This window comes from Paenibacillus sp. JJ1683, assembly GCF_053006485.1.
Window position 1 is genome coordinate 2710001 of record NZ_CM129820.1, and the last position, 57671, is coordinate 2767671.

Annotated in this window: 45 protein-coding genes, 2 rRNA genes and 1 pseudogene (1 of these 48 cut by a window edge); 33 read left to right on the forward strand and 15 right to left on the reverse strand. The window is 44.7% G+C overall.

Features of this window, described 5'->3' with window-relative positions:
- The 5 genes from ACUC6J_RS11770 to ACUC6J_RS11790 all read left to right on the forward strand — a co-directional run.
- Window positions 1-1873: ribosomal RNA gene (locus ACUC6J_RS11770) — 23S ribosomal RNA — on the forward strand (it extends 1052 nt beyond the left edge of the window).
- Window positions 1874-2024: 151 nt separating this feature from the next.
- Window positions 2025-2141: ribosomal RNA gene (gene rrf / locus ACUC6J_RS11775) — 5S ribosomal RNA — on the forward strand.
- Between the two features lie 382 nt (window positions 2142-2523).
- Window positions 2524-3375, forward strand: a complete 852-nt coding sequence (locus ACUC6J_RS11780) for an alpha/beta fold hydrolase (protein ID WP_102998132.1) — start codon at window positions 2524-2526, stop codon at window positions 3373-3375.
- Between the two features lie 418 nt (window positions 3376-3793).
- Complete coding sequence (locus ACUC6J_RS11785) at window positions 3794-4516, forward strand: YjjG family noncanonical pyrimidine nucleotidase (RefSeq protein WP_447250238.1); 723 nt, start codon at window positions 3794-3796, stop codon at window positions 4514-4516.
- The gene (locus ACUC6J_RS11790) at window positions 4517-5077 is read left to right on the forward strand and encodes a GNAT family N-acetyltransferase (RefSeq protein WP_019687226.1); all 561 of its coding nucleotides are present in this window, start codon (window positions 4517-4519) and stop codon (window positions 5075-5077) included. It abuts the gene before it with no gap.
- A gap of 65 nt (window positions 5078-5142) precedes the next feature.
- Here the strand turns inward: ACUC6J_RS11790 and ACUC6J_RS11795 are convergent, their stop codons facing one another.
- A complete protein-coding gene (locus ACUC6J_RS11795) occupies window positions 5143-7419 on the reverse strand; it encodes an alpha-galactosidase (protein WP_330721704.1) in 2277 nt (758 codons plus the stop codon).
- Window positions 7420-7458: 39 nt separating this feature from the next.
- Window positions 7459-8457 carry a LacI family DNA-binding transcriptional regulator gene (locus ACUC6J_RS11800; protein ID WP_447250239.1) on the reverse strand — a complete coding sequence of 333 codons (999 nt, stop codon included), beginning with the start codon at window positions 8455-8457 and terminating at the stop codon, window positions 7459-7461.
- 175 nt (window positions 8458-8632) lie between these two features.
- Here ACUC6J_RS11800 and ACUC6J_RS11805 point away from each other — a divergent pair, with 175 nt between their 5' ends.
- The 8 genes from ACUC6J_RS11805 to ACUC6J_RS11840 all read left to right on the forward strand — a co-directional run bounded on the left by ACUC6J_RS11805 (window position 8633) and on the right by ACUC6J_RS11840 (window position 18774).
- On the forward strand, window positions 8633-10441 hold the full coding sequence (locus ACUC6J_RS11805) for a sensor histidine kinase (protein ID WP_123797198.1): 1809 nt from the start codon (window positions 8633-8635) through the stop codon (window positions 10439-10441).
- Window positions 10434-11540: a response regulator transcription factor gene (locus tag ACUC6J_RS11810; protein WP_016818756.1), complete on the forward strand. Its 1107-nt coding sequence runs from the start codon at window positions 10434-10436 to the stop codon at window positions 11538-11540. Before ACUC6J_RS11805 ends, ACUC6J_RS11810 begins: the two co-directional genes overlap by 8 nt.
- Before the next feature lie 196 nt (window positions 11541-11736).
- Window positions 11737-13038 carry an ABC transporter substrate-binding protein gene (locus ACUC6J_RS11815; RefSeq protein WP_039277281.1) on the forward strand — a complete coding sequence of 434 codons (1302 nt, stop codon included), beginning with the start codon at window positions 11737-11739 and terminating at the stop codon, window positions 13036-13038.
- 79 nt (window positions 13039-13117) lie between these two features.
- Window positions 13118-13996 carry a carbohydrate ABC transporter permease gene (locus ACUC6J_RS11820; protein ID WP_016818758.1) on the forward strand — a complete coding sequence of 293 codons (879 nt, stop codon included), beginning with the start codon at window positions 13118-13120 and terminating at the stop codon, window positions 13994-13996.
- A 28-nt stretch (window positions 13997-14024) separates the two neighbouring features.
- Window positions 14025-14867, forward strand: a complete 843-nt coding sequence (locus ACUC6J_RS11825) for a carbohydrate ABC transporter permease (protein WP_013371135.1) — start codon at window positions 14025-14027, stop codon at window positions 14865-14867.
- A gap of 194 nt (window positions 14868-15061) precedes the next feature.
- Window positions 15062-16663 carry an alpha-amylase family glycosyl hydrolase gene (locus ACUC6J_RS11830; protein ID WP_447250240.1) on the forward strand — a complete coding sequence of 534 codons (1602 nt, stop codon included), beginning with the start codon at window positions 15062-15064 and terminating at the stop codon, window positions 16661-16663.
- Between the two features lie 167 nt (window positions 16664-16830).
- A complete protein-coding gene (locus tag ACUC6J_RS11835) occupies window positions 16831-17553 on the forward strand; it encodes a hypothetical protein (RefSeq protein ID WP_447250293.1) in 723 nt (240 codons plus the stop codon).
- A gap of 156 nt (window positions 17554-17709) precedes the next feature.
- Entirely contained in the window at window positions 17710-18774 is a 1065-nt protein-coding gene (locus tag ACUC6J_RS11840) for a Gfo/Idh/MocA family oxidoreductase (RefSeq protein WP_044787916.1), read from the forward strand.
- A 110-nt stretch (window positions 18775-18884) separates the two neighbouring features.
- On the opposite strand, the gene ACUC6J_RS11845 is transcribed toward ACUC6J_RS11840, so the two are convergent.
- Window positions 18885-19403, reverse strand: a complete 519-nt coding sequence (locus tag ACUC6J_RS11845) for a DUF3231 family protein (protein WP_019687234.1) — start codon at window positions 19401-19403, stop codon at window positions 18885-18887.
- 151 nt (window positions 19404-19554) lie between these two features.
- Between ACUC6J_RS11845 and ACUC6J_RS11850 the strand changes: the two genes are divergently transcribed.
- The 5 genes from ACUC6J_RS11850 (at window position 19555) to ACUC6J_RS11870 (ending at window position 24058) form a co-directional block, all read left to right on the forward strand.
- The gene (locus tag ACUC6J_RS11850) at window positions 19555-19818 is read left to right on the forward strand and encodes a WGxxGxxG family protein (protein WP_016818763.1); all 264 of its coding nucleotides are present in this window, start codon (window positions 19555-19557) and stop codon (window positions 19816-19818) included.
- 254 nt (window positions 19819-20072) lie between these two features.
- A complete protein-coding gene (locus ACUC6J_RS11855) occupies window positions 20073-20501 on the forward strand; it encodes a MarR family winged helix-turn-helix transcriptional regulator (protein WP_045245258.1) in 429 nt (142 codons plus the stop codon).
- A gap of 211 nt (window positions 20502-20712) precedes the next feature.
- Window positions 20713-21735 (forward strand): NADH:flavin oxidoreductase/NADH oxidase, encoded by a 1023-nt coding sequence (locus tag ACUC6J_RS11860; RefSeq protein ID WP_044787913.1) that lies wholly within the window; start codon window positions 20713-20715, stop codon window positions 21733-21735.
- Between the two features lie 265 nt (window positions 21736-22000).
- Complete coding sequence (locus tag ACUC6J_RS11865; RefSeq protein ID WP_447250241.1) at window positions 22001-23050, forward strand: helix-turn-helix domain-containing protein; 1050 nt, start codon at window positions 22001-22003, stop codon at window positions 23048-23050.
- Between the two features lie 213 nt (window positions 23051-23263).
- Window positions 23264-24058 (forward strand): SDR family NAD(P)-dependent oxidoreductase, encoded by a 795-nt coding sequence (locus ACUC6J_RS11870; RefSeq protein ID WP_103042409.1) that lies wholly within the window; start codon window positions 23264-23266, stop codon window positions 24056-24058.
- A 76-nt stretch (window positions 24059-24134) separates the two neighbouring features.
- Here the strand turns inward: ACUC6J_RS11870 and ACUC6J_RS11875 are convergent, their stop codons facing one another.
- The gene (locus ACUC6J_RS11875; RefSeq protein WP_447250242.1) at window positions 24135-25520 is read right to left on the reverse strand and encodes an MFS transporter; all 1386 of its coding nucleotides are present in this window, start codon (window positions 25518-25520) and stop codon (window positions 24135-24137) included.
- A gap of 112 nt (window positions 25521-25632) precedes the next feature.
- Here ACUC6J_RS11875 and ACUC6J_RS11880 point away from each other — a divergent pair, with 112 nt between their 5' ends.
- The 5 genes from ACUC6J_RS11880 (at window position 25633) to ACUC6J_RS11900 (ending at window position 32845) form a co-directional block, all read left to right on the forward strand.
- Window positions 25633-26520: a LysR family transcriptional regulator gene (locus tag ACUC6J_RS11880; RefSeq protein WP_090891434.1), complete on the forward strand. Its 888-nt coding sequence runs from the start codon at window positions 25633-25635 to the stop codon at window positions 26518-26520.
- A gap of 340 nt (window positions 26521-26860) precedes the next feature.
- A complete protein-coding gene (locus ACUC6J_RS11885) occupies window positions 26861-28234 on the forward strand; it encodes an MFS transporter (RefSeq protein ID WP_045245263.1) in 1374 nt (457 codons plus the stop codon).
- Between the two features lie 274 nt (window positions 28235-28508).
- Window positions 28509-29573 carry a polysaccharide deacetylase family protein gene (locus ACUC6J_RS11890; RefSeq protein ID WP_447250243.1) on the forward strand — a complete coding sequence of 355 codons (1065 nt, stop codon included), beginning with the start codon at window positions 28509-28511 and terminating at the stop codon, window positions 29571-29573.
- A gap of 223 nt (window positions 29574-29796) precedes the next feature.
- Entirely contained in the window at window positions 29797-30801 is a 1005-nt protein-coding gene (locus ACUC6J_RS11895) for a LacI family DNA-binding transcriptional regulator (RefSeq protein ID WP_016818772.1), read from the forward strand.
- A gap of 562 nt (window positions 30802-31363) precedes the next feature.
- Window positions 31364-32845, forward strand: a complete 1482-nt coding sequence (locus ACUC6J_RS11900) for a glycoside hydrolase family 5 protein (protein WP_447250244.1) — start codon at window positions 31364-31366, stop codon at window positions 32843-32845.
- Between the two features lie 56 nt (window positions 32846-32901).
- Here ACUC6J_RS11900 and ACUC6J_RS11905 read toward each other — a convergent pair whose 3' ends face one another.
- Entirely contained in the window at window positions 32902-33096 is a 195-nt protein-coding gene (locus tag ACUC6J_RS11905; protein ID WP_228552616.1) for a helix-turn-helix domain-containing protein, read from the reverse strand.
- A gap of 258 nt (window positions 33097-33354) precedes the next feature.
- Between ACUC6J_RS11905 and ACUC6J_RS11910 the strand changes: the two genes are divergently transcribed.
- Entirely contained in the window at window positions 33355-34038 is a 684-nt protein-coding gene (locus ACUC6J_RS11910; RefSeq protein ID WP_025364861.1) for a response regulator transcription factor, read from the forward strand.
- 433 nt (window positions 34039-34471) lie between these two features.
- The gene (locus ACUC6J_RS11915) at window positions 34472-35476 is read left to right on the forward strand and encodes an aldo/keto reductase (RefSeq protein ID WP_447250245.1); all 1005 of its coding nucleotides are present in this window, start codon (window positions 34472-34474) and stop codon (window positions 35474-35476) included.
- Window positions 35477-35512: 36 nt separating this feature from the next.
- On the opposite strand, the gene ACUC6J_RS11920 is transcribed toward ACUC6J_RS11915, so the two are convergent.
- Both ACUC6J_RS11920 and ACUC6J_RS11925 read right to left on the reverse strand, forming a co-directional pair.
- Window positions 35513-36334, reverse strand: coding sequence for a helix-turn-helix domain-containing protein (locus ACUC6J_RS11920; protein WP_044787906.1), 822 nt, complete (start codon window positions 36332-36334; stop codon window positions 35513-35515).
- Window positions 36335-36463: 129 nt separating this feature from the next.
- A pseudogene (locus ACUC6J_RS11925) lies at window positions 36464-37122 on the reverse strand (LysR family transcriptional regulator).
- A gap of 278 nt (window positions 37123-37400) precedes the next feature.
- Here ACUC6J_RS11925 and ACUC6J_RS11930 point away from each other — a divergent pair.
- From ACUC6J_RS11930 to ACUC6J_RS11950, 5 genes are all read left to right on the forward strand, one after another.
- Window positions 37401-37781, forward strand: a complete 381-nt coding sequence (locus ACUC6J_RS11930) for an oxidoreductase (protein WP_447250246.1) — start codon at window positions 37401-37403, stop codon at window positions 37779-37781.
- Between the two features lie 466 nt (window positions 37782-38247).
- On the forward strand, window positions 38248-39759 hold the full coding sequence (locus ACUC6J_RS11935; protein WP_447250247.1) for an aminotransferase-like domain-containing protein: 1512 nt from the start codon (window positions 38248-38250) through the stop codon (window positions 39757-39759).
- Between the two features lie 36 nt (window positions 39760-39795).
- Window positions 39796-40725, forward strand: a complete 930-nt coding sequence (locus ACUC6J_RS11940; protein WP_016818779.1) for a D-alanine--D-alanine ligase — start codon at window positions 39796-39798, stop codon at window positions 40723-40725.
- Between the two features lie 137 nt (window positions 40726-40862).
- Window positions 40863-41417 carry a GNAT family N-acetyltransferase gene (locus tag ACUC6J_RS11945; RefSeq protein ID WP_025364866.1) on the forward strand — a complete coding sequence of 185 codons (555 nt, stop codon included), beginning with the start codon at window positions 40863-40865 and terminating at the stop codon, window positions 41415-41417.
- A 37-nt stretch (window positions 41418-41454) separates the two neighbouring features.
- Window positions 41455-42066, forward strand: a complete 612-nt coding sequence (locus ACUC6J_RS11950) for a DUF1349 domain-containing protein (RefSeq protein WP_016818781.1) — start codon at window positions 41455-41457, stop codon at window positions 42064-42066.
- Between the two features lie 446 nt (window positions 42067-42512).
- On the opposite strand, the gene ACUC6J_RS11955 is transcribed toward ACUC6J_RS11950, so the two are convergent.
- The 4 genes from ACUC6J_RS11955 to ACUC6J_RS11970 form a co-directional block, all read right to left on the reverse strand.
- Entirely contained in the window at window positions 42513-43241 is a 729-nt protein-coding gene (locus ACUC6J_RS11955) for an HAD family hydrolase (protein ID WP_447250248.1), read from the reverse strand.
- Window positions 43242-43271: 30 nt separating this feature from the next.
- A complete protein-coding gene (gene gutB1 / locus ACUC6J_RS11960) occupies window positions 43272-44321 on the reverse strand; it encodes a 2-amino-2-deoxy-D-mannitol dehydrogenase GutB1 (protein WP_016818783.1) in 1050 nt (349 codons plus the stop codon).
- Between the two features lie 34 nt (window positions 44322-44355).
- Complete coding sequence (locus tag ACUC6J_RS11965; protein ID WP_261991182.1) at window positions 44356-45624, reverse strand: aspartate aminotransferase family protein; 1269 nt, start codon at window positions 45622-45624, stop codon at window positions 44356-44358.
- Window positions 45625-45846: 222 nt separating this feature from the next.
- Window positions 45847-47055 (reverse strand): MFS transporter, encoded by a 1209-nt coding sequence (locus ACUC6J_RS11970; RefSeq protein WP_290410522.1) that lies wholly within the window; start codon window positions 47053-47055, stop codon window positions 45847-45849.
- Between the two features lie 307 nt (window positions 47056-47362).
- On the opposite strand from ACUC6J_RS11970, the gene ACUC6J_RS11975 reads away from it, so the two are divergent.
- Window positions 47363-48124: an SDR family oxidoreductase gene (locus ACUC6J_RS11975; protein ID WP_016818786.1), complete on the forward strand. Its 762-nt coding sequence runs from the start codon at window positions 47363-47365 to the stop codon at window positions 48122-48124.
- Between the two features lie 106 nt (window positions 48125-48230).
- Here the strand turns inward: ACUC6J_RS11975 and ACUC6J_RS11980 are convergent, their stop codons facing one another.
- Both ACUC6J_RS11980 and uxuA read right to left on the reverse strand, forming a co-directional pair.
- The gene (locus ACUC6J_RS11980; RefSeq protein ID WP_447250249.1) at window positions 48231-49838 is read right to left on the reverse strand and encodes a mannitol dehydrogenase family protein; all 1608 of its coding nucleotides are present in this window, start codon (window positions 49836-49838) and stop codon (window positions 48231-48233) included.
- Window positions 49839-50915, reverse strand: coding sequence for a mannonate dehydratase (gene uxuA / locus ACUC6J_RS11985; protein WP_447250250.1), 1077 nt, complete (start codon window positions 50913-50915; stop codon window positions 49839-49841).
- 159 nt (window positions 50916-51074) lie between these two features.
- Between uxuA and ACUC6J_RS11990 the strand changes: the two genes are divergently transcribed.
- Complete coding sequence (locus ACUC6J_RS11990; RefSeq protein ID WP_447250251.1) at window positions 51075-51728, forward strand: GntR family transcriptional regulator; 654 nt, start codon at window positions 51075-51077, stop codon at window positions 51726-51728.
- A gap of 304 nt (window positions 51729-52032) precedes the next feature.
- Here the strand turns inward: ACUC6J_RS11990 and ACUC6J_RS11995 are convergent, their stop codons facing one another.
- Both ACUC6J_RS11995 and ACUC6J_RS12000 read right to left on the reverse strand, forming a co-directional pair.
- The gene (locus ACUC6J_RS11995; protein WP_025364871.1) at window positions 52033-52887 is read right to left on the reverse strand and encodes an SDR family oxidoreductase; all 855 of its coding nucleotides are present in this window, start codon (window positions 52885-52887) and stop codon (window positions 52033-52035) included.
- 98 nt (window positions 52888-52985) lie between these two features.
- A complete protein-coding gene (locus ACUC6J_RS12000) occupies window positions 52986-53798 on the reverse strand; it encodes an AraC family transcriptional regulator (protein WP_447250252.1) in 813 nt (270 codons plus the stop codon).
- Between the two features lie 139 nt (window positions 53799-53937).
- On the opposite strand from ACUC6J_RS12000, the gene ACUC6J_RS12005 reads away from it, so the two are divergent.
- Window positions 53938-57582 carry a glycosyl hydrolase 115 family protein gene (locus ACUC6J_RS12005; RefSeq protein ID WP_447250253.1) on the forward strand — a complete coding sequence of 1215 codons (3645 nt, stop codon included), beginning with the start codon at window positions 53938-53940 and terminating at the stop codon, window positions 57580-57582.
- Window positions 57583-57671: the final 89 nt, after the last annotated feature.

Genomic DNA, 57671 nt, shown 5'->3' on the forward strand with positions numbered 1-57671 from the left:
CCCCAAGTGTGTGTTAAGTGGGAAAGGATGTGGAGTTGCACAGACAACCAGGATGTTGGCTTAGAAGCAGCCACCATTGAAAGAGTGCGTAATAGCTCACTGGTCGAGTGACTCTGCGCCGAAAATGTAACGGGGCTAAACACACCACCGAAGCTATGGCTTGATGCTTGCATCAGGGGTAGGGGAGCGTTGAATGCGGGTTGAAGGTGTACCGGAAGGAGCGCTGGACTGCATTCAAGTGAGAATGCCGGTATGAGTAACGAAAAGATCTGTGAGAATCAGATCCGCCGAAAGCCTAAGGGTTCCTGAGGAAGGTTCGTCCGCTCAGGGTAAGTCGGGACCTAAGGCGAGGCCGATAGGCGTAGTCGAAGGACAACAGGTCGAAATTCCTGTACCACCGTAATCCGCTATGAGCGATGGGGTGACGCAGTAGGGTAGTGACGCGGACTGATGGATGTCCGTCTAAGCAGTGAGGCTGATGTGTAGGCAAATCCGCACATCATAAGGCTGGGCTGTGATGGGGAGCGAAAATTATAGTAGCGAAGGTCATGATCTCAGACTGCCAAGAAAAGCCTCTAGCCAGGAGAAGGTGCCCGTACCGCAAACCGACACAGGTAGGCGAGAAGAGAATTCTAAGGCGCGCGGAAGAACTCTCGTTAAGGAACTCGGCAAAATGACCCCGTAACTTCGGGAGAAGGGGTGCCTCGGTAGGGTGAATAGCCCGAGGGGGCCGCAGTGAAAAGGCCCAAGCGACTGTTTAGCAAAAACACAGGTCTGTGCGAAGCCGCAAGGCGAAGTATACGGGCTGACGCCTGCCCGGTGCTGGAAGGTTAAGGGGAGTGGTAAGCCTTCGGGCGAAGCTATGAACCGAAGCCCCAGTAAACGGCGGCCGTAACTATAACGGTCCTAAGGTAGCGAAATTCCTTGTCAGGTAAATTCTGACCCGCACGAATGGCGTAACGACTTGGGCGCTGTCTCAACGAGAGATCCGGTGAAATTTTAATACCTGTGAAGATGCAGGTTACCCGCGACAAGACGGAAAGACCCCATGGAGCTTTACTGCAGCTTGATATTGAATTTGGGTACGATCTGTACAGGATAGGTGGGAGCCGTAGAACTTTGAGCGCCAGCTTGAAGGGAGGCATCCTTGGGATACCACCCTGATCGTATCTAGGTTCTAACTTGGTACCGTGATCCGGTACGAGGACAGTGTCAGGTGGGCAGTTTGACTGGGGCGGTCGCCTCCTAAAGAGTAACGGAGGCGCCCCAAGGTTCCCTCAGAATGGTTGGAAATCATTCGAAGAGTGCAAAGGCAGAAGGGAGCTTGACTGCGAGACCTACAAGTCGAGCAGGGACGAAAGTCGGGCTTAGTGATCCGGTGGTACCGCATGGAAGGGCCATCGCTCAACGGATAAAAGCTACCCTGGGGATAACAGGCTTATCTCCCCCAAGAGTCCACATCGACGGGGAGGTTTGGCACCTCGATGTCGGCTCATCGCATCCTGGGGCTGAAGTAGGTCCCAAGGGTTGGGCTGTTCGCCCATTAAAGCGGTACGCGAGCTGGGTTCAGAACGTCGTGAGACAGTTCGGTCCCTATCTGTCGTGGGCGTAGGAAATTTGAGAGGAGCTGTCCTTAGTACGAGAGGACCGGGATGGACGTACCGCTGGTGTACCAGTTGTTCCGCCAGGAGCACCGCTGGGTAGCTATGTACGGAAGGGATAAGCGCTGAAAGCATCTAAGCGTGAAGCCCCCCTCAAGATGAGATTTCCCAGTATGTAAGACCCCTTGAAGACGACGAGGTAGATAGGTTGGGGGTGGAAGTGCAGTAATGCATGGAGCTGACCAATACTAATCGGTCGAGGGCTTATCCTAAAGATAAGACGCAATGAAGTTTCGGATCCAGTTTTCAGGGTGTAACCTTGAAGGTATGTAGAAGTACATACGACAAGCGTATGGCAATTCATTCACACGATCCGTGATGAACCGAATAACCTTACGGAAGAATTTGCGAGGCAAATTCATGTTTGGTGGCGATAGCGGAGGGGTTCCACACGTACCCATCCCGAACACGACCGTTAAGCCCTCCAGCGCCGATGGTACTTGGACCGCAGGGTCCTGGGAGAGTAGGACGTTGCCAAGCACAGAAAAAAGAGCACAGCCATTAGGGTTGTGCTCTTTTTGTATAACCGATTTATTTATCGGTCACCTGAACGGCTCATGCCATGCCTTCGGTTAAAAGTACTACAATACTCTGGTTGTTCCTTATACAGTACTGCCTGGAGGGCACTTAAGGATTGAAGTTTATGGGTAATTTCCTTTTGCCACTTTGTATCTCCGACTTGTACGGCAAGATTGAGAAGATCCAAATTCGGTTTTATTTTTGAAAATATCATGTTAAACTTTTCTCATAAAATAAACGGACTTTCAGAGGTGAGTTGTAGTGCTGGAACGCTCTATGGAGAATACAAGGGATTTAAACAACGGAAAGGGAGTGATTTAAAGAAGAAAAGGAGACGATGAGGATGAGCACTTATCAAACGGTTATTAGTGATGGATTTGAGCTGAAATATACTACAAGAGGTAACGGAAAGCCGATATTGGTGATCGGCAGTAGTGTATATTATCCTCGCATATTTTCAGACCATTTATATAAAAAGTTTCAGTTTATTTTCTTAGATCATAGAGGGTTTGCAAAACCGACTCGTGCTTTAAAACCAGAAGACTATACTTTGGATAAAGTCATCAAAGACATAGAAACAGCAAGACAATGCCTTCATTTAGATCCATTTATCATATTAGGACATTCCGGGCATGCTTTTATGGCTTTGGAATATGCTAAACAATACCCAGACTATGTTGAAAAAGTGGTGCTATTAAATTCAGCGCCTACGAACAGCCAAGAAAGACAACGGCAAAGCTTGTCATACTTTTATGAAACGGCCAGTCCAGCCAGAAAAGAACGTTTTGAAAAAGATATTGTTTTATTAGAGGATGATATCAAAAGAGATCCCGACAGAAGATTTGTTCACATGTGTATACGTATGGGAGCCCAAAGTTTTTATGATTATACCTATGATGCAGCTCATATGTGGAATGATGTGCACACGAACATGCCTATCATTGATTATTTATGGGGAGAAGCCTTCGGAAAGATAGATTTGATACAGTCCTTGGCAGATGTCGATAAGCCCATGTTTATTGGTCTTGGAAGAACTGATTACTTAGTCGCGCCTGTTTCATTGTGGGATCGGGTCGATGATAGCTATACGAACGTAAAAAAGGTGGTTTTTGAGCATAGTGGCCATAATCCGATGTTTGAAGAACCTCATTATTTTGATCAAACATTAACCGAATGGATTAATGAAAATCACTAGGTTTTTAAAACAGTCGATTCCGGTACTGGAAACAGACCTGAAGATGATGGCAGGTTGACCCTAAAGATCTACGAATGGAGAACAAATAATTTGAATTTTAAAAGGAGAATGTTTACCTTTAGGCTTGTCACTGAAGCATCGGGAACAGCTTGGGTTAGCATTCTCCTCTTTTTATAAATCTGTATGGTAGTGGCTTGGCACGATGCATGTTACTTCGCACTGGCTCAAACTCATAGAAAATATTACTCCATTCTTTTTGTCATGACTTGACGGATCAATGAGGTTCTGTATAATAACCGAGAGATCATACTGTAATGATTGTCTATTTTCCGTTTTTTTATATACCATCTGGAACAATTCCAAGGCTCACGGAACTTAACCACAATGTAAAGTTATGATATGGAGGTTGGAGGTCGTTTTGAAATACGAAATTATTTTGTTTGATGTTGATGATACGCTGTTTGATTTTAAAATGGCAGAGAGTCATGCGCTACATAATACGTTCACCCAATTTGGATTGCCGCAAGGGGCCACAGAGTACAAATCCAGCTATGATGAGATTAATAGTGTGTTGTGGCGAGAAGCAGAGGAAGGACTTATTACCTCGGCACAGTTGCGGGTGGAAAGATTTAAACGATTGTTTACTGTCCATAAGCTAGACTTCAATCCAGACGCCTTTAGTGCTGCTTATTTACGTTATTTGGGTGAAGGTGCTTTTTTGATGGACGGAGCGATTGAACTATGTGACGTACTATCTGAGTATCGTTTGGCGATTATTACGAATGGAATCAAAGAGGTACAAACCTCCAGAATTCAGCTCTCTCCGCTGCGTGATGTGTTTGAGCAGGTGATCATTTCAGAAGAAGTGGGTTGCCAAAAGCCACAAGCTGGTATTTTCGATTACGCATTTGCCAAGCTAGCCATCTCAGATAAAAGTAAGGTCCTTATGGTCGGCGATTCTTTAACCTCTGATATTCAAGGAGGGAATAAGTACGGAATTGATACCTGCTGGTTCAACCCTGCCAGAAAAACAAATACGTCTGGTATTCAACCCACTTATGAAATAACAAGTTTAATGGAACTACTGAGTAGTGTACTTTCAATAGGTTCTGTACTGAATCGTACGTCGGCGGAAATCTAGATGAATGATGTAGAAATCAGAAGGCCGAAAGTTAAAGATGCCGAAAAGTTAAATGAATTGTTTAGAATAGTGATTACAGACACATTTGCTAAAGAAGGTATTGGAAGCAAGCTGGAGGATATAGAGGATGAAATTGAGACTAAAAGAGCGTATTTGGAAAGTGACTTAGAAAGCCACGGTGAGCAACGATATTTTTTAATCGCTGTAGACGGGGATCGAATAATGGGTTCAATTGAATATGGCCCGGCAAGTGAACTTATAAGTAAATCTACCAATGATGCATTAAAAAATTTGTGCGAGGTAGGAACTGTATTTGTTCACCCTGACTACCAGAAGATTGGAGTAGGAAATTTATTATTGAAATCAATGTATCTGGCGTTGAAAGATAGAGGAGTAGAAGAATTTTGTTTAGATAGTGGGTACCGTATTGCACAAAAAATATGGGAAAAGAAGTTTGGAACTCCTGATTATTTATTAAAAGATTATTGGGGAAAAGGCTTTGATCATATGATATGGAGAATCAAAATCAAGGATGCTATTAAATGGTCACAAAGTTATTAAGCAAGGCAGGTCGGAAAATCGACCTGCCTTGTTTTAATTTTTTATCGTCACCGGCTGAACTATGATTAACAGGAGATAGCTTTAAGGCGGAAGGTAGAGCTGGCAAAATCCCCAGTGAGATCCGAGACAACAAGTCCAATCTTCATTAGACGGTCACCTCCAAAAATTTCACCGTCGAACGCCACACGGAAGGGGGAGACGCCATCTTCAGCCAAGGTACCACCGACAGGTTCTGAAGTATTGCTGGTTGCCCCGGTTTCGATTATATACTTTTTAGCTGGGTCAAGTCCTTTTAGAGTTAGTCGCCGGATAGGACCATTTGGCTCAGCCAACACACGGAAGTAAGCGACAAAAGCTTCGGACTGGTCCTCGCTAACAAACATCCAGGCAGTATTGCCTCGGCCCTCAAACGGACTAAGAAGTCGATACATATCTCCCTGCTGTACAAGGGAACGGATTTCTTTATACTGGGCAATTTGTCTGGCAGCAAGCTCTTTTTCTTCATTTGTAAATGCAGTAAGGTCAAGCTCGTAGCCAAAATTCCCGCTCATTGCCACGTCGCCACGTATGGCGAGGGAGGTGTTTCGTCCCACCTGGTGGTTCGGCACGTTCGATACGTGGGCCCCCATGGTACTGGCCGGATACACGATGCTGGTGCCGTACTGGATAGCCAATCTTTCAATAGCATCAGTGTCATCACTGGTCCATGTCTGCGGCATATAGTAGAGCATCCCGGGATCGAATCGTCCACCTCCACCAGAACAGCTTTCAAACAAGATGTCCGGGAAGCGTGAGGTCAGGCGTTCCAGCAGATCATAAAGTCCGAGCATATAACGGTGCGCAGTTTCTTTTTGACGTTCGCTAGTAGCGGTAGCCGAAGCAATCTCCGTCATATTACGATTCATGTCCCACTTGACATAAGTAATTGGGGCGATCGAGAATACGGAGCTCAGCGTCTCGTACAAGTAATCGCATACTTCCTTGCGGGAGAGATCAAGCACCAATTGGGATCGGCCTTCCGTCCGCCGCCGACCTTCCGCATGTAGGCACCAGTCGGGATGGGTGCGGTACAGTTCACTATCAGGTGATACCATTTCCGGCTCAACCCACAAGCCAAATTGTAATCCTTGTTCATTAACCCGTTTGGCTAGGTCGGTGAGACCTCCAGGTAGCTTGCGGCGGTCTTCGAACCAGTCCCCAAGCGAACTGTTGTCGTTGTCGCGCTTGCCAAACCAACCGTCATCAAGAACAAATAGCTCAATTCCAAGAGGTCCCGCTTCTTTGGCAATCGCCTCGATTTTATCGGCGTCGAAGTCAAAATATGTGGCTTCCCAATTGTTCACGAGAATCGGGCGTTCCTTGTCGCGATAAGTTCCTCGGCACAGACGTGTGCGGTAGAGTCGGTGATAGGTGCGCGACATGCCCCCAAGACCTTCTTCGGAAAAGACCAGCACGGCTTCAGGGGTCTGGAATGACTGACCCGGTTCAAGCCGCCAGGAGAAGTCAAAAGGATTGATTCCGATACTTACACGGGTCTGATTAAACTGTTCTACTTCCGCCTGCGCAACGAAATTGCTGCTGTAGATTAGACTGAAGCCGTACACATCCCCACGATCTTCTGTTGCATCTGGACGAAGCAGGGCCAAAAAAGGATTCATTTGGTGACTGCTCGAGCCTCGCCGGCTTTCCAACCGAATGGCGCCGGGTCCAAGATCGCGGCGTTGGATATGTCTTTCCCGAACCCAGGCTCCAGATAGATAGAGAGCTTGATAATTGGAATCGGCGAAGTCGACAGAGGCGCTCATCGCCTGCTCAATATTCATGACAGCGCTTCCCTTATGTTCAAAAAGAGTAGACCTAGCAATAGCGCTGTGGTTCGCAAATACAGTATAGAGCAGTGTAGCCTTAAGACCTGAGTGCTGGTCCTCAAGGAACAACAGGAGAGTTGTTGCTTCATCATCCGATTCGGTATAGACGGAAGGGAGGCCTTCAAGCTTTGGTTTGCCCGGTTCAACACGGTGGCCACTATATTTTAGCTCCGTAGTTCGAGTTCCATCCGCAAGCGCAACCTGATAAGCCGGTTGACGGAAGTCACTTGTCCCATACTGTGGATATTCCTGTGGAAGCGCATCCAAAGAAAGCGCGCGATTAGAAGAAACGGGAGTGGGGGAGAAGGAGCAGCGCTCTCTAAGCTCCAATATACTTGCGAGACTTTGGTCATGATGAAGTTGAGCTCCCCAATAGACATGTGCAGGATATCCTTCTACCAGCTGGATAATATAGCTGCAATCCTTGGACTGCAGGTGAAACAAACCAAGCGCCTCGTTAACATGAATGTTCATGATATTCACTCCTTAGGGGGTTATCATCTCGATTGACTCTCAAATATTGACTTTACTGTTGATGCATGAGCTTTCCCGTATGACAAGCTTAGTCCCGATCACGCTGTACGCAGGTGGTTCACGTCCCTCAAACCGTTCAGAGAGCAACTGCACGGCAGCTTTTCCCATTTGTTCTGGATAGGCACGTATAGTAGTTAGCGGAGGCTGCACGAAGGCCGCCATCTCAATGTCGTCGAAGCCGACAACAGCCATATCTTCGGGTACCTTGACTCCATGTCCATGAAGGGCGCGGAGGGCTCCAATGGCGAGCGGATCGCTGGCAGCGAAGCAGGCTGTCGGTCGTTCCTGCTCGGCTAGAAGCTCGTTCATCATTAGATATCCATCCGCAGTACTCCAGGCGCCTATGCGGACGAACTTCGGATTATACAAACCTCGTTCCCGCATGAATCGTTCAAAATAATGCGCCCTTCGCTCTCCATCGCTCTTCCCGCCAATAAATCCGATTTGTCGGTGGCCAAGCTCGAGCAGATGTCCAAGTGCCTGGTCAACCGCCTGCCGAAAATGGAGTCGTACGGAATCGTATTCCAGCTGCTCATGGTACTGGTCGACAAGGACAATGGTGTTCTTGTCTGGATACAGCTTGGACACCTCTTTAGGATCAACGCCGCCCACGACAATCAGACCATCCGCCTTCTGCAAGGTGTCGAGAGATGAACGGCCTCGCAGCGTCTGTCCCAATGTCAGGCCAAGCTCTTCACAGCGCAGTTCGATTCCACGGCGGATCGAGGCGTAATACGGATCGTCTCTTTCCTCCTCAATGGAACACCACAGCAGGAGGGAGACCGTTTTCCCGGCACGTTCCGTGTTCCTCTTTAACTGCCTCAGGCGGGAAGGCTTATACCCGAGCTGCTCAGCAATTAAAAAAATTCTGTTTTTGGTGTCTGGACTCACGGATAGTGACAGATCGTTATTTAAAACCCTTGAAACGGTTGCGGCAGACACTCCCGCTTCGCGGGCAATGTCTTTAATGGTTGCCAAAGAGCTCACACCTTTTTAGTTAATAATTTTACTAAAAATCGACTTTATCCTAACACATACTTTTGGTACTTTCAAGATGGATTGTTGAATTTTTTTAACATTATTTTAGTTCTACTACTGTTCAGATTAGTTGTGTTAACATGATGAATATTCTCTGATGACGGAGGGGTCTTATTTGAATATTCTGTCCCTAGCTCGTAAGTGGTTTGGTCGCCTTCGCTTTAAAAGCAAGGTTATAGCGGTATTTCTCCCGCTGATCATTATTTCTCTGCTCATTCTTGGACTTGTGTCCAACCAACTTTTCAGTCGTTCATTGATAGAGCAAACGACCAGCAACGTAGTTGACGAATCTCAGCTTATCCTGTCCCGGACCGACTACATATTCAGTAGTGTGGAAACGGCGGCCAACATTATGGTCACGAATATTAACCGGATGTATGATTCATACGGTGCTAGACCTGATACTGCCATAGATCGTGTTCAATTTGGTAACCTGATGCAAAGCCGTCTATCTATTGATTTATCAATCTTTCGCGAAGTGGATGCGGCGGTATTTATTGATAATGAAGGGACAATTTTTGCTTCTTATACCGAAAGTGGGGATGATAGTAAAGTCTATAGCATGCTCAAGCGGGTAAGGGAATCCGAAAGTTATGGACAAGCACTCTGGTTTGATATGGAGAAGAGAGATTTCCTAACACCGGATCCCAACTCTCCGGTTTTGACGCTGGGAAAGATGGTCATTAATATAGACACCGGCGAACCCTATGGAACGCTTTTTCTGTTAGTGAAGGAAGAAGGTTTGTCTGATTATTTTCGTTCCAGCGATCCCGATGCGCCCAAATCTTATTATTTTTTAGATAACGAGATGCGTGTGGCTGTGGCAGAAGACAATGGGATGCTGATGAAGCCAGTGAGTTCACAGTTAGCGGAGGCCATCCAAGGCTGTGGATCTGATGTGTCCCCAAAAACATGTTCATTTGAGGATAGCGGCAATCTCGTAACGGTCAATGATTATAACCGGATGGGTTGGAAGCTGGTCAATATTGTTTCTCTTAACCTGCTTACAGCTGATGTCCGACAAAATGTAAGGCTTTCACTCTTAATCGGCGTATTTTGTCTTGCTTTTTCCTGGCTCGGTGCTAGCTTCCTGTCCAAAATGGTCGTTAGTCCTCTCGAACAGCTGACTAGAGCCATGCGAAAAGTAGTAGCCGGCGATTTACAATCGGTTGCGATAGTTCGAACAGAAGATGAAATCGGTACCATTGCTGAAGCTTTTAACTTTATGATAAGACGGATTCGGGAATTGCTGGATGAAGTGAGGCAGGAGCAAAACCGCAAGCGTGAATATGAACTCGCATTGATGACGGCTCAAATAAAACCGCATTTTCTGTACAACACTTTAGATACCATTTATGCACTGAATGAGTTGGATCGTAATGATGAGGCTAGAGATACTACGAAGGCGCTGGCAGATTTTTATCGAATGGTGCTAAATAAAGGACGGGAACTCATTATTTTAGAGAAGGAAGCTCAGATTACCGATGATTACCTGACAATTCTGCAAATCCGTTATCCCGATGTGTTCCGCTATGAAGTGGATATCCCTCCAGAACTTGCGGGTACACCGATTCCGAAACTCTCGCTCCAGCCACTTGTCGAGAATTCTATTTACCATGGTCTTAAGAAGAAAGGAACCAAAGGTTTTATCCGTATTTTCGCTTTTGAACAGAACGATAGAGTGATCGTCCGGGTGGAGGACAACGGTGTGGGGATGGACGAAATTCAAGTTCAGAATATTATGTCCAGACATTTACCGAAAGAAGGAATACGATCAATCGGTACCTATAGCGTTCAGCAACGGCTGAGCCTGTATTTTGGCGAGGAGTATGGGATATCCGTGCAGAGTGTTCTCGGAGAGGGGACCATTGTTGACCTGTCGCTACCAACGCAGCCAAAGGGGAGTGTACACCAAGATGTATAAAGTGATGATTGTTGATGATGAGCCGCTGTTTCGAGACTTTCTGCGAATTAAGATAGACTGGGAAAGTCACGGCTTTCGGGTTTGCTGTGAAGCAAGGAACGGGCAGGAAGCACTTCAGGAAGCCGAGCGGCATCAGCCGCACCTTGCCCTCGTTGATATCAATATGCCCTTTATTGACGGAATTGAATTAGCCGAGAGGTTGAAAGTCAAGTTCGAACGAATCGTAATTGTATTCATATCCGGGCATAACGAGTTTGAATATCTACAGAAGGCCGTTCGAACTGGAGTGCAGGATTATTTGCTGAAACCGTTCAATGCAGAAGAAATGCTCTCAATGTTGGAGCGTATTAAAGCGAAATTACCAGTGCTTCCACAGGAGAGTGAAAGTGCAGAGTTAAGGGGACAGGACGGCGAAGTGTTGCATAGCAGAGCAGGTATGCCTGATTTGGGTCATCTACGCGATGCGGTTGTGCTTGACCTCCGAATGAAAGACAGTGAAACGCTAGAGGAGGTCCGCAAGGCAATCCGCCAGCTTAGTAAATATAAATGGGGAGATGAATATGCAGATGCGATGCTTATGGGAATCGTATCTTTAGCCCTTTCTTTTGCCAGTGAACGTGGCATTCCTTATGACCAGCTATGGGAAAACGGAGGAGACAAGTCTCCTTACGAACGGCTGCGAGAGTTAGATTCCTGGGAGGCTGCTGAAGGTTGGATGCTCGCCCTATACCGCAAGCTGATCCTGCTCATGGAGAATATGCGTCCTACGAAGGCTTCCAATTTATTCGCGGCGGCGATCAACTATATTGAGGAACATTATGCAGACGCAGAGTTGTCTGCTGAGCAGGTGTCGTGCGGAGTATTCGTCGATCCCAGCTACCTGCGCCGCGTATTTCGCAAGGAGTCTGGCTTTTCCATAGTGGATCACATTACACACATCCGAATGAAGAAGGCTAAGGAGCTTCTGCTGAAAGGCAATCGGAAGCTGTCAGAAATCGCTGAAAGTGTCGGTTACAGTGACCCCAATTATTTCAGCAAATGTTTCAAGAAACGTTTTGGTATGACACCCACTGAATATGAGCAACTCAAAAAGAGATAGTATCTGCCTTGTGAGGCAGAACACATCAATTTAAGCCTGGCGGTTTTCCTATATGGAGGACCGCTGCTCTATTTGTCCCGTTTTTTACTGATAATACCCGTTTTATTCCTTAAAGAAGAATAGAGGCAGCGGTATACTGTAGTCAAGCAAATGAAAGCGCAATCATCAAAGACTCTTCATGAGGGGGATAAAACAAATGAAAAAAAATCTTAAAATTTGGAGTGCAGCCTTGCTAGTACTCACCATGTCCGTCGGATTGGTTGCTTGTGGCGAAGACAACTCAGCCTCTTCCAATAACGGATCAGGGGACGGAACGATCAAATTGAAGGTGTATGCGCAGCATTTCGATGACGATACCATTAAGCCGTTCGATTATGCGGTGGCAGAGCTCAAAAAGAAGATGCCAAACATAGAAATTGAATTGGATCCTGCCGTGCAGGACGGAGGCCAGAAGCTTAAAACATATGCGGCAACGGGCAACATGCCAGATGTTTATTTAGCGGATTGGTCTGTCCTGCAAACTTTTGCAAAATCGAAAAATGTCGAGGTTCTTGACAACTATGACACAACAGCCGAATTCAAGAAGAGTCTTAACCCGGGAGTTGAATCGCGTTTGGTAGCTCCTGACAATCATGTGTATGCTTACCCTGAAACTGGTATTGAATTCCAAATGATTTATTACAACAAGTCCATTTTTGAGAAGGTAGGAATTAAAACACCGCTTAAGACGATTGACCAGATGGCCGATGCAGCGAAAAAGTTAAAAGCTGCTGGTTATGTACCGATGTCGATCTTTGCAAAGGAAAAATGGATTACGACCGCTTTTTATAACGGACTGGTTACAAGAGAGCAGCCGCGTGGATTTGGAGCACTTGAGGAGAAGGGTGTAAAAGCATTGCCAGAAGCATTCGTAACAGCAGCACAGCAAATGAAGCAACTGCAAAGAGCCGGATTGTTCGATGCCAACGCTACGAACACCAATTATGATCAGGCATCCTCCCTATTTTATCAGGGCAAAGCTGCCATGTTCGTGAATGGACAATGGGAAATTTACAGTTCCCAGGAAAAGCTGGGCGATCAAGTCGATTGGATGTACTGGCCTGCAAAGGATGAAGCAACCTACGAGAAGTCCAAATATTTTATTGACGGCTCAGGTTCTCCGCAAGGTTATGCAGTATCAGCGAATAGCAAAAATAAGGAAACAGCCGTAAAGGTAGCGGCATTCCTTGCCTCGAAGTCAGCAGAGTACAGATACACTCAACTTGGAAGTCCGATAGTTCCAGTGAAAGTAGATAAGCCAATGGCCTCCAATGTTCCAGCAATGATGCAGCGAGTTGTCAAAGAGTTGCTGCCTAATGCGCAGGAATATGCTCAACTTCTGAGCAATACAAAAATTCAGAACACCATTAATGACAATACTCAAAATATGATGGTAGACAACTTTTCTGAAAACGATTTTGTGAGCAATCTGAATAGCACATTGAATAAAGAAAACTGAGAATTCAGGGAATCGGCAACCCTTGGCGGCATAGGGCGCTGGGGGGTGCTGTTCCAAAGATAAGGGGTGGAAGCAAGACATGAATAAATATTTGGGGAACAAACCGGCGCTCGCACTGTTTCTCCTCCCTGCTTTGATACTGTATAGCGTGATTCTAATCTATCCTGTTTTGCAAACCGTTCTTCGCAGCTTTTATGATTGGGATGGTCTTAGTACACTGACCTTTTCGGGATTGAATAATTACCGAGAATTATTCTCCGATCCTCTACTTGGGACTTCGCTTAAGAACGGATTGATATTTGCAATTGTACTGGCAGTCTTTCAGATCGGACTGGGAACGATATTGGCACTAATCTGTGCGGACCCACGTACACGTGGGCGGAAAATACTGAAAACGGCTTATTTTATCCCAGTTGTCCTATCGGTAACCGTGGTGTGCCAGCTATGGATTGCAATCTACGATCCAACCAACGGATTAATCAACCGACTGTTTGAACTCTTGAACATCCCGTATCAGCAAAATTGGTTGAGCTCCCCAACAACATCCATTATTGCCATCGCCTTTGTTAATGCCTGGCAGTTTATGGGATACCAATTCTCGTTGTTATATGCGGGAGTTAAGTCAATACCCGAAGACTACTTTGAGGCGGCCACAATTGACGGTTGCAGCAAATGGAAAGCGCATCTGCATGTTACGCTTCCTTTAATGAGGGAAACATACAAATTTTGCTTCATTATCGCGATAACCTCTGGAATAGGGGCGTTTGTGCAGATGCTGATTATGACAAATGGTGGGCCCGGCACTACAAACTATACAATGACATTCATGATTTATCGCTATGCTTTTATGGAGAGCAACTATGGTTATGCGTGTGCTGTATCCGTGCTGCTTGTATTAATCTCGTTATTGGCAACTGTAGTTATCAATAAGCTGTTCGACCGCGGACAAACCGCCTGATGAGGCGTGTATTGAAAAGGAGAACGAAATGAGTAAAACCGCTTTGAGCAAGTTCAGACATGCTGCCCTGCAGATACCACTGTGGTTGTATCTAATTGTTTCGGTCTACCCGTTGTTTTGGATGGTATCCTACTCGTTAAAGAACAACGATGAGATCTTCGTCTCTAACCCATTTGGACTGCCAACGCATTTTCGATACGAAAATTATATTAATGCCTGGACACAATTTAATATTCCCCGTTACTTTCTGAACAGTCTGGTCGTATCCACGATTTCGACTCTGTTTATCCTTTTACTAGCTCTGATGTTTGCCTTCGCAGTGGCTCGTATGAGGTGGAGATTTCGTTCTACCGTCCGGACTTATATGACCATAGGAATGTTTATGCCGCTTCAGGTTATCATGATACCGCTGGCGATTCTGGTTCGCGATTTTAATCTAACGAATACGTATGGAGCTCTTATTCTTCCTTATATCGCAATTGGCCTTCCTTTCTCGTCCATGATTTTCTATGGGTTCCTTACAGGAATCCCTAAGGAGATAGAAGAGGCAGCATGCATGGATGGAGCTAATATTTATAGACTGTTCCTGAAAATCATTGTACCCCTTGCATTACCTGCAATTGCAACTGTAGCCATTTTTCAATTTTTGAACAACTGGAATGAGTTCACTTTGGCCTATATTCTCATTTCTGATGAAAATATGAAGACATTGCCGCTAGGCTTGCTTTTCTTCCAAGGTTCTTATAGTACAGATTGGGGAGCCATGGGGGCTGTTATGACTATTGCCTCCTTACCGATGGTACTCGTGTATCTGTTCTTGAGTGAACAAGTGGAGCGGGCGATGACGGTAGGTTCCGCTGTAAAAGGATAAAAATAGACTTGCAAGCAAACTGCCTGGGTTAAGGATCAGAAAAAGATCCTCTAACCCAGGCAGTTTGTTCGATACAGACATCAAACAATAAAATCGATATTTTCCACTATAATAGATAATAATATCCCCTTTTTTTGGGTGGTTTTTCTTTATAATGAAGGCGCACCCATAACAATTAAAGGAGCTGATATGTTTTGACTCGTAACAAACGCTTAAGAAAATGGTCCACGATCCTGTTAACGATGCCTATGCTCACGATGTTCGCCTCAAGTGCAATGGCCGAGCAGGATATGAACGGGCATAAGCCTCCGAATTCTGCTGGAAGCGGCGTGTTTTACGAAATTTATATCAATTCTTTTTATGATTCGAACGGGGACGGACATGGTGATTTAAAAGGTATTACGCAAAAGCTTGATTACTTAAACGACGGCAATCCCCGTTCGGGTAAGGATTTGCAGGTCAGCGGTCTCTGGCTCATGCCACTGAATCCGTCTCCAAGCTACCATAAATATGATGTAACTGACTACTATCAAGTGGACCCGCAGTACGGGAATCTGAATGATTTCCGCACCTTGACGAAAGAAGCAAAAAGAAAAGGTGTCAAGGTGATCATTGACCTTGTTATCAATCATTCAAGTAGCGAGCACCCTTGGTTCAAGGAGGCTAGTGCCAACCCGCAAAGCAAATACCATGAATATTACGTATGGGCTGATGAGAATACAAACCTGGATGAAAAGGGATCATGGGGCCAGCAGGTATGGCATAAGAATCCGAATGGCGAAGGGTATTTTTACGGTACCTTCTGGTCCGGGATGCCGGATCTGAATTTTGATAATCCCGAAGTCCGCAAGGAAATGATCAAAGTCGGTAAGTATTGGCTACAGCAAGGTGCAGACGGCTTCCGGCTTGATGCGGCGATGCATATTTTTAAAGGGCAAACGAAGGACGGTGCCGATAAAAACATTGCGTGGTGGAATGAATTCCGTTCCGAGATGGAAAAGATAAATCCAAACGTATATCTGGCAGGAGAGGTATGGGATAAACCGGAGACAATAGCTCCTTATTACGAATCGCTCCACTCTCTGTTTAATTTTGACCTGGGCGGAACGATATTGAACTCTGTGAAAAACGGTCGAGATCAAGGTATTGCTACATTCTCCGAGAAAACGCTGAAGCTGTACAAATCATACAATAAGGCGGCACTCGATGCTCCATTTTTAAGCAATCATGACCAAACCCGAGTTATGAGCGAGCTGGGCGGGGATGTACGAAAAGCCAAGCTGGCTGCATCCATTCTTTTGACGTTGCCGGGTCAGCCGTTTCTCTATTATGGGGAAGAGATCGGCATGAAGGGAGAGAAGCCCGATGAGTATCTTCGAGAGCCTATGCGCTGGTACAAGGGAGAAGGCCTCGGTCAAACAAAGTGGGAGGAACCCAAATACAACAAAGGCGAAGTATCGGTGGAAGCGCAGTTGCGGGACAATGATTCTCTGCTGGAAAGCTACCGCACGCTTATCCGTCTGAGGGAAGAACATGAGGCTCTTCGCAGCGACAGTCTAGAGCCGATCCAAGCAGGTTCTGCCAGCGTGACGGCATACAAACGTTCTTCAGGCAAAGAAACATTGTATGTATATCATAATCTGTCAGGAGAGCCGGTTACCATCCAGATGAAAGATCGAGATAAGGAAAAGCGGAAAGTGGTTTTCTCTACCTCAAAGGATGCTAAAGTAAGGAAAGAAACGGTGACGATTCCCGCTTACAGTTCTTTAATTACCCAAGAAGATAGAAAGAGCTGAGCTACGCAAACTTACAGCCACAATAAGGATGGATATTTATTGGTAAATACATGTGGGGGGTGTGAAGAACACCCCTCTTGTAAAACTGTAATATATACTCAAATATAAGCTCGTAAGGAGGATGCAACCTGATCTGTTCCACTTATCAAAAGCGTATAGTTGCTGTGATGAATTCGTTACCGGTAAAGCAAAAGTATTCTAAAAACGAATTACTGATTAATGATTTCAAATTAAAGTCTTTGGGAGACGTTGAAATGTTCTATTCCCCGCATAATGAATATATCAATTCTTCCGCGAAAGTAGTGCTAGTTGGTATTACACCCGGTTGGCAGCAGATGGAAATTGCCTTTCGAACTGCCATAATATCTTTAAAGGATCAACAGTCATATGAGGAAGCTTGTAAAAAAGCCAAATTTGCGGCAAGGATGGCCGGTTCCATGCGAGACAACTTAATAAATATGCTTCAAGAAATAGGATTGCATGATTTTTTGAAAGTGTCGCATGTACGTAAACTATTTGATTCAGATTGCTCGTTGTTACATACAACTTCCTTAATTCGTTTTCCAGTTTTCGTGAATAAAGAAAATTATAATGGACATCAGCCTCCTATTATTAACCATGCTTTTTTGTATGGGTCAGTGCTTGAGTCTTTTCTTCCTGAATTAGAATGTTTGGATTATCCACTTATTATTCCATTAGGAAAGTCAGTCGAGACCGTTCTTCGTCGCTTGCTTGATGAACAAAAAATTCAAGAAAACAAAATTCTGTGGGGATTCCCTCACCCGTCTGGTGCCAATGGTCATCGAATAAAACAGTTTCAAAATTCAAAGAAGTCAATGCAGGAAATCTTGAGTGAGCATTTATCCAATACTGAATCCCCTAGATCTTAATATCCCCCTTTTTTTGGGGAAAGATTTCCTTTATAATGAAAGCGTATGCAATAACATCTTACGGATGACCTGCATGGCAGTAACCGATTTACAATTGAATTCGATCCGTGAGCAACCGTTTGATAGGTGGTGGCTCAATTTAGGAGTGGAAGGAAAATGAAAATGGACAATCGGAAATACAATGTAGTTATTATTGGTTATGGAGGTATGGGAAGCTACCATGTTCAATTAATTGAACCTATTGAGCAGCTTGCCATTGGCGGTGTATATGATATTGTCGATTATCGGATGGAATTGGCTGCAGCAGCCGGCTATAAAACCTATGCCAGTCTAGATGCCGTTCTCGGCGATCAGGACGTAGATATTGTATTAATAGCAACGCCTAATGACGTTCATAAAGAAATTGCGATCCAAGCATTGCAAGCTGGCAAACATGTTATTTGTGAAAAGCCCGTTACGATCACGAGCGCAGATTTCTTAGATATTGTCGAGGTGGCCAAGCAAGAAAATCGTCTGTTTACAGTACATCAGAATCGCAGATGGGATGAAGACTTCCGTATTGTCAAAGATATAATCAGTAAGAAGACTGTTGGAGATCTTTTCCATCTGGAATCGCGGGTTCAGGGAGCTAACGGCATTCCAGGCGATTGGCGGCAATTGAAGGCGTATGGTGGAGGAATGCTGCTGGATTGGGGAGTGCATCTGTTGGATCAGCTACTTCAGATTACGGACAGTCAAATCGAAAGCGTGACCGCTACCTTAAGTTATATTTTGGGGACAGAAGTGGATGACGGCTTTAGTAGCTTCATTGAGTTTAAGGACGGTCTTACAGCGGTCATTGAAGTAGGTACAACGAATTACGTAAAGTTGCCGCGTTGGTATGTTAAAGGAACCGAAGGAACCGCAGTGATCAAGGATTGGGATCTGAGCGGAGAGATTGTCACTCGGAATCCAGATGTCGCTCACGTGGAACCCAAACCGATTCAAGCAGGTCAAGGGTTGACGAAAACGATGGCACCTCCGTCTGAGGAATCCACCCTTAAGTTCCCGATTGAGAAAATACCTGCTGCTGCAGAAAGCTTTTACGAAAATTTTGTCTCCACCATTGAAGGAAAAGCCGAGCTTGCGATCAAAAGCGAAGAAGTGCACCGTGTACTGGTGCTGATTGAGACGATTTTTGAGGCGGCAGCGAACAAAAGCGTGATTCGAAGAGATATTTAACGAATTGTAAACAAATCTAACCCCCATTGTCCTCATATTGAGGATAATGGGGGTTATTGTTTTAACTTTCAATCTGTTCTGAATATGGCTAGAAGCGATTTAATCTATTTTTAAACTTCAACAGCTTCAGGCCTTTTCACTTGAAGGGGAGGAGGCACCAGCCATCCTTTTTCTTTAGTCATTTGAAGAATCTTAACTCCTAAAGCAGTTTTGGTAGCATGATATTTTGCAAACAAGGCCCCTATATCCTCTCTAATGGATTGCCCCATCACTTGACTACAAGCCACCAGTCCCAATGAGGTATCAGACGCAATTTTAGCAGCAATCTCCGGGTCAGTGAAGCGCGCACCAACAGGAATATCTTCAAGTTTCACTGGAGGTCTTTCTGGTAAGGCTGGCGCTGGAGCAATCCCATTATCAGTAAGGAGTGTATCACACTCTTTAATTTCAAGTTTCGCTTGATCAATGAGTGCATCCAATATTTTTTTCAAATCCTTATCTCCTGCATGATTCAGGAATGCTTGGTAGAAAGACAGAGCTCCTTTTGCGGCCAATGAAAATTGCCAAACACCGGAAATTTCACCATAGTGCATAGGTTCATCTTTTGGATTTCCACTTAATATTCCCATCATAACCGCTCCTTTAATATTTTTTACACCGATCTTATAGTTCCAATTAATGATTAAAAGTATCCAAATAAATTTGTAATTACACAATGGAATAAGGAGCAGTTTTTTGGAGAAATTATATGCATCACACTTTCAGGGAGGATTCCTTTTTATGAAAAAACAAATAGTCACTGCTGTAGCTTCCATGTTCTTCTTTGCAGCTTTAGTCGTTCCTTCATCAGCACAAAGTGCAAATGTAGATGTGGCCAATGACACAGCTAATAATGCTTATCACAACAACAATTCAACCTACAACGCTAACAGTGTACGAGCAAACGCCGTAGATAATGACAACGATATGGATTGGGGATGGATTGGCTTACTTGGGTTACTGGGACTGGCTGGAATGCGCAAAAGAGTATCTGACCATAAATAATTAGTAAACTACAATGGGTTTCAAAACAAAAACACCTTCAGGAGAATGCTTCCATTTCTAAAAGGGAGGCCGATTTTGAAAGGTGTTTTTGTGTTGACCACTTAAGTCACTGCTTCAGAAAGGATTTTTTATAACCTCTATCTGTTCTTAAGGGTTTTGACCATTTCCAGTAACCCTGATAGAATTAATTATTCCCTATAATGACTCCTATAATATGTGTTATTTATACTTTAGAATAGAACGGGTGAGTCGAAATGCATAACAACAATACTATCGAACTTTTAAATATTTGGCTGTCCCTTACTAAACTCCAATCGAACATAAACGATGAATTGGAACATGCACTTCAAGAAAACTATGGTTTATCCTTAAATGAATTTTTGGTTCTGTATTTCTTATCTCAAACCGAGGAAAAGAAATTGAGATTACAGCATTTACAAGAGATGGTTGGGTTAAGCCAAAGTGCATTATCTAGACTGGTAGTCAGAATGGAAGCAAAAAGCTGCGGAGCTTTGCAAAGACATATATGTGAAGATGATCGTCGGGGAATCTATACAAGCATGACCGATTTTGGGGAAAAGAAGTTTGACAGAGCGCTCGAAACCTTCAACCAAATTTTGGAGTCGGCTCTTTCAAAAGATGAGTTGAAGCAAAAATTACAATCACTCATTGAAAAAATATAATTCTTTCATATAAAATTAAAACTTAATACGAAATTTAATGTCTGAATAGAGTAAATTTAACCCTAGGTCTAGAGAATACAATCTCTGGGCCTTTATTTACGTAAATGCATAGTTTAAACGGTAGTTGACAAATAAAAAATGCATGCTGTATATTATGCATGTGCATGCATATAATATGTTCACTATAAAACCTAGAAAGGGGTCTTTCTTAATGAAAGATTTATTTAGTCCTTATAAATTTAAAGACTTGGAATTAAAGAACCGGGTCGTCATGCCTCCAATGTGTCAATATTCTGTTGACAAGAAAGATGGTATAGCTACCGATTGGCATTTTATGCACTATGTAAGTCGTGCCATTGGTGGAACTGGATTCATTATAGTTGAAATGACTGATGTAGAACCAGATGGACGTATTTCTGACTTTGACCTGGGATTGTGGTCTGATGAGCAAATTCCTGCATTGAAAAGAATTGTAGATGCCTGCCATAGTTATGGAGCAAAAGTAGGTATTCAAATTGCTCATGCTGGACGTAAAGCAGAAGATGCTGAAGTGCCTGTTGCTCCGTCCGCTATTCCATTTGATGAGAAATCTACATTACCTAGAGCACTTTCAACACAAGAAGTTAAAGAAATGGTGGAGAAGTTCCGCGGCGCTGTAGCACGTGCTGTGAAGGCCGGATTTGATGCCATTGAAATACATGGAGCTCACGGATATTTAATCCATCAATTTCATTCGCCTCTTACCAACCAAAGAGATGATGAATACGGGAAAGATCTCCTAAAATTTGGTCGAGAAGTTATTCAGGCAGCCAAGGCAGAGATGCCGGAAGACATGCCGCTTATCATGCGCATTTCCGCTAAAGAATACGTAGAAGGCGGATACGATATTCAAGATAGCATTTCTTTTGCCAAAGAATATCAACAAGCAGGAGTAGATATTTTTGATATTTCTTCAGGCGGTGAAGGACCTATCGCTGCGTGGGGTAGACCAGGTAGTCACGCAGCATACCAGGTGCCGCTTGCTCGAGAAATCAGACAAGCACTTGAAGTTCCGGTCATTGCAGTCGGAAGACTCGATGATCCGATCCTGGCTAATGCTGTAGTAGGAAATGAGGACGCAGATCTTGTGGCTGTCGGGAGAGGAATGTTAAGAAATCCTTACTGGGCTCTTGAGGCCGCAACAAACTTGAAAAAAGAGACAACGATCCCGAAACAGTATACTACAGGTTTTTAGATACAAAACCTTCCTATTCTGCCAAGGTGTTATGAATATAGGATACTTTAACATAGTAATTTAACATACACGTTGATACACCCTGGTGTTCTTAAAAATAAACTTGGAAGTAGAAATGACTCAAAAGCAACCGGTATGCCGGTTGCTTTTTTATTTATGGTGGTCAAACATTCAGTAAGCATATATTAACAAAATTCACTATACTGGAATGATCAGAGATTGCAATTAGTAAGTAAAATGGAAGTAATAAAGGAGGTCTCTATGTATGAAGAAGTCTCATACTTCTGACCATATTAAAATTCCACCAGGATTTTGGACAGGTTTGTATCAATTAGGAATTTCCGCTCACGACGTAGCTTGTAAAGCAAGACTGCCGCTCACCATTATTCATGAGCCCGTAGTCACAAGCGTACAATATCTCGCGATCTGGCAGGCATATTCCGATCTCATTGGTGACACTGCAAAAGGAATCGTTAAGCTTGCAACTGTCTTTGAGACAGCGAAGTACCCACCGACCGTCTTAGCGACATACCACGCTCGTGACTACCGCGACGCTCTAAACCGAATGGCTCGATACAAACAACTATGTCCTCCCGAAACCTTACGTGTGACTGAGGAGGGGGAGCACTGTACCATAGAACTGGAATGGCTATATACCAAACAGCCCGGTCCAGCGATGCTGACGGGTATTACACTTGCATGTCTTCTGGAGCTTGGGCGCCGAGGCACTGGTCAGCCTTTGACGGCGCAGCTCGTAGAATTTTCGCAATCCATGGGAGATGTGCAGGCTCTTGAAGCTTATTTTGGGTGTAGTGTCCAGGTTGGTGCAAATTGTAATCGATTGACGTTATATCGAAGAGATCTGGACCGAACTTTTGTCTCATACAACCAAGAGTTGTTAGAGATTCTCACACCCGCTCTGGACCGGTCGCTGGATGAACAGTGCAGCCGCTCAATTACTGAGGCGGTCAAATGGATTATAAAACGTAGCCTCACCGGAGGACGCCCCGACATTCAGGCTGTGGCGAAGGAGCTCAGAATGAGCGATCGTACCTTGCAGCGCCGGCTTACTGACGACAATACGAGCTTTAAACAACTGTTAACACAAGCTAGACATGAGCAGGCACTAGAATACTTGGCAGATCCCTCGCTTGATATAAAAGAAGTGGCCTTTTTGATTGGATATGAAGACCAGAACTCATTTTACCGCGCTTTTCGTCTTTGGGAAGGGGATACTCCTTCAAATTGGCGCACTACACATTTAGATACCAACTCGATATCAAAAGAATCGCTAGGAAGATCGACTATCTATTAATAGTTTCCCAACTCCATTCATTCTACAGAAAGCTTGTAATTACTGACCTTATTCATCTGGCGTGTTAAACAAGAACTTTGGCGCAATATGCTAGTTACTGAGCATTGCTGCCCAAGGTAATATAATCAGATACCAGAGCTTAAGGTTGTTTAAAAATAAGCTAAGAATTCGCTTGCCAGCAAAGATAAACGAATGAGAGGGGAGAAAAGTATTATGGATATGGGATTAAACAATAAAACAGCTTTAGTTACAGGGTCTACGAAAGGTATAGGTAAAGCAATAGCCATTGAGCTTGCCAAAGAAGGTGTGAATGTACTTATTAATGGACGGAATAATGAAGAGGTAGAACAAACTGTAAATGAAATAAAATCAAATTTTCCAACGACCTTTCCTCAAAATGCTACAGCCGATATTGTGGATCTGGAGCAGAGGGAGGTTTTGTTTGAAAAATACCCCAATATCGATATCTTAGTGAATAATATGGGGATTTATGAAATTATGCAATATGAAGACGTTGACGATGAAGTATGGGAAAAATATTTCCGTACTAATGTTCTTGCTGCAAACGGATTATCTAAATTTTATTTACCTAAAATGTTGAAAAACAATTATGGCCGTATTATTTTTATTGCGAGTGAAGAAGCAATCATGCCTTCAGGGCAAATGCCACAGTATTGTATGACCAAATCGATGCTGTTATCACTGTCAAAAAGCTTATCTAAATTAACAATAGGAGCAGAAGTTACAGTCAATACGATTATGCCAGGACCAACGCTTTCTGAAAATGTACACCAAATTATTGAGGGTATTTATGCCAATGATGATATGACTTTTTTAGAAAAAGAGAAACAATTTATGGCCGAAAACCTGCCTCAATCCGAAATACAACGATTTATTAGACCTATAGAAATAGGTAGACTAGCTACATTTGTATGTAGTCCTTATGCAGCCGCATTTAAGGGCTCTCCAATCCGTATAGATGGGGGAATGGTGCCAACTATTTTTTAACTAAACTCCTTTCTCTTTCGTTGAAAAGTTAACGTTAAATAAAGAGTAGAGGGGTTTATTTGAAGAAACGGTTAACCTATGACTCTCGCAATTGTCCTGACTCCCGGCGTCGCCGACTCATGAATACCAAAGTCAATGCAATTACCGTAAGGACAATCCCAAGCACTTGAAATCCCTCGAAGCTGAACTTACCTCCCATTACGATACCTATCAACAATGAAGAGAAAATGGTTCCCAGATATCTTGATGTATTAAACAATCCGGATGCTACACCGATTATTTCTTTTGGAGAACTTTGGAACAAGGCTGCTTGCATACCTACATTGTTCAGTCCGTTGCTAATACCGAATGCAGCCAAAGCCAAACACACGCTGATCACCGGAGAAGTTGGATTTAATGTTACAAGCCACACAGATCCCAATGTCATCAGGATTGCGGATACCAGTAATGCCGGTCTGGGTCCTGATTTATCAATCCATCGTCCTGCTATTGGAGAAGCAGCTAGCGAGCACAAGCCTAAGCTTAGCATGAGAATCCCTGTTTGGAACTCGCTTACATGCCTTACCACTTGCAAGTAGGACGGAAGCCCGAAAAAAAGTGAGTAATAGAGTACGTTAACGAACATGAATTCGACATTAACCCAAGTCAACGCAGGATATTTGGCGAACGTGCGTAAAGGAATAAAGGGTGACGTCGCTTTTAACTCATATCGTACGAATGCCCCCAGCGCAGCGAGGCCTATTAACCCGACAATGACGTTTTCTAACGAGATATGCCCAGATGATTTTGCCGAGAGTAATCCAACGAGCAAGGCAACCAGCCCTAATGTGAAGAGCAGGATTCCTCTTGCATCAATTAAATCAAACCATCTACGAAAGGACATGTTGCGTGCAACGGATGTTGGTGATTCGTCCTTAGGAATAGTCCTCCAAGCCAATAGAAAGCTGGCTACCACAAACGGAATATTGATGAAAAAGATGGCAGGCCAATTCCACCAATGAATCAAAACCCCGCCAATAAAGGGTCCAATTGCTGCAGCTCCTGATAGGAAAATGGACAAAACGGACAGCGCAGTCGCTTGTTTCTCTGTAATATGGATTCGAACAATGGCCATTCCAACCCCAACCATCATGCTTGTTCCGATGGATTGCACAATGCGGAACACGATGAGCGATCCAAAGTTTGGTGACAATGGGGCTAGTAATGATGCAATGAATGATACAACAAGACCTGTAAGAAATATCTTTCTACGACCGAATAAATCGCTGGCTTTGCCCATGACAGGTTGAGCGATGCTGCTTGCAATGTAGAAAGAAAAAATAATCCAGGAAGCACCTGTAAAGTCAAGGCGAAATACCTTTTGCAGACTTGGAATCGCAACAGAAACCATTGAAGAATTTAATGGATTCAATAGTATCCCTAGACCAACTGAAATCATTAACCACCAGCTGCGAACACTCATTTCTGGTCCCCCTATAGCGAATTAATGTCATCGTACTCGAAATCGATTATTTATTCCAATGCATTTGATGTTATAATCTCATTGACTTGAGGGAATGGATGGAGGATGCGAATTGGAACTTCTTCAACTGCAATATTTTCTCGCTGTAGCTCGTTTGGAACATGTAACAGAAGCTGCACGAAGTCTGCACGTTACTCAATCGTCGCTCAGCAAAACGATTCAACGCTTGGAGGAAGATCTGGGGGTCCCTTTATTCGATCGAACAGGGAGAAAACTGCGATTGAATGAGTTCGGGAGCAAATTTCTTCACCGTGCAGAAAGGGCTTTGTTTGAATTAGAACAAGGGAAGCAGGAGCTTAGCGACTTATCCAGCCCAGAACACGGAACTCTCGAATTGGCAGTGACCACCGCAAGCACATTGCCAAATATCCTTCGAGAGTTTCGGAGAAAACGACCCTATATTCAATTTCATGTGCAAATGCTGACCACGCAGGAAATGGTTACACTTCTTCATAGAGGGGAGGTTGATTTTTGCTTATCCTCACCTCCTGTAGAAGGGAATGACATTGAATGTAAAATCGTATGTATCGACCCCATTCTTGTAGCTGTTCCAAAGGGGCATCGGCTTGCGGATCGAAATAGCGTATCCTTGACAGAGCTAAGGGAAGAATGGTTTGTCGGCGTAAAGAGAGGCTATGGTACTCGTGATTTAGTGGACTCTGTATGCATGTCGGAAGGATTTGTGCCTAAATATGTGTATGAGGGGGATGAACCTGCAAGGCTTAGTACTCTTGTGGAAGCCGAAATTGGCATAGCTTTCATACCGAGCACAGCACGAAATTCGCAGGAACATCTCAAATATCTCCAGGTAGAGAATCACGAATTGATACGGGAGATTGCTTTATTATGGAACAGGAATCGGTATATTTCGCGGGCTGCTCAGGAATTCCGCGAGATAGTTGTAAAATATTTTGCGACGATTTCCAAACAAACAACTTAATTCCATATATGTTTTTGATGATCTACCATTGAAAATAAATAAGTAGGAGATTGCGTTAATAAGATAGCGCAGAGGCTAAACATTGTTATCCAACGAGTGGAACTAACCGTTTTTGCTTTACCTCGTCATGAAATGATTATCGTCAAAAATAACAGGTGATATTTTTATTATTTTAGTGATAATATGGTTAGGTAATTGAAATTAAACAGATTTTTACTTTTATTTTGTGGAGGCGTTAGAATGAAGTACATAGTGAAAAGAAGGGCACAAATTAAAGGGGATAACGCATCACTGGCCCTATAAACTGCGTAATCCCTGGCATTTTTAAGGGGTTTGCATAATGGAAAAATCGATTGAGAAACGTATTCCTAATTCTTTGATTTGGCTGTGCGTGCTTGCATTTTTCAGCGTATTGAATGAGACGGTGTTCAACGTATCGTTGCCCGACATTGCCGCTCAATTTGGAATTAAGCCATCCGCTGCAAATTATGTTAATACCAGCTTCATTCTTTCTTTTGCCGTTGGAACGGCCGTTTACGGAAAAATATCGGATATTTACGGCGTAAAAAAACTCATTTTCATCAGTATGATGATATACGGCGGGGGATCGCTAATTGGCTTGCTTTTTCATGCCTGGTTTCCGATTTTGCTTGTTGCACGATTTATCCAAGGAGCGGGTGCTTCTGCCGTCCCTGGGCTGATTATGGTCATCGTTACCAAAAGTATCGAAATGCAGCATCAAGGAAAAGCTTTTGGTATGATTGGATCGACCGTTGCCTTGGGAGAAGGTTTTGGTCCTATACTTGGAGGCTGGATCGCAGACTATGTACATTGGTCCTATCTGTTTTTCCTGCCCATGATGACGCTAGTCACACTACCGTTTTTCTTACGGACGCTCTCTGACGAACCTGTGAAAAAAGGTGGGCTTGATGTTCCGGGAGGCCTGCTCTTTGTTCTTGGAACGGTTTCGTTCACTTTATTTACGACACATTACGAGTGGTGGTATTTGAACATCAGTGTCATTCTTTTCATAGGATTTGTGCTGAGAATTCGAAGAGCTAAGGAACCTTTCATAGAACCAGCTTTATTCAAGAGGAGAAGATTTATTGTCGGCGTATTTGTAGGTGGAATACTTCTAGGAACCGTTGCAGGATTTATGTCTATGGTCCCTTATATGATGAGAGAAGTGCACCAGATGTCGACAAGCCTTATTGGAGGCGGTGTTCTGTTTCCAGGAACGATTAGCGTGATTCTTTTCGGGATCGTTGGCGGTTCTTTGGTCGATAGGCAGGGAGCTCGTTTTGTCATGGTTGCAGGGTTATTGCTTCTGGGGTCGGGTCTTTTAATCGTTTCACTTTTTGCCGATCGTAGCCCCTGGATCATCTCAGGAGCATTGGTTTTGATTTTTGGTGGACTATCCTTTGTCAAAACGGTCATCTCAACCATTGTGGCAGGCTCGCTAAGTGCTGACGAATCTGGCTCAGGTATGGGTTTTTTGAATTTTTCCTGCTTTTTGGCGGAAGGGATCGGTATCGCAGTTGTAGGCGGACTGCTTACACAGCTGAGGTTCAACTTTTCTATTTTCCCAATCGTTACTGACGTTGCAGCATACTTATACAGCAATTTAACGTTACTACTTCTAGCTGTAGTAATTACAGGCGGTGCCATTTTTATGATCGTGTTCAAGGGAGAAAAGGCTTCCTTGGATCATTAATAGGAAATAATATTTTTTATAGAGCTGACATTGATACATCATGATGTCAGCTTTTTTGTACAAAAAACTAAATATTTTACAGCATAAGGTTAAATCTTTGCAGGTTAAATAAGAAGAATTCGATGATAAAATACTATCTGTAAACGTTTACAATCAATAGATACGTGGCTGTTTTTGGCAATCAAACTCGTAGCAGAGCAGGGGAATGCAAACGGAAAATCTTTCAGTCCAAATCTTGGTGAAAACAAATACTATATGAATAGGAGATACTTTTATGCTTAAAGCAAAGCTAGTAAAAGGCACAATGGCTCTGATGCTTATCGGTACATTGTTCTCCGTACCGATGATGTCTGTCGCCAGTGCTGCCGATGCGAGTTGCGCGAACGGTTACGTAGGTTTGACGTTCGACGATGGCCCAAATACCAGTAACACGACAAAACTGCTTGCGGCTCTGAAGCAGGCCGGTTTGCGCGCAACGATGTTCAACATCGGGCAGAACGCGCAGAATAGTCCGTCTCTGGTACGGGACCAAGCGGACGCAGGCATGTGGGTCGGTAACCACTCCTATACGCATCCGGATATGACTACGTTGAGTAGCTCGCAAATGTCGTCAGAAATCACACGGACGCAGCAGGCGATCCAGTCGATTACTGGAACTGCACCAAAGCTGTTCCGTCCGCCATACGGTGCGACCAACTCGACCTTGAAATCCATCGAGAGCCAAAATGCTCTTACTGAAGTGCTGTGGAGCGTTGATTCCCATGATTGGAATGGTGCCACTACGGCCCAAATCGTAGCGTCTGCGAACAGGTTGCAAAACGGCGACGTGCTCCTTATGCATGACCAGTACCAGACGACGCTCCAAGCGATCCCGCAGATTGCACAAAATCTCAAGAGCCGTAGCCTATGCTCTGGCATGATCTCGCCGACCACCGGTCGCGCGGTGGCGCCTGACAGCTCTACATCTCCTCCAAGCGCAGGTACAAAAGTGGAAGTCGAGAGTATGACCAAAGGCGGTCAGTACACCGGGAATATCAGTTTGCCGTTCAACGGAGTTGCTTTATATTCTAACAATGATTTGGTGAAGTACACGCAATATTTTGCGAGCGACACCCATCATTTTTCACTCCGTGGTGCTTCAAGTAATTCCAACATGGCCAGAGTCGACCTAAAAATCGGTGGACAGGCAAAGGGGACCTTCTACTTCGGCGGGAGCAATCCCGCGGTCTATACTCTAACCAATGTCAGCCATGGAGCCGGAAATCAAGAGATTGAGCTCGTTCTAACAGCTGAAAACGGAACATGGGATGCATACATTGACTATTTGGAGATCAACTAGAAGCAAAGGAAGTTTAAAATGCACAAAGAAGAAAAGGGTAAACTTGTTGTCACTGTTATCAATGGACAAAAACATATACGCTTGGAAGTCGCCGTATTGGCGACTTTTTTTGTTTATTCGATATTACTGAACGTTTCCTATGAGGCTGAGCATCGCGTATAATATATAGTAAATGGTTATGTACTGTGTGTGAATTCGTTTATTTTGGTTTGGGGTGAGTGTAATGGCATCTATCCATGAGGTGGCCAAACAAGCAGGGGTATCAGTGGCAACGGTATCCAAAGTGATTAATAATTATTCTGATGTCAGCAGCAAAACGAGGAATAAGGTAAACAAGGCGATTGAATTGCTAAACTACCAGCCGAATGTGGTTGCCCGAAGCCTCGTGAAAAAGCGTTCCTGGACGGTCGGGATGTTCCTGCTGGATTTCTTCACGAATCCTTTTATTTCGGAGCTTCTTGATGGGTTAAGAAAGTCTCTTGAAGATAGCGGTTATGACCTGCTCTTTCTATCACCGAATCTTAGCAATCCCGATTATACCTTCACTAAGCATTGCATCAGCCGCAATGTAGATGGAGTTGTCATGTTTGGTGTCGATCGAACTAATCAAAATTTTTTGGATCTGCTTCAGGCTGAGATGCCGACGATGATGATTGATACCGATCTGCTGGGACCTAGAACCGGCTATGTAACAGCCGACAATCGCAGAGGTGCTTACTTAGGTGTTCAGCATTTGGTGGAACTTGGACATAAACGCATCGCCTTTATTTCCGGGGATTTGGGATGTCTGGTTGGTCAAACGAGATTTTCCGGGTATCAGGAAGGGCTGCGCTCGAGCGATCTTCCTTACTATGCCAAATATGTTGAGGTAGAGAAATACAGCATTGAAGGTGGATATAAGGCGATGAAGCGCCTGCTACAGCTTCCGGAAGCACCGTCCGGCGTGATCTGCTCTTCAGACTATATGGCGACCGGTGCGATCGAAGCAATTCGCGAAATCGGAAAGCGAGTACCTGAGCACATTTCCGTCGTTGGGTTTGACAACACGTTCTATGCGGAGCTGACCATGCCTAAGCTTACGACGATCAATCAGAACATTACTCTAATGGGAATGAAAGCAGGAGAGCATCTCATCCGAATGATTGAGAATCCCGATTATTCACCGCCGACGGAGATTGTCCCGGCAGATCTGGTTGTACGAGACTCGACAGGACAGTATAAGGAATAGTTTTTTAAGAATTGACAAACACAAAAACAAATTGTATTTTAATTATGATGTAAGCGCTTAACATAAGTTTCCTTGAATCAAACATTCTTCTGCTCGTTCTTGTTTCATTCCCGAGTTATGGACAAAAGGGAAAGCCTCATATTGCGTCAGAGGGGAGGAAACTAGAATAGATATGATTTTGAAAGAAGGTGATGACCCGGAAGACGTAGGGCGATATGTTGTAAACCCAATGCAAGCCTGGAGATGTTAATGGTTGAATCTATGGGAGCAGGAGGTTTTACTAACATTCTTAGCATTTAATTACCGAAAACGTTTTCGGTAATTAAATGCTAAGAATTTGTTGCCGACTGATCAAATTTCATATTCTTCTTTGAAATCAATAAATTTATACTTTTTGTGAAAGATATAAAACTAGAAAATTGGTATTGAATTCTAAAACGTTTTCGATAACAAGTATGTATACTGTCACTGTTCTTGAACCCAGCCGATATGCTGATGAATATCGGGGCTACTTGCCGAAATTTTTCGCGTAACCATGCCATATTAAAGGGAGAAGAGAATTATGAAAATGTCGTTCAATTCATTCACTAAGTCGTTAACCATGATCCTACTGTTCAGCTTATTAACGCTGCTTTTTCAAGCGGTCATACCTGCAACGCCTGCTTCTGCAGCTGCCTGCGCAAACCCTGTAAGCTATTTCGGTGAAATGAAAGCAAGTGGAAACAAGATTAACGGCTCCAAAACGAATCGACCGATGATGGTCAAAGGGGCGAGTTACTTCTGGAGCAACTGGTCCGGTCCATTTTGGAATACCACCACGGTGAATCGGATGGTGGATGAATTTCAAGTAGAGATCGTAAGAGCGGCATATGGCGTGGACCCCAGCGGAAATCCGTATAACACGGCCGATGAGTCCAAAGTTCGTGACGTGGTCAATGCGGCAATCGCAAAAGGGATCTATGTCATTATCGATTGGCACTCACATGACGCGCACAACAACGTCAACGCTGCCAAAAGTTTCTTCAGCCGGATGGCGCAGGAATACGGAAGCTATGATAACGTCATTTTTGAGATCTATAACGAACCTACCCAAGTCTCGTGGGGGACAATCAAAAGTTACGCTGAGCAAGTCATCCCGGCCATTCGTCAACATTCCGACAATCTGATTGTCGTTGGAACGCCGTTCTGGTCTCAGAGTGTAGATCAGGCAGCGAACGACCCCATTACATCCTCTGGTAATATCGCCTATACATTGCACTTTTACGCTGGATCTCATTTTCAGTCGCTCCGGGACAAAGCCAACTACGCAATGAGCAAGGGTATCCCGCTGTTTGTTACCGAGATGGGCTTTGTTAACGCGGATGGCGACGGCGGCATTAATTACGATTCCACGAACCAATGGCTTGACTGGATGAACCAGAATAACCTGTCATGGGCCAACTGGGCGATTAATGACAAGACAGAAGGCGCCAGTATTTTCAATACGAACGGGAGTCTCACAGCAGGAGGTAACTATCTGAAAAGCATTTTAGCTGGGCACGCTCCATATGCCGAGTGGAGGCAGAATGCGGCTTGCGGTGGCAGTAGCGCAAACACATTATATGACTTCGAGGGTAGTACGCAGGGTTGGACCGGTTCGAATATATCCGATGGTCCATGGAGCGTAAACGAGTGGTCATCCAAGGGCAGTAATTCTCTTAAAGCGGATTTCATCATGTCTGCCAATTCCCAGCACTACCTGCTTCTCTCACAAAGCCGCAACCTAAGTGGTAAGACCACGCTAAGCGCGACCGTCAAACATGCATCTTGGGACTCCGCAGGTGACGGACTCCATGCCAAGATTTATGCCAAGACAGGATCAGGTTGGGCTTGGTATGCTGGTAAAGCCGTCAAGATTAATTCGTCTGGAGGTACGACGTTGTCGTTCAACCTTACATCTGTACCTAATCTTGACGATGTTAGGGAAATCGGCGTACAATTTCTTGCCTCGGAGAACAGCAGCGGTAAGTCAGCCGTTTACGTTGACAACGTGACGCTGCAATAACACATTCCTAACAGGTCTTCATGAAGTACCGTGTTTTGTAGTTGGGAAAAATAAGGCTACAGCTGCGAGGACATATAATTTAAAATTTTGAAAGATAACTGGTAAGAGAAGAGTTCGTCACCCTCATCAAGCGAGGAATTGAGTAATTTTTTGATCTTATTTACGCGGTAAAGCAGCGTATTTTTGTGAATATTCAATTCACTGGATGTTTTGGCGGTATGTTGTCCGTTGTGCAAAAATGCCATTAACATGTGGCTTATAAATAGAATCAATAAACCTCCTTTTAAGTGCAACCTTATCTTAGTCCTCGGACTGGAGCAAGGTTGTTTTTCTTTGTTATAAAATAGGCATCCTTCGTTGTGTCACACAAAACGCCAGAAACGGCTGATGTTTTCATGAACTGCAGTCCAAGGTGCAAAGATTACTGTATTATGTTCCGAGTTGATTATTCCCTAACTAATCATTAACATTATGATATCGCGGATTAACGAGAGAAGACGGGGGTTATGATGAATAAAGCAAAAATTCTCATTATTGAAGATGATACACCAATAGCAGATTTATTATCATACGGACTTTCAATGGAGGGGTTTGAAACGCGAACTACGGCAAATGGAGCAGCAGGGATGGTTGAACTTCAACAATTTCAACCTAATCTTTTGCTACTTGACTGGATGCTGCCGGATCAAAGCGGATTAGATATTTGCAAACAAGTAACTGCAAGTTATAACATACCGATCTTGATGATTACCGCGAAATCGGATATCACTGATAAAATCCTTGGTCTTGAATTCGGCGCGGATGACTATATTACAAAGCCTTTTGATTTAAGGGAGGTTATTGCTCGGATTCGGACAATCCTCCGGAGGGTAGATCAAGCAAACAATGGAAAAAATACGGAGAGTAAAGTAATTCGGTTTAAACAAATCGAAATTATTGTCGAGGAACATCTTGTCAAACAAAATGGTATTCCAATTGACTTGACTCCGAAAGAATTTGATTTACTTATGACTCTGATAAATCACCGAGGCAAAACGTTCACACGCTCGGAACTGCTGGATATTGTATGGGGATATGATTTTGTCGGCGATACTCGGACTGTTGATACACACATACAAAGGCTTCGCAAGAAATTGGATGCAAGCGATCTGATTACTACCGTGTTTGGTATTGGATACAAATTCGAAAAATAGGTGAAAAGCAAACCAAGAATTAGCCCTTACATTGACACGAACTTATTGGTAAACGACATGTGAAGACTGGCTTCGGTCGGATATCAGAGCACCATCGGGAAAGCGAGCAAATTCCTCTAGTGAAACTATTCAAGGGTATTTATGCTGGCAGAATAAATCCAAAGTCGAATGCAGCGCCTTTTCAAGCAAGCCAAGAGCACATTACTCGCTCTTGGCTTCTTTTTTAGGAGCTGTCCTGTTATCTAATAACATTATGACATGTACTACTATCACAGTGACATTCCAATACATAAGAATTGTTAGATATACTTGAGCTGCCTAAGGTTAAGTCCTCAACCTTATGACATGTCTTGAGGGAGGCATGAAATGAAAAATAAGAAGCGGGTACGTGGGAGGTCAGCATTTCGCTAGGAATGAGAAAGGATGAAATCAGGTGACTTATATCGCACAAGAAAATCGATACGAACAAATGAAATATCGGCGGATTGGACGGAGCGGCGTCAGGCTGCCGGCCATTTCGCTCGGCTTGTGGCAAAATTTTGGAGGGGACAAACCGTTTGAGAATAGTCGTGCAATGATATTACGCGCCTTCGATCTTGGTGTCTTGCACTTTGATTTGGCAAACAATTACGGACCGCCTCCCGGATCGGCCGAAGAGACCTTTGGACACGTTTTAAAAAAAGACCTTGCACCTTATCGGGATGAGCTGTTTATTTCAACTAAAGCTGGCTACTATATGTGGCCTGGTCCGTACGGTGAGTGGGGTTCGAGAAAAAACCTGCTTGCAAGCCTGGACCGCAGCCTTCAACGAATGGGACTCGACTATGTCGATGTCTTTTACCATCATCGTCCCGATGGTGATACCCCATTAGAGGAATCGATGGGAGCGCTTGCTCATGCTGTAAAATCAGGCAAAGCACTGTATGTCGGTTTATCCAATTACGGACCGGAGGAAACGAAGCAAGCAGCTATGATCCTTAAGAACCTTGGTACACCGCTGCTCGTCCACCAGCCTATGTATTCAATGCTGAACCGGTGGATTGAGAACGGATTGCAGGACGTGCTGACTGAAGTGGGAGCCGGCACAGTGGCTTTCTGCCCGCTTGGTCGCGGACAGTTGACGGGAAAATACATCGAGAAGCTGGAAACTGAGTTTAAAACAGGCCAGCGCACACTGAAACCGGAGGCCGTATCTCAGGAGCGGATCAACAAATTCCGTGCGCTAGAGACGATCGCGAAGCGCCGCGGTCAGACGCTACCGCAAATGGCGTTGACATGGGCGCTACGCGAAGGCGGCGTCGATTCGGTGCTAATCGGTGCAAGCCGTGTAGGTCAAATTGAGGAAAACGTGCTAGCAGTACATGCGGATCCGCTATCAGCAGCGGATCTTCAAGAGATCGACCAGGTTATGCATAATATCGGGGATGTCCCCTGGTAATGTCAGAGCAACAATACGATTCATTAAACGAACAAATCAGTCAAGGCTTGAAAGACCCATTAAGCTGTCTCTTTTAAGCCTTGCGCGAAAGTGTGATGGAGAAAGTCCCTTCACTTTTTTAAACATTTTGGAGAACAGCAGCGGGTCGCTATAGCCAACAGAATAGGAGACTTCCGTGATGGACAGCTGCGAATTGTCCAGCAGATCGCTTGCTTTGTCCATCCGGAGGTTCAACAAGTATTGCTGAGGGGAAACATTAAGAATTTCCTTGAAAAGAACGGACAGATAGACACGATCAATGCCAACTATGTGTGCGACCTCGGAAATGGAAACTCTTTGGTTATAGTTCATTCGAATAAACTCGACCGCTTTACGGATGTAGGCGTCTTTGGGCCGTACCTCGGGCAGTAGTTGACTCGTAGCAACCAACATTTCGATCCAATCGGCAAGTAACCTGAACAAAATGCTCTGTCTTCGCAGTTCACTGGTGCTGTGGTTCACGTCGCAGGCGGAAAATTCCTCCAAATAAGAATCAAACCAAAACAACGGGGAGTACCTGAATACGGGATGAAGGGGAGAAATGTGCGCCTGCTCGAATAGAGGTATAACCCCGTTACCCGAAAAGGCTATCCAAGAATAAATCCAAGGATCAGTTTGGTCTGCCTCCATGTAACAAAGAATGTTATCGTATACGATAAATCCTTCGCCTTGCTGAAGATGAAAGGTCTTACCGTCAATCTGGTAAACGCCTCTACCCGCATGGATAAACATGATTTTGTATTGTCCTTTGATGCCGGGTCCCCATGAATAGCTGGGTTCACAAACTTGTTTGCCGTGATAACAGTAACAAATATCCATCTGGTTGCGTTCCTCCTAAAATAGTACATCATGATATATAAGACCCTGAAAGTCACTTGCGATATGTCAATATACAGAGAAGAACAATTTATAACTACAAAATACATATGATATCACCCTCACAGGAAACTAGCCCCATTTCTCCGCATGTCTTTTAATGAGCTTGATCATTTCCTTCATAGCAGGTGAGGGCCATTTATCTTTGTGATATGCCAAATATGTTGATATTGCAGGACAGTCTGGTCCAACCTCTTCACCCTGAAGCTTGTAATGTTCTAGTTCCTCTTTAACGGAGAAAAAAGGAACCATGGAGATGCCTAAACCGCTCTTAACACATTAGCTCCCCAGCCTTCTTTCTCCAAGGCGACAAGGAAATCAATCTCACCGGTCTGAACAGCATGAGAGACATCTTGATAATCCAAAGATTTCAGAGAAAGATTGACTTTGGGATACATTTGTCTATATTCAACAAGCAATGATGGAATACGGCAGATCATTAACGACTCTGAGATTCCTAATGTCAAGTTGCCGGTAGGTTCATCATTGGTCGTTAGTGCCTGAGTGTAGAGCTCAATGATCTTAAGTGCATAAGGGAGAAACTGATGACCGTGATGGGTTAGAACCACCTTCTTACCTAAGCGATCAAAGATGGGCTTGCCGACCTCAGATTCCAATTCCTTAATATGTGTCGTCACAGAAGACTGAGCGTAACCCAAGTGTTCAGTTGCTTTTTTAAATCCTCCTGTTTCGACAATGGTTTTTAATGTGATCAAATAACGAAGTTCCATACGTCCACGTCTTTCGTTAATAACAGTTCAATTTTGTTGAATTAATCGTTCGATAACATCAATTTTACCGATAAAATATACCGGTTTATAATGTACTTGTTCGATGATCATAAATCAAGTATTGAATGTGTTACGAATGAATCTAATGTTAGAGGTGGATGTGAATTGGGACAACTAAATAAATTGTTTAAGAGGGGGCTTTGGTCTAATCATAACAGAAGGAACATATACAGACGAATTGTATAGCCAGTGTTATTTTAATCAGTCTGGTTTAGTGAATGAGGAGCAAATCACATCTTGGAAAAAAAGTGGTGGATGCTGTTCATGCAGCAGGCTCATCTATTGTTGTGCAGCTTGAGCATGCAGGAGCCTTATCACAAGGAAATCGATTCAAGTCCCAAAATCTAGCTCCGTCAGAAGTGCTTCCAAAGGGTGAACCTCTAGCTTTTTATGGTGGTGCTGAATCGTTTTCTACTCCGATCGCTGCAACGAAAGAAGATATTGAGGAAGTCATCCGTGGATTTGTTGCTTCAGCCGTTCGTGCGAAGAGCGTAGGATTTGATGGCGTGGAGATCCATGGAGCAAATGGTTATTTGCTTGATCAGTTCCTTACGGACTATACGAATCGTCAAACAGATGAATACGGTGGATCCATTTAAAACCGGATACGACTCTTGGTTGAAGTGGCTACTGCAATTCGCCAAGCCGTTGGCCCCGATTTTACAGTAGGCATTCGAATTTCCCAGGCTAAGGTTAATGATTATCAGCATAAATGGTCAGGAAAAGAGGATGAGGCCGAAGTTATTTTCATGTAATTAGGGCAAGCAGGGTTAGACTATAGGGAAAGGGGCACTTGCAAATCATGATTGGATAAAGAAGGTTAGAAATGGTGGTCCGTTATCTGAGCTGGATCAAAATAAAGTTTTAAGACCGGATGCAACCATTAAGGATTTCGAGATTAGTCAAAAGATAATCTTTGGGTAAACAACCATCTGGGGGCACGGTTATGGTGCGGATGTGCTGGAATAAAATCGAAGGAACCATCGAAGGATGAAAAGTCCAGAGCGGTGGTTCTTTTTTTCTTTTGTTACCTGTGCCATCATTGTAGATGGAGGGCGATGAACCATGTTCCAAGATTTTAAGCTTGTTGGTGACCGTCCGGTCGCGATACAAGTAAAAGAATATATTAAACGTTTAATTATAAAAGGGACGTTTCATAAGGATCAGAAGCTACCCTCCACACGAGAAATGAGCAGTGTGCTCAAGGTGAGTCGCAATACAGTTATTGCAGCCTATGAAGGTCTGGAGGACGATGGATTTACGTATACGATACCGAGTAGAGGCAGCTATGTGGCCGCTATGGTGGGCCGTTTGGCTGTGGATAACGGAGGGTCTGACGCCTCCTGCGCCTGGCAGATTGATTGGAAGACAAGAATGAGCAAGTACGCTGTATCGGCTGCAGAGCTTGATATGATGAAGCAGGGCATTCGCACCCCAAAAGGAACCATCTCGTTTACAAGCATCGCACCGGATGAGCAGCTGTTTGATCTGGGAGATGTAAGGCGAGCCTTTATGGATCGGATGGCAATCGAAGGGCAGGTGCTGCTCAACTACGGCTATGCCAAGGGTTACAAACCACTGATCGATTACCTGATGGGATATATGGAGAATAAGGGCGTCGATATAAGCGGCAAGGATATACTGATTACAAGCGGGTTTACAGAAGGCTTTGACATTGTGTTGTCGGCACTCCGCCCTTCAGCGCGCCGCGGTACGGTAATTTGTGAAAATCCAACCCATCACACAGCGATCAAAAATTTAAAACTACAAGGTTTTGAGATTACCGGTATTCCAATGGAGCGGGATGGTATTAATGTAGATCAGCTTGAAGCGGTATTGCAGAAGCAGACAAATAGCTTCGATCTCGCTTATTTGACTCCTTCCTATCACAATCCTACAGGCATTGTCATGTCGCCAGCAAAGCGAAGCGCTGTAATGAATTTAATGATGCGCTATCAGATTCCGGTGATTGAGGATGGTTTTAATGAGGAGCTACGCTATTCAGGAGCGCATATTGCGCCATTAATAGCAACAGCAGGGCGAGGGAACGGAGTAATCTATATAGGCAGCTTCTCCAAGGTGCTGTTCCCTGGCTTGCGAGTAGGCTGGGTGCTTGGAGATCGAGCGCTGATTGACACTCTGGAAAGCATTAAGCGGGCGCGCACCATTCATACCTCAACGATCGACCAATCGATATTATATCAATATCTGCTCAATGGAAATTTTGAGAAATATGTAAAAAGAGCACGTATGGAGTATAAGCGCAAATACGAGCTTACAAAGGCATGCTGTGAAACCCATCTCTCTGAGGCGCAACTATCTGGCGATGGGGGCTTACATGTGTTTCTTACCTTTCCGTCAGGCGTAAATACGCGCCAGTTGCTTGAAGTATGCATAAATCAAGGGGTTATATATACACCTGGAGACAAGTTTTTTATACAAGAAGGTGAAGGGACGAATACTTTGCGGCTTGGTTTTTCCCGAGTAACCGATGAACAGATCGAGCGGGGGATTCAGATCATAGGCCAACAGGTGCGTAACTTTCATAAGGCATGTGGTCATAAGAACAGCCTGTAATTGCACTATGATTTTTCAAGAAAATGGGGGGTCATGATGAAGATAGGCGTTATTATGGGAGGGACTTCCACTGAGCGTGAGGTTTCGCTGCAGACAGGTCAAGAGATGCTGAATCATTTGGACCGCAGCCGCTATGAAGTGGTTCCAATTGCGATTGATCAGCCAGCGGATTTAATCGCACAGGTTCAGCACGCAGGCATCGATTTTGCACTGTTGGCGCTGCATGGCCAATATGGCGAGGACGGCACGGTGCAGGGAGCGCTGGAGACACTAGGCATTCCCTATACAGGGAGCGGTGTTCTGGCAAGCAGCCTGTGCATGAATAAGCAGCTGTCCAAGATGCTGCTGAAGTCGGCAGGGGTGCATACGCCTGCAGGCCTCTGCTGGCAGGGAAGGGACGATTATGATCAGCAAGCGGTAGAGCAGTTGGGTTACCCCGTTATTGTGAAGCCGAATATGGGAGGATCCAGCATCGGCATCCAGCTTGTGCATAATGAAATGGAGCTTCACTCGGCTATTCAGGAGGCTTGCGGTTTGGATCAGACGCTTTTAGTTGAGCCTTTTATTCAAGGGACGGAGCTTACCTGCTCAATTGTGGATGGCGAGGTATTACCAATCATCAGAATTCGCTCCGCTCATTCTGAATGGTTTGACTATAAAGCGAAATATGAGATCGGCGGCGCTGAGGAGAAGGTAATCCAGCTTCCTCCCGTTATTGAGCAGCGTGTGCGCGAGACGGCACTTGTCAGCTATCGGCTGCTGCAGTGCAAGGTGTATGCAAGGGTCGATATGATTTTGTGTCAGGATATACCTTATGTACTGGAGGTAAACACCTTACCCGGAATGACCGCTAACAGCCTGCTACCGAAGAGTGCAGCTGCAGCAGGCATAACCTTTACGCAGCTGCTGGACCGTATTATTACTAGCTCACTTTATGAGCGGAATCGGGAATGGGAGAAGGTTTAATATGTTTGATGGATTATACAGAAAATGGCGAAACTTTGTTATAATGGTTAGAACGGAACAGCGTTAAACTGATGTAGATTTGAAGAATGTGCAGTATTAATGCAATTTGATTTTGCTTCAAGATGGGGGAGGTGAAAATGGATATTTTAATCAGAGAACTGAAGGCTGAGGACGGTGAGCGTGGTACTAACATTGATGGTAGCTTTATCGTGGATTCTACCCTTGTCTTGCAATTAACGGGACAGCAAATCGAATATACGGTGAAGGAGAGGCCTATTAGCAAAAAAAGCTACGATGATGATCAGCTTGAGGAAGATACAGTTGAGGATTATTCGAACTATATCAGCAATCCCGATCAAATCATATATTTAGCGCTCGTAAATAATCAAGTTGTAGGTCAAATTGTTCTGAAAAGAAATTGGAACAAATATGCATATGTGGAAGATATCAAAGTCGACAAGCAATATAGAAGCCTCGGTATCGGTAAGAAACTAATCGAACAGGCTAAACGCTGGGCGAAAGATGACGGAATGCCAGGGATCATGCTGGAGACACAAAGCAATAATGTTCGCGCATGTAAATTCTATGAAAGCTGCGGTTTTGTGATCGGTGGATTCGACTCCTACTTCTACAAAGGTCTAAATAGAGAAAGTGACGAGATCGCGATCTATTGGTATCTAATGTTTGCTTAGAACGACACACCTTTATTGAACAAGGGAGGACAAAAAGATGACTAAAAAGAGAATGGAATGGGAGGAAGGGAATTGGATCAATTCACCTCTATATGCCCGGAAAGAAGGAGATTTTCTTAAGGTTGCGCCTGAAAAGGGAAGAGACTTCTGGAAAAAGACTTTATATGGTTTTGAATTTGAGGATGGGTCCGCTCTATTATCGGATTGGAATCATAACACGGCGGTGGAAGTGTCGTTTCAACTCGCATCATTTACGGAGCTTTACGATCAGGCAGGTATTTTGTTATACCATGGCCCGGAGCAATGGATTAAAGCGGGGATAGAAATCAATGACGGCATTCCTCAGCTTTCCACAGTCGTAACCGCTGGATATTCTGACTGGTCGCTTGCGGCTGTGCCAGAGTGGGTCGGTGAAGAAGTCACCCTGCGCGCTTCCATCATCAAGGATGCTGTAATTATTCGCGCAAGGACGGAGCAGCACGGATGGCGAACGATACGTGTGGCGCGTTTTCCCTACACCACCGGAAATCAGGCCGGTCCTTATACCTGTTCGCCAACCCGAGAGGGTTTTGAGGTTACCTTTACTCGCTGGAACTTTACAGAGCGGGATCAAGACCTTCACAGTGATCCTCCAGTAGAACATCATTGAAAAACGACTGCACAACTGAGCACAGCAATATGAGATACTATAAACTAGCTTATATGCACATAAAGTAATGATTAAGAGCAAGCGTCTTATAATAAAATGGTTTTTAATGGACCCAAAAGGGAAGAGGTGTATTTGGGTGTGAAAGCCGGGACTGATGAGGATGGCCAAAGCGGAAAACTGCTACTTGACACATAAAATACATACTATAAAAATTCCGATTATGGCATTCCTAAGTTCAGTTTTTTCCGTAACAAAATGGGGTTAAAAAATATTTGATGTAAAGCATACCCCATAGAGTACACACAGGGTAGGTTAACATACTCAACTGTGTACTCTATGGGGCATATTTATATATGTCCTCATCCATTTTAAAGGTTATGCGGTTTAATATATTTATAGAGGAGATATGCCTTCCAGCATCTTACGGTCCTTCTCTTGGCAGGCAACTATTCCCCGAATGGCAAGTTCTCTTTAAGCGCCCACAGGTCATCATAGTTGAAAATACGGTGATCTGCCTTGGATAAATCCTGCTGGCCCGAGCCTGGGTTGTGTAAACCAATGCAGCGCATACCCGCACTCTTGGCCGCATGAACACCATTTCGTGAATCCTCAATAACAATACAATGGGCCGGGGCTATACCTAGCAGTTCGGCGGCATATAGGAAGATGTCCGGAGCCGGCTTACCCTGGGATACTTCTTCTCCGGTGATTCGAATATCAAAGTAACGGCCCAGTCCCGTTTTTTCCATAATGAGATCAATCAACGACCGTGGAGAGGAAGAGGCTACTGCAACTGGAATTCCTTTTTCCTGTAGCCAGTCCAGCCACCGTTCCAGTCCGTTGATCGCCACCAGGCCCTCGTGTGCTGTTATGGTCTGCATCACATTTTTTCGGTGATAGGCAAGCGTCTCTTCCAATGTATGAGTGAGTTGATGCCTGTCCAGCACTTGACGCCACATGGATTCGAGTGTCACTCCGACATAGGTATGGTGCTCTTCCTCTGTCATGGGTGCACCGAAATGGGCAAAGGAGCTGCGTTCAACTTCAAAATAAATCGGTTCGCTGTCTACCAACACCCCGTCCATGTCGAAGATGACCGCTTTGACCGGAACGGACGCTGATGGGTCTCCTGTGCATTCATTATTCGTCGGTGTAACATGATGAATGCTCGTCATGTCCATTCTCCTCCTTGTTAGTAGCTAAATTTAGTTGCTGGAGCCATTCGATTGCAGCACAATCTTGATCGCCTGCGACGAAGGCTGAAGTGTCCGCTCGCTGATATTGCATCCAAGCGTCTTGAAGGCTTCATGGTAGTCGTCCAGCGGATACGAGTGGGTAATGATTTTTTTGGCGGGAATGATTTGCTGCTCAATCAGGTAATGTGCCGTGGAGAACGTGCCCAGAGAATCAATGGAGCCGATGATTTTAAGGCTACGGTCAACTACCTCTTTCGGATTAAACGAGCTTATCCCATCTCTCAGCCCCACCAGCATCAAATACCCGCCGCTCGCAAGCTGGCTTAGTACCTCAGTGCCGACCACTCCTGTGGTGTCCACAATCATGTCCACCTGATTTTTTAACGGAGCCAACTTATGAATGGCCGATTCCAGTGTGGCGTGCGCGGACCACCGTTCGGGGGCAATAGAATCCGCTATGGCGAGCCGTTCCTCCGAGATGTCAACAAGGCAACCAGTTACGCCTTTCGAAGCAAGAGCATAGCTGTACAGAATCCCGATCGGACCTGCGCCTATAATAACGGTTGTGAAGTTAGGCAGCAGGTTAATCTGGTTGATTCCGGTCAGCATACAGCTCAGCGGTTCGGTCAGCGTCGCTTCTTCGTAGCTGATATGGTCCTTCAGCTTGTACAAAAAACGGTCCTCAGTCACATAATAATCGGTGAACGTACCGTCGGCGCTGACTCCGGTCTCTGTTACGGATTTGTGTGTGCAATGATTCTGTCTTCCTGTCCGGCACATTTCGCATTGCCCGCAGTAGTATGTTGGATCAATTACCACCCGGTCTCCAGGCTGTAGTGAACTGACGGCTGATCCTACAGCGATCACATCCCCCGCTGATTCGTGGCCCAAGATCGTGGACGGCACGGCATGATATTTGCCACTAATGATGCCTAGATCCGTACCGCATACGCCTGTCGCCCGAATCCGGACGAGTACATCGTTATCTTTTTTAATCTCCGGGATAGGTCTTTCCTCAAGTGCGACATCCCAAGCTGATTTGTATACCAGTGCAAGCATGAATAATTCCTCCTTTGGCCTATTGGGCAGATCGTTAGTGAAGGGTAGCAAGAACGGTGTCAAGCCGTTTAACAATTTCGACAATCTCATCTTCTGTAGCCGTGAGGGAAGGTCTCACTTTGACCACGTTGCCATAACCGTAACGGGAACCTCTGAGGATTAATTGCTGTTCCTCAAATGCACGATCGATAATTCCATTGCTTTTCACTGCGTCCGGGCCATCGTCCTCGTCTACAATTTCCAGTCCCCACATCAGTCCGACGCCACGAGCCTCACCAATGCAATCATGCTTGTCAGCTATCTCGGTCAGCAGGGATCCGAGCAGGTTTCCTTTGGACCGGACGGCTTCCAGAAAACCGGGTTCGCTTACAACCTCCAGCGTGGATTTGGCTGCCGTGACCGAGATCAGATTGCTGCCCGAGGTAAAGGAATGCTCATGCTTCTCCAGGACATCGAGACGAGACTGCATCAAGACCGCCGCAACCGGGACACCAATGCCGCCCAAACCCTTGGCAAGAGTAATAATATCCGGTTGGATGTCAAACAGCTCACTTGCGAACATGTAGCCTGTCCGCCCAATCCCAGTCTGCACTTCGTCAGCAATCAGAATCATCCCATGCTCGTCGCATAACTGACGGAGACGCTTGAAATATCCTGCAGGCGGGATGATATTACCTCCGTTGCCCAGAATGGGTTCAATAATCATGCAGGCCACAGAGCCTGAGCTTGCATATTCAATGGCGTCCGATATGGCTTCAATACAGTGATGACCACACTTGTCTGGTGAAGAATTAAAGGGACAACGATAGCAGTAGGGGGCAGGCACATGCAGAGAATATGCTGCAGTTGAATTGGGAAAATTCTTGCGGCGAAAGGCATTACCGGAAATGCCTGTTGCGAACTGGGTCTGTCCATGATGTGACAGATGCAAGCTGATGATATCAGTTGCTCCGGTATATTTCTGGGCCAGTTTCACAGCACATTCATTCGCCGTGGAGCCGGTAATATCTCTCATCCACCCGGCATCGATGCCGTTCGGGGCATATTGGATTAGATGGTCTAGGACTTCTTCAACGTAAGGCTCGGTAAAGGATGAAGACATGTGGGCAAGATTGGCGACTTGCTCCTGTACTTTGGTGACGACATGAGGGTGATTATAACCGAGCGACAGATTGAAGGTGCCAGATACGCCATCCAAATACTCCTTACCTGAATCGTCAATCAAAGTAATGCCTTTTCCGTATCTGAAACGTTCTTTGGTCAAGGTATGCACGATATTTCCCCTCCATATCAGAATATACATTTCATTAAGTCATCCTTAAAAAGAGTAACGCCCAATCAGCATAACGAGGCTGAACTCACCTCCCCAAAATAAGAAAATCACCTTCCTTGTCCTAATGGACAAAGAAGCCACAATTTGACTGTTCCTGCGATTTCACAGATATGAGAGATAACCGCAGCAACAGAATCTGCCCGAAAAGCAAAAACGCGATAGGCCTCACCTCCCCTAAGGACTAAAACAATATCATCCTTCCTTGCCCTGATGGACAAGGGAGTCAATTACTCGGCTGCCCCGATTATTCCACAGATGTGTGAGAATAAGTGCCAGCAGCAAAATCAAAGTAAATCCTCCTAAGATCCAGAGGCTAGCTGTCACTGGCCATTCGCTCATGCTCCAGCCTATTACGTATTGAAGCACTGAGCCGCCAATTCCGCCTGAAGCAATCAGAATACTGGTCGTCCGCTCCGTCATTCCCGGAATCAGTACGTTGGCGTAGACAAGTGCGATACAGAAGAGTCCAGACATGAATATCCCTGCACCAAAAATTAGAAGGTATGTAGCCCATTGGCTGGATATAAACACCATAGCGACTAAGAAACAGAAAGTTCCAATTGCACTCCATAGCAGATAAGGAATATATCCTGCTGATTCTGCAATCCTTCCTGAGAACATACGACCAATGATCATTGCAATCCAAAGCACGCTGACACCTAGCGAGGCAACAGATCCCTGAAGTTGTAGCGTTTCGGTCAGAATAGAAGGTAGGAAGTTCATGAGTCCAAGTTCAAGACCCATATAAACAAAAAAGAAAATAATGAAGATTCCTAGCAATACACGATGCTGTCCTGAGTAACGGGCTTGTTCAACTGAACGCTCAGTAGTGCGGATGTCTGCTTGAGTGAGGTGAGTGGAGGCGGAAACAGGCATGGTAAGCCAAAATAGCAATAGGATAAAAGTGAGAAAGGAGATGGTGTAAAAGGTTAGATTCCACATTCCAAACCAGATATACAGGCTAACGATGGCAGGCATAAGCAGTGCACCAAGTGCAAAATAGACATCCAGCTTGGACATCGCTACGGCTTTTTGCTCCTCCGTAAACTCAATGGTGAACGCTCCGATGGATGATTCAATAATGCCTGAGCCGAAGCCAATCCATATGGCCATTACAATGACCCAATTCCAAGAGGGAAGTAGGCCCAAGATAGTACATGAGACGACAATACTCCCCAAGGCAATAGCAAGCATGGACTTGCGGCCCATATGTAGAGCCATGAAGGGAGTGAGCAGAACACCGACAAGAAAGCCGAAAAACTGCAAGAACAGCAGTAATCCACCATCGCTGTACCCCCGTCCATAGTGAGGCAGAAAAGTCGGCAGTAATGCCCCAAGCACCACGCTGGTGACGCCGATTAATAGATAGAAAGCACAACTTAAAGCGAAAAGTCTCTTCAAGGCCTGTCCCTCCATAAGGTCATATTTTTTTATATGAGCATTGTTTTTACTAGAATATACCATTACTCTGGAAAAGTATATATATAATTCCACAGAAATTGTAAAAATAAATCGATAAACTCTTAATAATATGCATCCTGCTCCTTATCAACGTGATACACATCAGTTTTATCTTACAAGGGGACTATCAGGGTTATGGTATGAAAGATAGATTATTCGCCTGTACTTTCGTACAATTGACTTTGATTTAGAAGTTGATCCATACTTCAAATGAACGGTTGAGTAAAAAACATTGGAGGGATCTTTCATGCGTTTGGGAGGAAAAGTTGCGGTCGTTACAGGCTCAGCATCAGGAATGGGGAAAGCGATTGCAGAATTATTTGCAAAAGAAGGGGCAAGTGTTGTTCTTTCAGACCTGAACATTGAAGGAGCAGAAGCGGTTGCAGCAGGAATTAAATCAGCTGGAGGAAACGCCATCGCAATAAAAACCAATGTTGCTGATTTGAATGATATACATGCTTTGATCGATACAGCTGTTAATGAATTCGGAACTCTCGACATTTTGGTTAACAATGCGGGCGTTATGGATAACATGGCGCCAGTAGGGGATGTGGACGACGAGACATGGGATTTGATATTCGATATTAATACAAAAAGCGTTATGCGTGCGATTCGCAAAGTAATCCCGATCTTCCTGGATAAAGGAAATGGAGTAATTATAAATACGGCATCTACGGGTGGCTTCAGTGGTGCGCATGCAGGCGCTGCCTATACCGCCTCAAAGCATGCGGTAGTCGGTATTACGAAAAACACGGGATTTATGTATGCTCAAAAAGGCATCCGATGCAATGCCATTGCGCCAGGTGCAACAGCTACCAACATTACTTCAACGATTCATAACTTGAATGAGTTTGGCGCATCTCGAACGAAGGTCACACAAGGCGTAATTCCTCGTGTAGGGCAGGCTGAAGAAATCGCGAAAATAGCCCTTTTCTTGGCTTCAGACGAGTCGAGCTTTGTGAATGGGGCAGTTATTGCTGCTGATGCGGGTTGGACGGCAGGATTCTAATCAGAGTTGTGGCCCGGTTCTACTGTTGACAACAAGCTAACAAACATGAGAATTACAAATCCCCCTGACCAAAGTTTCGTGGCAGGGGGATTGTTTAATGTAAGTTCTAGTTCACATACTTCTCTATGGTGCTTCGGACTGCTCCGGGACCTGATAGCATTTCATGAAACATGGCTTCAATCTTGTCGCCCAGACCAATCTCATATAATCGGACGCCGAACAGTTTTTCATCCTCAAGGAGGTTGCGAACCCCAGAGGTCTGATCGCCTAGCTTCGTATTCTGCAAATACCCCTGCAATGTATCCAGTAACGGGTCCGGACTGAGTGTGAAGGGTGCTCCTTGATCATCCACCCCCAGCAAATAGCGACACCAAATCGCAATGGTCAAGGGAATAGCAGTCAAGTTGGCAGGATCAAGCCCTGCTGTGCTAACATACGACTTTATGGTTTCGCCAAAACGGATGCTCATCTTTTGAGAAGTATCTGTTGCAATCCGCTGTGGCGTATCTGGAATATAGGGATTGGCGAAGCGTTCCTGCAATATCTCGTTAATGAACGCTTGGGGTTGGATAATTCCGGGATCAACCACAACAGGCAAGCCTTCCTTGTTGCCGATGGTTTCCACCAGACGACGCAAGGTGTAATCGTTCATTTCATCTGCAATGAGCTGATACCCGAGCAGGCACCCGGAGAGGGCCAGCGCTGTATGTAGCGGATTGAGACAGGTCGTGACTTTCATCTTCTCCACTTTGTCTACCGTATCCCGATTCGTGAAGATGATGCCAGCTTCCTCCAGTGCAGGTCTCCCGTTTGTAAACTTGTCTTCAATGACCAAATACTCGCTAACCTCAGCATTGACAAAGGGAGCCGTATACGTATGCCTGGAGGTAACGACAATCTCCATGTCGGCTAACCCCAGCTCTCGAAGAGCAGATTGTATCTGTAAGGAAGGGCGGGGGGTGATTTTATCAATCATAGTCAGCGGGAAGGTTATTTTTTCCTCATTCTGCAGATAGTCTGCAAATCCTTTCTCTACCAGGCCTCTGCGCGTCCACTCCTTGGCGATAGCAATCATACTATCCTTTAACAGATCGCCGTTATGGGAGCAATTATCCATGCTTACAAAGGTCATTGGATGTTGTCCCTTTAAATAACGCCGATAGGCAAGCGAAGTAGCTATGCTCATCACATGCACCGTCTGTTCAGGACCATTCACTAAATCCCTCTCCACAACAGCCAGATACTTACCGTCGGGCCCGGTGATGCCGTATCCTTTTTCCGTGACAGTGAAGCTGGCCATTTGCAGAGTCGGATTTTCAAATACTTCAAGCAGACGGAGATAGTCGTCCGGACGATTCTGCTCCGTTGCAAGGCTCTCAACGATGCTTGCGACCACACTTTTGTGAAATTTACCGTCTGCACTCATTAACACCAGCAAGGTTAGATTGTCGTAAGGCTTGTAGGCTTTGTCAATCATTTCAAAATCAAAGGTTTCGGCTGCAATTATACCTGTATCCGCTTTCAAACTATTCAGCAGTTGTTGCTGTGCATTGGCTACGAACCCCCGAAAAATATTGCCTGCTCCGAAATGCACCCATTGCGGTCTAACTCGGGTGTTATGGGCTACAAGCTCCAGATCATACTTCGGTAGTTCAATGCCTGCTGCTTCCCAGGCCGCCTTATCTGAAAGGCTTTTCCGGTCAAGCTGGAGCATCTATTTCACTCCCTTGCTTTGAGCAAGACTATCCCAGACACCAAGCAAGTACATAACTCCCAGTGCACGGTCATACAAACCGTATCCTGGCCGACAATTCTTTTCTTCTCCCCATAGATGTCTACCGTGATCTGGGCGCACATATCCCTGATAGCCTTTTTCGTGATAAGCTCTAACTACTTCTGGTATATCGACGCTTCCGTCTTTCCCGCGATGTGACACTTCAATAAAGTCGCCATTCTCAAACACCTTGACATTACGAATATGCGCAAAATGAATACGATCATGGAACTCCCGAATCATAGCTGGCAAATCATTCTCAGGGTTAGTCCCCAGTGAGCCTGTGCAGAAGGTTAGACCATTATATGGACTGTTCACTGCATCCAGGATGCGCCGGATGGTCTCACGACTTCGAACAATTCTCGGCAGCCCGAAGATGGGCCATGCCGGATCATCAGGATGAATGGCCATCTTGATATCAACCTCCTCGCAAACCGGGATGATGCGCTCAAGAAAATACTTTAGGTTATCAAACAACTTGTCTTCTGTGACATCCGCGTAAGCAGCAAACAGTTCATCCAGTCTCGCCAACCGCTCCGGTTCCCAGCCTGGCATCGTGAACTTCCCGGCTCCTTTGAGAATCCGATCCACCATTTGGTGGGGATTATCGGTGATGGCAGCCTTTTCATAAAAGAGGGCGTTGGATCCGTCAGGCAGCTCTTTATACAGTTCCGTTCTTGTCCAGTCAAAAATAGGCATAAAGTTATAACAAATCACCTTGACTCCCACTTTGGCCAATTTGCGAATGGTATCAATATAAATGTCAATATATTGATCGCGGGATGGCAGGCCGATTTTGATATCATCGTGGACATTTACACTCTCTACGACTGCCGTACTAAAGCCCTTGCTTGTAATCTGATCAGCTACCTCCTGAATTCGCTCCATTTCCCATATTTCACCGGCTATCTTTTCATGTAAAGACCAAACAATGCCCATAACTCCTGGAATTTGCCGGATATGATCCAGTGTAATATTGTCATTGCCTTCCCCATACCATCTCCAGGTCATGTTCATAACGATACCCTCCCTGATTGATTTTTTTAATCTTGTATACAAGATTGACTTGATCATAAAATGCAAAGTTTATCCTTGTCAATGACAATTTTTGAGGAGTCTATCACATCAAAATGCTTTATAATAAGACTAGATTTATAAAGTGAAGGCAGGAATGTTATGTTTACAAAGGAAGAAATCAAGCAGCTTTTGAAAAATGATATTTTGTCGTTGACCTTAAAGCCTGGGACTCTGCTCAGCGAGACGACCTTGTCAGAACGCTTCCAGTTGTCCAGAACTCCGCTGCGCGATGTGTTGAAACAGCTTGCGCTGGAGTCTTATATTGATATTTTTCCCAAGAAGGGGAACATTGTCTCATATATTGATCTGGAGTCCGTAGAACAAATGAGCTACTTGAGAAGCGCAGTGGAAAAAGAGATTATGAAGGAGCTTTCTACGCAATTTGCATTAAACGATATACAGAAGCTGAGCGAAATTTTGGACAGGCAGAGGGCTGTCATTGAAGACGATCATGCTACGGATCAATTTCTCATTTTGGACGATCAGTTCCACCATACTATGTTCCAATTGGTGGGCCGAGAATTTCTTTGGCAGCTGATTCAGCAATCAAATGTTCACTATATCAGATATCGCAAGCTCCATATGCTGGAAGCAGGGAAGCTGATGGAAATCTGGCATGAGCACCAAACTATGCTTGAATATATGTTGAATCAGGATACAAGCAAAATGGATGATCTGGTTCACCATCATCTCCGAAAGGATATACATTCTCTCGAATTCCTCCGGCAGTTCGCTGGCTATATCAAGAAATAATGCTGGTCTGTGTTATTCATTTTTTTGCTCGTGAGTCTAGTTGTTTGCCGTCAAGCGGTGGATGGAATTGAAGGATTTTCATAGAGGTTCGATATCTTGTATACAAGACAAGTGTAATCCTGCTTGAATATACGCATAGGAGAATGTGATAAATTAAAGCATGACCAATTGAGCAATGCTTCCTTCGACTTATTATTTATGTAAACGGATTCAGTTGAAACCATAGTAGAGCGTTGTTGACACACTAAGCCCCTTGCCACTTCGTAATTGTAAATAGAAGGGCAAGGGATGGAAAGTGAAGATTCTATACCCCCGAATAGGCCATAAAACCACCATCTATAGGAATGACTGCACCGGTCACAAAACCGGAAGCGGTTTCATCTGCCAGCCAAAGCAGCGTTCCGAGGAGGTCTTCAGGCTCACCGAAACGGCGCATAGGGGTGTGGGCAATAATCTTGGCCGAACGCTCGGTAAGCGAGCCGTCCTCGTTGGTGAGCAATTGTCGGTTCTGCTCTGTCAGGAAAAATCCGGGGGCAATGGCATTCACCCGAATGCCAGATTCGGCTAGATGTACGGCCAGCCACTGGGTGAAGTTGTTGATGGCGGCTTTGGCAGCGCTGTAGGCGGGAACCTTGGTCATCGGGCTGGGAGCGCTCATGGAGGATATGTTAAGGACCACAGCGCCAGGTCGCCCGAACATGCCTTTGGAAAAAACCTGTGTTGGGATTAAAGTCCCGATAAAATTTAAATCAAGCACATTGCGGAAGCCAGGTACGCTGAGATCGAAAAAGGTAGTGATTCCAGACTGGTTCAGATCTTCAGGATGAAATGTCTCCAAACTCGTATTCGCACTGGGGTGGTTGCCGCCTGCTCCATTGATCAGAATATCGCACGGACCGAGCAGACGACGGACCGTCTCCTCAGCCTGCTTTACGCTTTCAACATCGGTCACATCGCAGGCAACAGCGATGGATTCTCCACCACTCTCACAAATTTCCTTGGCTATCAATTCGCCCTTATCAGCAGTACGGTTCAAAATAGCGACCTTGGTACCCTGGCGGGCAAGTTCCTTGGCCATGGAGCTGCACAACACGCCGGAGCCGCCGGTTACCACAACTGTTTTTCCAGACAAAGCCGGATGTAGGGGAAGACTAGTCAATTTACATTCCTCTTTTCGTTGGAAGATAAGCCCGCATTACGCTTATACGCGTTCCACAAGCTGTCATGAATTTCAGCCTAAAACTATAACAGATGATCTTATCTAGCTTTCTTTCTAAATTCCCTAGGTGTCATAAATACCGTTTGTTTAAAGATCTTACAAAAATACATGGACGAGTTGAAGCCACATTCGTTACCAATCTCGAGTATCGTTAACTTTGTATTGATCAGCAAGTTGCAAGCATGTTGAATCTTAATGTTATTTAAATATTGAATAACCGTAAGTCCCGTGGCTTCTTTAAAACGATGACACAAATAATATTTGGACATGTAAAACGACTTTGCAATATCTTCGATTTTGGTGATTTTGTTATAGTTTTGGTTGATGTACGACAGAATAGGTCCAAAGTTAGCGTACTTGGAAGACTGCTGCTCCACTGTTTGGGAATCCTTATTATTATTTAATAGAGATAACAGTTCAGCTAAAAGTATAAAAATACGATCATTCTCACACGAGACGTTTTCTTTCTCCAGGGACTTTAATAGCCTTTTCACTTTCGCAAATACTTCTTCTTTCAAAGAGATAATTTCTGTATCAAAGCAGCCTAATAAAGATTTTATTGCCCGCTCCGTAAAATATAATCGCAAGAAACGCTCCGTGAAATAGACACATGTTCTGGCACAGCCTTGATTTTGGTAGCTTTTATGGAACAGATTTGGTTTGAACAGTGCAACATCATGCAGCTTAATGTCATAGATGGAGTCCTGGATCAAAATCTGATGATACCCTTTTTCTAGAAAATAAAGTTCATATGCATCGTGATAATGAAAATTGGTCATGTCGTGGTCTGCATCATGGACGACATACTCGATTGAAAATAGGGGGTGCGTATGACTTACATCAGCAACCATTGCTCAACCTCCATCCTATAGCAATATAATATAATAAATCGATAATTCGGCAACATATTAAAAGATTATTGCTTGGTATTCAGGTATAGTTTAGCTACCAGATTTTCTTCCGAATGGAGCACATGAGGAGGTTAGACACTTGAAATCACACCAAACCCAGAATGAATTTGAACTGTTGAAAAGAAATCACGAGGTGCCTGTTTTTGTTTCCGAAACGGAAAACAGCGCGGTGCATCTTGCTTTTTGCAATCTTATGCGAGATATTGATTGGGTTTGCGGTTGTAAGCTAGTGCGAGCAAAAGAAATGGACCAAAGCAGCATCGTGATCGGCACGATCACAGACAATGAGCTGTTACTCGCTTATCTGCAAGATAAAGGGGTATCGCTGAAAAAACTGATGCTGGAGGATGGCTCGTATCGGTGGGAAGCATTTCTTCAGGAAGTCATTGACGGTGTGTTATATATCATAGGAACCGACAGGCGCGGTACCATCTTCGGAATCTATGACTTGTGCGAGGCGATGGGTGTGTCTTCGTGGTATTACTGGGCGGATGTACCGGTGAAAACCTGCGATGTATTTTGTTTGCCTTTGGACTTCTCCAAAGCAGATTGGCCAGCGGTTCAGTACCGGGGAATTTTCCTGAATGATGAGGAAGAGCTTGATGACTGGGCCAAGATTCATACTCAAGATGGCACAATCGGACCTGACGCATATCAATCTATTTTTGAACTTTTACTTCGTCTGAAAGCCAATTTCATTTGGCCTGCCATGCATGTGAATTATTTTAATGAGAATCCCGAAAATGGAGCACTCGCGGAAAGAATGGGGATTGTAGTAGGCACGTCGCATTGCGATATGTTGCTTCGCAGCAACCAGAATGAATGGGAGCCATGGCTCGCAGCCAAGGGTTATGACGACGCCTCATACGATTATTCCATCGAAGGTCGAAATCGCGAAATTCTACAGGAATATTGGCGGGAAAGTGTCGAGAAGAATAAAAATTACGAAGTGTGTTATACGGTTGGCATGCGTGGAATCCATGACTCTGGATTTCATACGCAGTCCATTGATGATGATAATTCCATGTCTAAGGAAGAACGGGCAAAAGCCAAGAGTTCTCTTTTAGGAAAGGTCATACAGGATCAAAAGCAAATTCTCAAGGACGTGATCGGCGAGTCAAAAGAAAATGCTTCATTACAGACATTTATCCCGTACAAAGAAGTATTAGAGCTATATGACCGAGGTCTTGATCTACCTGAAGGTGTGACCCTCATTTGGGCAAACGACAACTTTGGGCATATGCGCCGATATCCGAATGAGAAGGAGCGTCAACGCAGTGGAGGCAACGGTTTGTATTATCACAGTTCTTACTGGGCAGCTCCAGGAACGGCGATGAGTTATCTTTTTATCAATTCAATTCCATTGGCCCATACAGGGAATGAATTGAAAAAATCGTATGAATCGGGAATCCGGAAATTGTGGATTCTGAATGTTGGCGGGTTGAAGCCCCTTGAACAGGATATGGAATTCTTTTTGCGATCTGGCTGGGAAGCCGGCAAAGAAGAAGGAATGACCAAGAATGCTTCCAAATTCGTCGAATCTTGGATAAATGCCAATTTTTCCGGCAATCACGGACCTGAAGCTGCGGAAATATACGAAACATTTGCACAGGTCACTAACGTACGAAAGATCGAACATATGCAATCCAATGTATTTTCACAAACTGTATTAGGTGATGAAGCAGGGCGTAGATTAATGCGGTTGGAGGATGTTTTTCGTCGAGGCAATGCCATAATGTACAGCCTTCCGGTGCAGGAGCGGGTTGCATTTTTCCAGATGTTTCTCATGAAAATTCACGCATCGTATTATACCAACCATGAGTTTTATTTTGCCGACAGAAGCACGCTTTCTTATGAGCGCGGAAACATGCAGGCTGCTGACCTATATGTGGAGCTTTCGGTAAAAATGGCGGACTACAAACGAAGAATGCTTCATTTCTATAACGCAAAAATGAGTGAAGGCAAGTGGAACGGAATCCTGACACCGGAAAGTTTTCCACCACCGCCTACCGCCTTATATCCTGCGCGAAAGCCCGCATTGAAAATTGCTCAAGGTGGCATGAGAATCGACCTTTGGAATGAAGAACCAACGCTGCGCTTTTCCATCCATGGTCAGAAACGAAAATGGTTCGAGATTGGAAACCAGGGGAACGGAACCATTCCATTCACGATTGAGGCAATGGAAGACGCAGATTGGATCATTCTTTCCGAAAGTGAAGGATCGATCCAAACGGAGAAAAGAATTCTTGTCTCGGTCATCGATCCGTATAAGCATGCGGGAAAGACTGCGCAACTGACCGTCCGAAACCATAAAGATATGACATCTGTTCCAATAAAGGTGCAAGTTGAGAAAGGTGTAAATGTTCCTGAAACGTTTTACGGACATATAGAGGCAGACGGGTATGTGTCTATCCCAGCAGCCTCCTACGACCATAATGTTCCCGGTGTAGATTCGACCGATAAGTCCGGTTGGGTGGCCATACCGGGGATGGCAAGGTATGAGGGAGCCGCGATGATGGCCTGGAGCGGTGAACTACGACCGCTTGCAGGAGAGCTTAAGAATCATCCATATTTAGGATACGATATTTTTTTGAAAGAGGCTGGACAGTTTACCTTAGAGATTCATCGTTTTCTTACTTTAAATTCGACAGGCAATATTCGTTTCGGTATTGGAGTCGATGATACAGCACCCATTCTGGTAGAATCAGAGACTCGTGACGAGTGGTTGGGGGCTTGGCAGGAAGCCGTCTTTAATAACGGTGAGAAAATGAGAGTGGAGCTGCCCTACCTGGCTTCCGGTATACATGTCTTAAAAATTTATATGGTAGATCCTTATGTCACTATCAACAAGTTCGTGATATATACGAAAGAGCAAAAAACGAGCAATTTAGGACCGATTTCCAGTGAGCATCATCATAGGCTGGTTACCGATCATGGACTGGAAAGTCCTACTGTGAATTGGAATGAAGTCGAACAATTATGTAATCAATTTTACGAAACGGGGGAGCATGAAGTACCTCTTCCCGTCGTCCTTTATGCCACAAGAGATTTTTACGCCACCATCGATGAAATCTTCTTGAAATGTTTTGATGTTCCGCAGACCACGTTAGGGGATAAACGCTATACAGAAATTTGTGATGCTGATGGTACAAAGGATGTTATAAAAGAATTTGGTGCGGGTATGTTTATCGAATCGAACGGCATCGTTGCGATCGAAGCCGAATATGCGTTGGAAAACTCTGAAAATGCATATCTCACGTCCAGTAAAGACGTTAATGCTATTCGCTGGAGCCACTTACAGGCCGAAACCAATGGAAGAACAGGTTTCGCCATGCATGTCTCTGAGCCTGGAAGGCAGTGGGATAACCCGGATATTGCTCCAGCGATGCATTACAAAATAAACATCACGAATTCAGGTCTTTACCATATTTGGATTTTGGTTCGACATCATAACGACCAATCCGATTCATGCTACTTATCGCTGGACGGCGTAGTAAGACCGTTATCCGAACAATTGGGCAAGGGCACACTGCATACGTATAACAACGCTCAAGTGTACTATTGGTGTTTACTGTCGGATTTGGAATTGCCCAGTGGTGTTCACCTGTTTTCGATCTTAGCTCGAAAGTCGCAACTCCGAGTCGACCGGATATATATGACACAAGGGAGCGAATTACCGCCTGTGGATGCTCTCTGGACGGATTCGATAAGAAAACAGTCCTAAGCTAAAACAGCGTCTCCATGCTGAAAGAGCGGAATCTAGATACATGTTGAGATTCCGCTCTTTTTTTGATAAATAGTAAAAGAAACAAT

What these genes read in the sequence shown, in the direction of transcription:
- ACUC6J_RS11950 (WP_016818781.1), top strand. Translation starts at nt 41,455, where the DNA reads ATGACTAAAAAGAGAATGGAATGGGAGGAAGGGAATTGGATCAATTCA.
- ACUC6J_RS11955 (WP_447250248.1), bottom strand. Translation starts at nt 43,241, where the DNA reads ATGACGAGCATTCATCATGTTACACCGACGAATAATGAATGCACAGGA.
- ACUC6J_RS11975 (WP_016818786.1), top strand. Translation starts at nt 47,363, where the DNA reads ATGCGTTTGGGAGGAAAAGTTGCGGTCGTTACAGGCTCAGCATCAGGA.
- ACUC6J_RS11920 (WP_044787906.1), bottom strand. Translation starts at nt 36,334, where the DNA reads ATGGATATTTGTTACTGTTATCACGGCAAACAAGTTTGTGAACCCAGC.
- ACUC6J_RS12000 (WP_447250252.1), bottom strand. Translation starts at nt 53,798, where the DNA reads ATGGTTGCTGATGTAAGTCATACGCACCCCCTATTTTCAATCGAGTAT.
- ACUC6J_RS11890 (WP_447250243.1), top strand. Translation starts at nt 28,509, where the DNA reads ATGCTTAAAGCAAAGCTAGTAAAAGGCACAATGGCTCTGATGCTTATC.
- ACUC6J_RS11910 (WP_025364861.1), top strand. Translation starts at nt 33,355, where the DNA reads ATGAATAAAGCAAAAATTCTCATTATTGAAGATGATACACCAATAGCA.
- ACUC6J_RS11825 (WP_013371135.1), top strand. Translation starts at nt 14,025, where the DNA reads ATGAGTAAAACCGCTTTGAGCAAGTTCAGACATGCTGCCCTGCAGATA.
- ACUC6J_RS11990 (WP_447250251.1), top strand. Translation starts at nt 51,075, where the DNA reads ATGTTTACAAAGGAAGAAATCAAGCAGCTTTTGAAAAATGATATTTTG.
- ACUC6J_RS11850 (WP_016818763.1), top strand. Translation starts at nt 19,555, where the DNA reads ATGAAAAAACAAATAGTCACTGCTGTAGCTTCCATGTTCTTCTTTGCA.
- ACUC6J_RS11845 (WP_019687234.1), bottom strand. Translation starts at nt 19,403, where the DNA reads ATGGGAATATTAAGTGGAAATCCAAAAGATGAACCTATGCACTATGGT.
- ACUC6J_RS11810 (WP_016818756.1), top strand. Translation starts at nt 10,434, where the DNA reads ATGTATAAAGTGATGATTGTTGATGATGAGCCGCTGTTTCGAGACTTT.
- gutB1 (WP_016818783.1), bottom strand. Translation starts at nt 44,321, where the DNA reads ATGCTTGCACTGGTATACAAATCAGCTTGGGATGTCGCACTTGAGGAA.
- ACUC6J_RS11940 (WP_016818779.1), top strand. Translation starts at nt 39,796, where the DNA reads ATGAAGATAGGCGTTATTATGGGAGGGACTTCCACTGAGCGTGAGGTT.
- ACUC6J_RS11935 (WP_447250247.1), top strand. Translation starts at nt 38,248, where the DNA reads ATGTTCCAAGATTTTAAGCTTGTTGGTGACCGTCCGGTCGCGATACAA.
- ACUC6J_RS11875 (WP_447250242.1), bottom strand. Translation starts at nt 25,520, where the DNA reads ATGAGTGTTCGCAGCTGGTGGTTAATGATTTCAGTTGGTCTAGGGATA.
- ACUC6J_RS11820 (WP_016818758.1), top strand. Translation starts at nt 13,118, where the DNA reads ATGAATAAATATTTGGGGAACAAACCGGCGCTCGCACTGTTTCTCCTC.
- ACUC6J_RS11980 (WP_447250249.1), bottom strand. Translation starts at nt 49,838, where the DNA reads ATGCTCCAGCTTGACCGGAAAAGCCTTTCAGATAAGGCGGCCTGGGAA.
- uxuA (WP_447250250.1), bottom strand. Translation starts at nt 50,915, where the DNA reads ATGAACATGACCTGGAGATGGTATGGGGAAGGCAATGACAATATTACA.
- ACUC6J_RS11780 (WP_102998132.1), top strand. Translation starts at nt 2,524, where the DNA reads ATGAGCACTTATCAAACGGTTATTAGTGATGGATTTGAGCTGAAATAT.
- ACUC6J_RS11855 (WP_045245258.1), top strand. Translation starts at nt 20,073, where the DNA reads ATGCATAACAACAATACTATCGAACTTTTAAATATTTGGCTGTCCCTT.
- ACUC6J_RS11965 (WP_261991182.1), bottom strand. Translation starts at nt 45,624, where the DNA reads ATGTATATTCTGATATGGAGGGGAAATATCGTGCATACCTTGACCAAA.
- ACUC6J_RS11870 (WP_103042409.1), top strand. Translation starts at nt 23,264, where the DNA reads ATGGATATGGGATTAAACAATAAAACAGCTTTAGTTACAGGGTCTACG.
- ACUC6J_RS11895 (WP_016818772.1), top strand. Translation starts at nt 29,797, where the DNA reads ATGGCATCTATCCATGAGGTGGCCAAACAAGCAGGGGTATCAGTGGCA.
- ACUC6J_RS11865 (WP_447250241.1), top strand. Translation starts at nt 22,001, where the DNA reads ATGAAGAAGTCTCATACTTCTGACCATATTAAAATTCCACCAGGATTT.
- ACUC6J_RS11905 (WP_228552616.1), bottom strand. Translation starts at nt 33,096, where the DNA reads ATGTTAATGGCATTTTTGCACAACGGACAACATACCGCCAAAACATCC.
- ACUC6J_RS11840 (WP_044787916.1), top strand. Translation starts at nt 17,710, where the DNA reads ATGAAAATGGACAATCGGAAATACAATGTAGTTATTATTGGTTATGGA.
- ACUC6J_RS11930 (WP_447250246.1), top strand. Translation starts at nt 37,401, where the DNA reads ATGAGGAGCAAATCACATCTTGGAAAAAAAGTGGTGGATGCTGTTCAT.
- ACUC6J_RS11945 (WP_025364866.1), top strand. Translation starts at nt 40,863, where the DNA reads ATGGATATTTTAATCAGAGAACTGAAGGCTGAGGACGGTGAGCGTGGT.
- ACUC6J_RS11790 (WP_019687226.1), top strand. Translation starts at nt 4,517, where the DNA reads ATGAATGATGTAGAAATCAGAAGGCCGAAAGTTAAAGATGCCGAAAAG.
- ACUC6J_RS11885 (WP_045245263.1), top strand. Translation starts at nt 26,861, where the DNA reads ATGGAAAAATCGATTGAGAAACGTATTCCTAATTCTTTGATTTGGCTG.
- ACUC6J_RS11900 (WP_447250244.1), top strand. Translation starts at nt 31,364, where the DNA reads ATGAAAATGTCGTTCAATTCATTCACTAAGTCGTTAACCATGATCCTA.
- ACUC6J_RS11835 (WP_447250293.1), top strand. Translation starts at nt 16,831, where the DNA reads ATGAATTCGTTACCGGTAAAGCAAAAGTATTCTAAAAACGAATTACTG.
- ACUC6J_RS11795 (WP_330721704.1), bottom strand. Translation starts at nt 7,419, where the DNA reads ATGAACATTCATGTTAACGAGGCGCTTGGTTTGTTTCACCTGCAGTCC.
- ACUC6J_RS11815 (WP_039277281.1), top strand. Translation starts at nt 11,737, where the DNA reads ATGAAAAAAAATCTTAAAATTTGGAGTGCAGCCTTGCTAGTACTCACC.
- ACUC6J_RS11860 (WP_044787913.1), top strand. Translation starts at nt 20,713, where the DNA reads ATGAAAGATTTATTTAGTCCTTATAAATTTAAAGACTTGGAATTAAAG.